56 protein-coding genes and 1 other annotated feature are annotated in these 57671 nt (G+C 35.4%); of the genes, 18 read left to right on the top strand and 38 right to left on the bottom strand.

All coding sequences use genetic code 11. From position 1 onward, the window contains the following. Positions 1-181: hypothetical protein (locus BCR26_RS18665; RefSeq protein ID WP_211272271.1), on the top strand; the 181-nt coding region annotated here is incomplete at its 5' end. Between the two features lie 21 nt (positions 182-202). On the opposite strand, the gene BCR26_RS01245 is transcribed toward BCR26_RS18665, so the two are convergent. Together BCR26_RS01245 and BCR26_RS01250 are read right to left on the bottom strand one after the other, a co-directional pair. Next, positions 203-1387 (bottom strand): spr1629 family repressor/antitoxin, encoded by a 1185-nt coding sequence (locus BCR26_RS01245; RefSeq protein WP_069697145.1) that lies wholly within the window; start codon positions 1385-1387, stop codon positions 203-205. A gap of 32 nt (positions 1388-1419) precedes the next feature. Continuing rightward, positions 1420-2184, bottom strand: coding sequence for a spr1630 family ClpXP-sensitive toxin (locus BCR26_RS01250; RefSeq protein WP_069697146.1), 765 nt, complete (start codon positions 2182-2184; stop codon positions 1420-1422). 570 nt (positions 2185-2754) lie between these two features. Between BCR26_RS01250 and BCR26_RS01255 the strand changes: the two genes are divergently transcribed. After that, on the top strand, positions 2755-3027 hold the full coding sequence (locus tag BCR26_RS01255) for a type 1 periplasmic-binding domain-containing protein (RefSeq protein ID WP_069697147.1): 273 nt from the start codon (positions 2755-2757) through the stop codon (positions 3025-3027). A 65-nt stretch (positions 3028-3092) separates the two neighbouring features. On the opposite strand, the gene adhE is transcribed toward BCR26_RS01255, so the two are convergent. The 5 genes from adhE to BCR26_RS01280 all read right to left on the bottom strand — a co-directional run bounded on the left by adhE (position 3093) and on the right by BCR26_RS01280 (position 9893). Then, positions 3093-5690, bottom strand: coding sequence for a bifunctional acetaldehyde-CoA/alcohol dehydrogenase (gene adhE, locus BCR26_RS01260; RefSeq protein WP_069697148.1), 2598 nt, complete (start codon positions 5688-5690; stop codon positions 3093-3095). 412 nt (positions 5691-6102) lie between these two features. Continuing rightward, complete coding sequence (locus BCR26_RS01265; RefSeq protein ID WP_069697149.1) at positions 6103-6384, bottom strand: post-transcriptional regulator; 282 nt, start codon at positions 6382-6384, stop codon at positions 6103-6105. A 67-nt stretch (positions 6385-6451) separates the two neighbouring features. Continuing rightward, positions 6452-6838, bottom strand: a complete 387-nt coding sequence (gene yajC / locus BCR26_RS01270; RefSeq protein ID WP_069697150.1) for a preprotein translocase subunit YajC — start codon at positions 6836-6838, stop codon at positions 6452-6454. A gap of 86 nt (positions 6839-6924) precedes the next feature. Next, a complete protein-coding gene (tgt, locus tag BCR26_RS01275) occupies positions 6925-8070 on the bottom strand; it encodes a tRNA guanosine(34) transglycosylase Tgt (protein WP_069697151.1) in 1146 nt (381 codons plus the stop codon). Positions 8071-8801: 731 nt separating this feature from the next. After that, positions 8802-9893, bottom strand: coding sequence for an iron-containing alcohol dehydrogenase family protein (locus BCR26_RS01280; protein WP_069697152.1), 1092 nt, complete (start codon positions 9891-9893; stop codon positions 8802-8804). Positions 9894-10077: 184 nt separating this feature from the next. On the opposite strand from BCR26_RS01280, the gene BCR26_RS01285 reads away from it, so the two are divergent. The 3 genes from BCR26_RS01285 (at position 10078) to BCR26_RS01295 (ending at position 13470) form a co-directional block, all read left to right on the top strand. Next, positions 10078-11541: an ABC transporter substrate-binding protein/permease gene (locus BCR26_RS01285; protein ID WP_069697153.1), complete on the top strand. Its 1464-nt coding sequence runs from the start codon at positions 10078-10080 to the stop codon at positions 11539-11541. Then, positions 11534-12256, top strand: a complete 723-nt coding sequence (locus BCR26_RS01290; protein ID WP_069697154.1) for an amino acid ABC transporter ATP-binding protein — start codon at positions 11534-11536, stop codon at positions 12254-12256. Before BCR26_RS01285 ends, BCR26_RS01290 begins: the two co-directional genes overlap by 8 nt. 62 nt (positions 12257-12318) lie before the next feature. Next, positions 12319-13470: a pyridoxal phosphate-dependent aminotransferase gene (locus tag BCR26_RS01295; RefSeq protein WP_069697155.1), complete on the top strand. Its 1152-nt coding sequence runs from the start codon at positions 12319-12321 to the stop codon at positions 13468-13470. Positions 13471-13532: 62 nt separating this feature from the next. Here the strand turns inward: BCR26_RS01295 and BCR26_RS01300 are convergent, their stop codons facing one another. From BCR26_RS01300 to queA, 5 genes are all read right to left on the bottom strand, one after another. Then, on the bottom strand, positions 13533-13733 hold the full coding sequence (locus BCR26_RS01300; RefSeq protein ID WP_069697156.1) for a hypothetical protein: 201 nt from the start codon (positions 13731-13733) through the stop codon (positions 13533-13535). Between the two features lie 220 nt (positions 13734-13953). After that, positions 13954-15249, bottom strand: a complete 1296-nt coding sequence (locus BCR26_RS01305) for a hemolysin family protein (RefSeq protein WP_069697157.1) — start codon at positions 15247-15249, stop codon at positions 13954-13956. Positions 15250-15520: 271 nt separating this feature from the next. Further along, a complete protein-coding gene (locus BCR26_RS01310) occupies positions 15521-17467 on the bottom strand; it encodes a KUP/HAK/KT family potassium transporter (protein WP_069697239.1) in 1947 nt (648 codons plus the stop codon). 518 nt (positions 17468-17985) lie between these two features. After that, the gene (locus BCR26_RS01315) at positions 17986-20619 is read right to left on the bottom strand and encodes a calcium-translocating P-type ATPase, PMCA-type (RefSeq protein ID WP_069697158.1); all 2634 of its coding nucleotides are present in this window, start codon (positions 20617-20619) and stop codon (positions 17986-17988) included. A gap of 762 nt (positions 20620-21381) precedes the next feature. After that, entirely contained in the window at positions 21382-22413 is a 1032-nt protein-coding gene (gene queA / locus BCR26_RS01320) for a tRNA preQ1(34) S-adenosylmethionine ribosyltransferase-isomerase QueA (protein ID WP_069697159.1), read from the bottom strand. Positions 22414-22827: 414 nt separating this feature from the next. On the opposite strand from queA, the gene BCR26_RS01325 reads away from it, so the two are divergent. From BCR26_RS01325 to BCR26_RS01340, 4 genes are read left to right on the top strand one after another with little or no spacing between them, the layout of a single operon-like run. Next, complete coding sequence (locus BCR26_RS01325) at positions 22828-24012, top strand: betaine/proline/choline family ABC transporter ATP-binding protein (protein ID WP_069697160.1); 1185 nt, start codon at positions 22828-22830, stop codon at positions 24010-24012. Between the two features lie 4 nt (positions 24013-24016). Then, positions 24017-24655 (top strand): ABC transporter permease, encoded by a 639-nt coding sequence (locus tag BCR26_RS01330; RefSeq protein WP_069697161.1) that lies wholly within the window; start codon positions 24017-24019, stop codon positions 24653-24655. After that, positions 24652-25590 carry an osmoprotectant ABC transporter substrate-binding protein gene (locus tag BCR26_RS01335; RefSeq protein WP_069697162.1) on the top strand — a complete coding sequence of 313 codons (939 nt, stop codon included), beginning with the start codon at positions 24652-24654 and terminating at the stop codon, positions 25588-25590. Before BCR26_RS01330 ends, BCR26_RS01335 begins: the two co-directional genes overlap by 4 nt. A gap of 8 nt (positions 25591-25598) precedes the next feature. Beyond that, complete coding sequence (locus BCR26_RS01340) at positions 25599-26258, top strand: ABC transporter permease (protein WP_139124852.1); 660 nt, start codon at positions 25599-25601, stop codon at positions 26256-26258. 96 nt (positions 26259-26354) lie between these two features. Here the strand turns inward: BCR26_RS01340 and BCR26_RS01345 are convergent, their stop codons facing one another. Then, entirely contained in the window at positions 26355-27734 is a 1380-nt protein-coding gene (locus tag BCR26_RS01345; RefSeq protein WP_069697164.1) for a hemolysin family protein, read from the bottom strand. Positions 27735-27831: 97 nt separating this feature from the next. After that, complete coding sequence (locus BCR26_RS01350) at positions 27832-28965, bottom strand: AI-2E family transporter (protein WP_069697165.1); 1134 nt, start codon at positions 28963-28965, stop codon at positions 27832-27834. Between the two features lie 172 nt (positions 28966-29137). On the opposite strand from BCR26_RS01350, the gene BCR26_RS01355 reads away from it, so the two are divergent. Beyond that, positions 29138-29572 (top strand): GNAT family N-acetyltransferase, encoded by a 435-nt coding sequence (locus BCR26_RS01355; protein ID WP_069697166.1) that lies wholly within the window; start codon positions 29138-29140, stop codon positions 29570-29572. Between the two features lie 86 nt (positions 29573-29658). On the opposite strand, the gene ntdP is transcribed toward BCR26_RS01355, so the two are convergent. The 4 genes from ntdP to recX all read right to left on the bottom strand — a co-directional run bounded on the left by ntdP (position 29659) and on the right by recX (position 32735). Beyond that, a complete protein-coding gene (gene ntdP / locus BCR26_RS01360; RefSeq protein WP_069697240.1) occupies positions 29659-30192 on the bottom strand; it encodes a nucleoside tri-diphosphate phosphatase in 534 nt (177 codons plus the stop codon). Positions 30193-30437: 245 nt separating this feature from the next. Further along, positions 30438-30761 (bottom strand): SH3 domain-containing protein, encoded by a 324-nt coding sequence (locus BCR26_RS01365; protein WP_069697167.1) that lies wholly within the window; start codon positions 30759-30761, stop codon positions 30438-30440. A 17-nt stretch (positions 30762-30778) separates the two neighbouring features. Further along, positions 30779-31945 (bottom strand): A/G-specific adenine glycosylase, encoded by a 1167-nt coding sequence (mutY, locus tag BCR26_RS01370; RefSeq protein WP_069697168.1) that lies wholly within the window; start codon positions 31943-31945, stop codon positions 30779-30781. Next, positions 31935-32735, bottom strand: a complete 801-nt coding sequence (recX, locus tag BCR26_RS01375) for a recombination regulator RecX (RefSeq protein WP_069697169.1) — start codon at positions 32733-32735, stop codon at positions 31935-31937. Before recX ends, mutY begins: the two co-directional genes overlap by 11 nt. A 110-nt stretch (positions 32736-32845) precedes the next feature. Between recX and BCR26_RS01380 the strand changes: the two genes are divergently transcribed. The 3 genes from BCR26_RS01380 (at position 32846) to BCR26_RS18225 (ending at position 35188) form a co-directional block, all read left to right on the top strand. Next, positions 32846-33313, top strand: a complete 468-nt coding sequence (locus BCR26_RS01380) for a GNAT family N-acetyltransferase (protein ID WP_069697170.1) — start codon at positions 32846-32848, stop codon at positions 33311-33313. Positions 33314-33357: 44 nt separating this feature from the next. Beyond that, positions 33358-34728: a 23S rRNA (uracil(1939)-C(5))-methyltransferase RlmD gene (gene rlmD, locus BCR26_RS01385; RefSeq protein ID WP_069697171.1), complete on the top strand. Its 1371-nt coding sequence runs from the start codon at positions 33358-33360 to the stop codon at positions 34726-34728. 109 nt (positions 34729-34837) lie between these two features. Beyond that, positions 34838-35188 carry an NUDIX domain-containing protein gene (locus tag BCR26_RS18225; protein WP_281186363.1) on the top strand — a complete coding sequence of 117 codons (351 nt, stop codon included), beginning with the start codon at positions 34838-34840 and terminating at the stop codon, positions 35186-35188. A gap of 865 nt (positions 35189-36053) precedes the next feature. Here BCR26_RS18225 and BCR26_RS01395 read toward each other — a convergent pair. From BCR26_RS01395 to BCR26_RS01410, 4 genes are read right to left on the bottom strand one after another with little or no spacing between them, the layout of a single operon-like run. Next, positions 36054-37511, bottom strand: coding sequence for a glycoside hydrolase family 1 protein (locus BCR26_RS01395; protein WP_069697173.1), 1458 nt, complete (start codon positions 37509-37511; stop codon positions 36054-36056). Positions 37512-37515: 4 nt separating this feature from the next. Then, complete coding sequence (locus BCR26_RS01400; RefSeq protein ID WP_069697174.1) at positions 37516-37866, bottom strand: PTS lactose/cellobiose transporter subunit IIA; 351 nt, start codon at positions 37864-37866, stop codon at positions 37516-37518. Between the two features lie 6 nt (positions 37867-37872). Next, a complete protein-coding gene (locus BCR26_RS01405) occupies positions 37873-39123 on the bottom strand; it encodes a PTS sugar transporter subunit IIC (protein ID WP_069697175.1) in 1251 nt (416 codons plus the stop codon). 22 nt (positions 39124-39145) lie between these two features. Beyond that, positions 39146-39463 (bottom strand): PTS sugar transporter subunit IIB, encoded by a 318-nt coding sequence (locus BCR26_RS01410; RefSeq protein ID WP_069697176.1) that lies wholly within the window; start codon positions 39461-39463, stop codon positions 39146-39148. A 92-nt stretch (positions 39464-39555) separates the two neighbouring features. Between BCR26_RS01410 and BCR26_RS01415 the strand changes: the two genes are divergently transcribed. Next, the gene (locus BCR26_RS01415) at positions 39556-41535 is read left to right on the top strand and encodes a BglG family transcription antiterminator (RefSeq protein WP_245676896.1); all 1980 of its coding nucleotides are present in this window, start codon (positions 39556-39558) and stop codon (positions 41533-41535) included. Between the two features lie 109 nt (positions 41536-41644). Here the strand turns inward: BCR26_RS01415 and BCR26_RS01420 are convergent, their stop codons facing one another. Continuing rightward, entirely contained in the window at positions 41645-42316 is a 672-nt protein-coding gene (locus BCR26_RS01420; protein WP_069697178.1) for a hypothetical protein, read from the bottom strand. Positions 42317-42561: 245 nt separating this feature from the next. On the opposite strand from BCR26_RS01420, the gene BCR26_RS01425 reads away from it, so the two are divergent. Then, the gene (locus tag BCR26_RS01425) at positions 42562-43032 is read left to right on the top strand and encodes a helix-turn-helix transcriptional regulator (RefSeq protein ID WP_069697179.1); all 471 of its coding nucleotides are present in this window, start codon (positions 42562-42564) and stop codon (positions 43030-43032) included. A 104-nt stretch (positions 43033-43136) separates the two neighbouring features. Here BCR26_RS01425 and BCR26_RS01430 read toward each other — a convergent pair whose 3' ends face one another. The 6 genes from BCR26_RS01430 to rplK form a co-directional block, all read right to left on the bottom strand. Continuing rightward, positions 43137-43379, bottom strand: coding sequence for a GlsB/YeaQ/YmgE family stress response membrane protein (locus BCR26_RS01430; RefSeq protein ID WP_069697180.1), 243 nt, complete (start codon positions 43377-43379; stop codon positions 43137-43139). 37 nt (positions 43380-43416) lie between these two features. Beyond that, positions 43417-43689, bottom strand: coding sequence for a hypothetical protein (locus BCR26_RS01435; RefSeq protein WP_069697181.1), 273 nt, complete (start codon positions 43687-43689; stop codon positions 43417-43419). A 210-nt stretch (positions 43690-43899) separates the two neighbouring features. Then, positions 43900-44265: a 50S ribosomal protein L7/L12 gene (gene rplL, locus BCR26_RS01440; protein ID WP_069697182.1), complete on the bottom strand. Its 366-nt coding sequence runs from the start codon at positions 44263-44265 to the stop codon at positions 43900-43902. 53 nt (positions 44266-44318) lie between these two features. Next, positions 44319-44819: a 50S ribosomal protein L10 gene (gene rplJ / locus BCR26_RS01445; RefSeq protein ID WP_069697183.1), complete on the bottom strand. Its 501-nt coding sequence runs from the start codon at positions 44817-44819 to the stop codon at positions 44319-44321. 100 nt (positions 44820-44919) lie between these two features. Beyond that, positions 44920-45045: a sequence feature (ribosomal protein L10 leader region), on the bottom strand. Positions 45046-45092: 47 nt separating this feature from the next. Beyond that, the gene (rplA, locus tag BCR26_RS01450) at positions 45093-45782 is read right to left on the bottom strand and encodes a 50S ribosomal protein L1 (protein WP_069697184.1); all 690 of its coding nucleotides are present in this window, start codon (positions 45780-45782) and stop codon (positions 45093-45095) included. A gap of 110 nt (positions 45783-45892) precedes the next feature. Further along, positions 45893-46315 (bottom strand): 50S ribosomal protein L11, encoded by a 423-nt coding sequence (gene rplK, locus BCR26_RS01455; protein ID WP_069697185.1) that lies wholly within the window; start codon positions 46313-46315, stop codon positions 45893-45895. Between the two features lie 321 nt (positions 46316-46636). On the opposite strand from rplK, the gene sdaAB reads away from it, so the two are divergent. The 3 genes from sdaAB to BCR26_RS01470 all read left to right on the top strand — a co-directional run bounded on the left by sdaAB (position 46637) and on the right by BCR26_RS01470 (position 48857). Beyond that, on the top strand, positions 46637-47305 hold the full coding sequence (gene sdaAB / locus BCR26_RS01460; protein ID WP_069697186.1) for an L-serine ammonia-lyase, iron-sulfur-dependent subunit beta: 669 nt from the start codon (positions 46637-46639) through the stop codon (positions 47303-47305). 33 nt (positions 47306-47338) lie between these two features. Then, positions 47339-48214, top strand: a complete 876-nt coding sequence (gene sdaAA / locus BCR26_RS01465) for an L-serine ammonia-lyase, iron-sulfur-dependent, subunit alpha (RefSeq protein ID WP_069697187.1) — start codon at positions 47339-47341, stop codon at positions 48212-48214. A 145-nt stretch (positions 48215-48359) separates the two neighbouring features. Next, on the top strand, positions 48360-48857 hold the full coding sequence (locus BCR26_RS01470) for a pyridoxamine 5'-phosphate oxidase family protein (RefSeq protein WP_069697188.1): 498 nt from the start codon (positions 48360-48362) through the stop codon (positions 48855-48857). 87 nt (positions 48858-48944) lie between these two features. Here BCR26_RS01470 and BCR26_RS01475 read toward each other — a convergent pair whose 3' ends face one another. The 9 genes from BCR26_RS01475 to nusG all read right to left on the bottom strand — a co-directional run bounded on the left by BCR26_RS01475 (position 48945) and on the right by nusG (position 57644). Next, positions 48945-49391, bottom strand: coding sequence for a carboxymuconolactone decarboxylase family protein (locus BCR26_RS01475; RefSeq protein WP_069697189.1), 447 nt, complete (start codon positions 49389-49391; stop codon positions 48945-48947). 524 nt (positions 49392-49915) lie between these two features. Further along, the gene (locus BCR26_RS01480; protein ID WP_069697190.1) at positions 49916-50779 is read right to left on the bottom strand and encodes a sigma-70 family RNA polymerase sigma factor; all 864 of its coding nucleotides are present in this window, start codon (positions 50777-50779) and stop codon (positions 49916-49918) included. Between the two features lie 254 nt (positions 50780-51033). Continuing rightward, a complete protein-coding gene (rbsK, locus tag BCR26_RS01485; RefSeq protein ID WP_069697191.1) occupies positions 51034-51933 on the bottom strand; it encodes a ribokinase in 900 nt (299 codons plus the stop codon). Positions 51934-51949: 16 nt separating this feature from the next. After that, positions 51950-52417 (bottom strand): GNAT family N-acetyltransferase, encoded by a 468-nt coding sequence (locus tag BCR26_RS01490; protein ID WP_069697192.1) that lies wholly within the window; start codon positions 52415-52417, stop codon positions 51950-51952. 215 nt (positions 52418-52632) lie between these two features. Continuing rightward, the gene (dcuC, locus tag BCR26_RS01495) at positions 52633-54006 is read right to left on the bottom strand and encodes a C4-dicarboxylate transporter DcuC (RefSeq protein WP_069697193.1); all 1374 of its coding nucleotides are present in this window, start codon (positions 54004-54006) and stop codon (positions 52633-52635) included. Between the two features lie 28 nt (positions 54007-54034). Further along, positions 54035-54952 (bottom strand): ribonucleoside hydrolase RihC, encoded by a 918-nt coding sequence (gene rihC, locus BCR26_RS01500; protein WP_069697194.1) that lies wholly within the window; start codon positions 54950-54952, stop codon positions 54035-54037. Positions 54953-55093: 141 nt separating this feature from the next. Continuing rightward, a complete protein-coding gene (locus BCR26_RS01505; protein WP_069697195.1) occupies positions 55094-56110 on the bottom strand; it encodes a LacI family DNA-binding transcriptional regulator in 1017 nt (338 codons plus the stop codon). A gap of 39 nt (positions 56111-56149) precedes the next feature. Next, positions 56150-57016, bottom strand: a complete 867-nt coding sequence (locus tag BCR26_RS01510; RefSeq protein WP_069697196.1) for an alpha/beta fold hydrolase — start codon at positions 57014-57016, stop codon at positions 56150-56152. A gap of 85 nt (positions 57017-57101) precedes the next feature. Next, on the bottom strand, positions 57102-57644 hold the full coding sequence (gene nusG, locus BCR26_RS01515) for a transcription termination/antitermination protein NusG (RefSeq protein ID WP_069697197.1): 543 nt from the start codon (positions 57642-57644) through the stop codon (positions 57102-57104). Between the last annotated feature and the right edge of the window lie 27 nt (positions 57645-57671).

Consider the following 57671-nt stretch of genomic DNA (forward strand, 5'->3'; position numbering starts at 1 on the left):
ACCATGGACACCCTTGTTTTCGACTAGGTACTTTCCGTTACTTGGACGTACTCGGGACTTTAACCCGTTAGAGTTTGACCATGCCGGGCAAACAAAAGAACAAGTCTGTAGAGAAATAATCTCTCCTAAATACTTGTTCTTCCTTGACACTATTCTATTGATTTTTCTTCACCAACACTAGTTGACAATGAGCCAAGATTAATTAGTTTTCTTTAGCGAACAAAGAAACAATATTTGAGTTATTAAAATATTCTCTATTAGACTCTTCAGAGTACTTGCTTAGAAATTTATTTTCAATCCCAAATAGAGATTCTAAAAATGAACGGTCAATATAATAGTCATTTAGAATATCATTTAATGAAAATAAGTGATTTTTAAAAATTAAGTCTAACAAAGAACGAACTTTTCCAGGTCTAATAATCGCAATATCTTCATCTAAAGGTTCATTCTTTTTGTAGTCTTTTCGATTTAGGGTCGCGTAAAAGTAACGATTTTCCTCAAACGTCAGTAGTCCCATTTTATAAGCACGATACTCTAAGGCGCCAATTGAAACCATATATTTCATTTTCAAATCCAGATATGATTCAGGATTTGATTTCTTTGAAATAGTTGAAAAGTCTTTTAAGAATTGCTCTTTTGGAAGAAGGAAAAAAGAGGCAAAGTCATTTGCTTCTTTTTCAATTATTTTATGTTCATCTTTTGTTAGGCTATCCATATCAATCTTGTAATGAAGTAGCAAGTGTCCTAATTCATGGGCTAAATCAAAATTTCTTCGAACTGCTGATTTTTTTTTGTTACCAAGAATAATAAACGATTTTTCTTGACTAGCCCAAGTACTATAAGCATCAATACTTGTTCCCATATTTTTTTCTAAAATATATATTCCTGATAGTTCAAGCTTGTAAAGAAGCTCTGAATTTGATTGTACATCCAATCTTTTTCTAGCATTTTCTGCAATCTTTTCTAACTGTAAGAGCCTGTCATTTGTTTCCATTGACATATTATAAAGTTGAATTGATTCGTCTCTCAATAACGGAAGAGGACTAGTTGGCAAATTGAGTTTACTTTCAAACTTATCTAAAAAATAACTAGTAAAATCAATAAAAGTTGTTTCCATTTTTGCTTTTTTACGAGACTCTCGATCCTCAGCTCGGTAGGCAATGCTCTCAACTTTAGAAATATTTGTTGCAAATGGTTCTGTATAGAAAAATTGAGCTTTTACATTAAAAACTTTTTTTAATTCATTAGCAACTTCAAATTTTGGTACAGTATATTGATTTTCATACTGCCAGATTGCTTGTTCGCTTAAATTTAATTTGTCAGCAAGTTCCTTTCTGGAGAGACCATTTAATTCTCTGACACTTTGTAATTTCTCTCCGAAAAACATTGTAATCACATCCTTGCTTATTTGTTGGAAAACTAGTTTCCAGATTCTTCTTTTTCTTCTTCAGGGATAGAATAACCAAATGCATTTGAATCACCTGAAAAAATAGTCTGATCAGACACTTTTTCATTCATAATTGGTTCTACATCTTCAGTAGTAATTTCATACTCACTTTCTTGAATAAGATAACTTAAATCTTCAATTAGCTCTAGGTTCATCGTTTGACGATTAGGCATGGTTAATTGAATGGATTCAACGAATTTAGTTTCATCATCAATCTCGTAGGTCACAATATAAAAGCGTGAGTATTTTTGAGTGACGTTCAGTTGCTTGCCTTCTATAACAGCCCTTACTTCTTCTGGGTCATTTAATTCAAGTTGAATTTGTTCTGGTTGAACAACAAAGTTTTGTTTGCTATTCTTTAAAACGTCTGTATTTATGTCAGCTAAATTCACCAAATAATTATCTTCATTGGCCTTCTTTTTTTGATCATCAAATGATTTTTTCACTCGTCTAGAGTTTTTTACGATGACCATATAATTTTCAGCATTTTCACTAACTGTAAACTGTAAATATTCCCAGGTATAGCCAGCTTTTTCAATTTTAAACTGTACATTGTGGTTTTGTCCAATTTTAGAAACTTGATCATCGATGTGATTTCCTTTTGTCCAAGCGTAAGCACCACTAACACTCATTGACTCTTTTTTACTTTTTCGCTCTTCAAGATACTGTAAGTACCCTTTCAAAGTACCATCAACTATTGCTTTACTGATTGTTTCATCTAATTTAAATTCATCCATACATAAACCTCCAATCTATTTGTCTCTGTTAGTATACAACATTTTTAAAGTAAAAACATTAATTTTCGTTTTTTCTTAAAGTTGAAATCTTAAATTAGAATTTTTGATGAATTAACCTTTTATTTCAAGGTGGTGAAACAATGATAAAGAGACAAAGTACAATTTCTCATTTCAATATAAAATCTTACATATTCTAGTAGTTACTCTATCTCATAATATTATGTCACCAATACACTTCTCAAAATTATCCTACTTTCTTAGTTAAAATAATATAAGACGAAATAAAAACTAACTAAATTTGATGAAATTCACAGGATACAACATTATTAACTAGGAAAATCTAAATATTTATTTCTAACATTTTTAGCATTTCCAGAAGATGTTTTTCCCCCCCTTTTTCTAGAAAAAAAAGTAATTTTTAACAATCCTTTTTTAAATGATGATTTTTCTCTTAAAAAAATATATGCGCTTAAACCTATCTCCATAAAGCTTTCTAGCTAAAAATCTCTGGTAGAAACGAAAAAGAAAGTGCGACTACCGCTATTCTGTTTCAATCTTATAAAGAAGTATTTGGTTCTTTACGTTCTGCTGTTATTTTTAGAAATTGCAGCAGGTATTTTAGACTGCCCAAAAAATAATACGATAAAAATCATCGGTGAAGAAAATTTATTAGCTAGTCGTTTATTGAATTTCTCTACCATTGACCATCATTTGGATCAATGTGGGGAAGAAGCTTTCAACCTCCTTCTGAATCAAGAAAAAAAATCTGTCACTATTCCCTATACTTTCATTGAAAGAGACTTTTCTTCAAAAAAAATAGATCGATCTGAGTGGATAAGCTAGGTAGCTCATTCAACTAACAGATACGATCTATTTTTAATTTGCTATTTTACAAATCTTTTTAATGCTTAAGCGTTATACGCATCAATAATGATTTGTTTTAATTCACTAATTAGTGGTTCTTTAGGGTTAGCTGTTGTACATTGATCCTCATAAGCTAGTTCGGCCATGTTATCAACTGTAGAATCTAGAATTTCTTGTGTCACACCTTGTGCTTTCAAGTTCATTTCGATTCCTACAGCGACACCTAAGTCTGTTACTGCTTTAATCAATGAGTCAACAAGTTCCGCCGTAGTTTTTCCTTTAAGACCCAAGAATTTCGCAATATCAGCGTAATCTGAATCCGCACGGAAGTAGTCATATTTAGGGAACATTGCATGTTTTGATGGATCTTTGGCATTATAACGGATGATATGAGGCAATAGAATTGCGTTCGTACGTCCGTGAGGAATGTTGTATTCTCCACCAATTTTATGCGCAACAGAGTGACAAATTCCTAAGAATGCATTGGCAAAAGCCATTCCTGCCATTGTTGAAGCATTATGCATTTTCTCACGACTTTCAGCATCTGGATGTTTCACTGAATTTTCTAAGTTTTCAAAGACTAATTTAATGGCTTGTAAACTTAACCCACGAGTATAGTCAGACGCCATAACTGATACGTAAGACTCAATCGCATGTGTTAATACGTCCATTCCAGTATCAGCTGTTACAGAAGCAGGTACTGACATAACAAATTGTGGGTCAATAATTGCTACATCTGGAGTCAACGCATAATCAGCTAATGGATATTTCACATGTGTTTCACTATCAGTAATAACAGCAAATGGTGTTACTTCTGATCCAGTACCTGAAGTTGTTGGAATACATACAAATTGTGTTTTCTCAGGTTTGTCAATTTTGTACGTACGTTTACGGATGTCCAAGAATTTTTGTTTCGCACCAAAGAATTCTGTATCTGGGTGCTCATAGAACATCCACATGCCTTTAGCAGCATCCATTGCAGATCCACCACCAAGAGCAATGATAGTATCTGGTTTGAAGTTCGCCATCACTTTAGTACCAGCGTAAACTGTGTTTGTTGATGGGTTTGGTTCTACTTCTGAGAAGACTTCAATTTGTACATCGTTTTTACGTTTTTGAAGCTCTTTTCTTACGGTATCTGCATAGCCAAATTGAACCATTCCTGGGTCACAAACAATCATTACACGTTCAACATTTTCCATTTTTTGTAAATATTGTAATGAATTTTTTTCAAAGAAAATTTTTGGTGGTAATTTAAACCATTGCATATTCTTTCTCCGTTTCGCCACAGTTTTTACGTTAATTAAGTTAACAGCAGACACGTTTTTAGATACAGAGTTTTTACCATATGATCCACAACCTAATGTCAATGATGGCAACATATTGTTATAGATGTCTCCGATTCCACCTTCTGCTGATGGTGAATTTACTAAAATACGACAAGCTTTCATGCGTAAACCAAATTGTATTTGTAAATCTTCATCTTCAGTATGGATAACAGCTGTATGGCCTAATCCACCTAAATTAAGCATTGCTTCACATAATTCAAAAGCATGAGCTGCATCTTTTGATTTCATCATCGCTAAAACTGGAGATAGTTTTTCGCGAGATAATGGGTACTCAGCTCCTGCACCTTCAAGCTCAGCAACTAAAATTTTAGTTCCTACTGGCACTTTGATTCCTGCTAATTTCGCGATATCTTCGGCAGAATTCCCAACAATTGCTGGATTTACTGCATATTTTCCTTCGTTCATAACAGCATCTTCTAATTTTTTCAATTCATTTTCTTTTACGAAATAAACTTGATGCGCTTCAAATTCAGCTTTAACCGCTGCGTAAATTTCTTTATCTACAATTACAGCTTGTTCAGAAGCACAAATCATTCCATTATCAAAAGACTTAGAAATAATTAGGTCGTTTACTGCACGTTTGATTTTAGCTGTTTTTTCAATATAAGAAGGAACGTTACCTGGTCCAACACCCAATGCTGGCTTCCCAGTTGAGTATGCAGATTTAACCATTGCTGCTCCACCAGTTGCTAAAACAATCGCAATTCCAGGATGGTTCATCAAAGCTGATGTTGCATCAATTGATGGTGTTTCAATCCATTGAATACAGTTTTCTGGTGCCCCAGCTGCAATCGCTGCATCACGAACAATACGTGCTGCTTCAGCCGAACATTTTTGTGCGCTTGGATGGAACGCAAAAACGATTGGGTTACGTGTTTTTAATGAAATCAATGCTTTAAAAATTGTTGTTGATGTTGGATTCGTTGTTGGTGTAACCCCACAAACTACTCCAACTGGCTCAGCGATTTCAATCAAACCAGTTTGATCGTCATCACTTATTACGCCTACAGTTTTGTCATGTTTAATGTTGTTCCAGATGTACTCAGAAGCATACATATTTTTGATTGCTTTATCTTCATAAACACCACGACCTGTTTCTTCAACAGCCATTTTTGCTAAAGGCATATGTTTGTCTAAAGCAGCCATTGCCATTTGATGCACAATATGGTCAACTTTTTCTTGATCAAAATTTTCCATTTTTTTCAATGCAACGTTAGCTTTAGTTGCCAAGTCGTCAATCATTGTTTCAACATCAACCGTTTTTACATCTTCTTTCTTGATTGTTTTAGCCATTATAATCCTCCTAAATAATTTATCCTTCTTATTTGTTACCTTTTTCACACACTCATCATACAATATTTTTTTTTCGTTGTAAATAGTTTTTTGTGATTTTTTTCACAATTATTGCATATTTTTCAGAATTAGCAATAGTTAGCGCTTTCAATGAATTAGAAATAAATAGGAATTAGATAAGCTATAGCCAGTTACTATTGTATCCTACTACACTCCGTTTGTCATCAAATTATTTTAAACTAAAAAAATAATTAATATTTTATAGAACACATTTCATAACATTTATTCCTTATAATCCGCCTTTTTTATCTCTAGATACATTTGAATAAGACACTTATTTCAGAAAAATTAGACACTATTGACATGATCTTCAGATGTTAAGACAAAAATAAAAAAGAGGATTATTTTATATTTAAAATAAGTCCTCTATATCATGCCAATCTTTTATAGTACGGCTACTCGTTTGTGCTACCAACTGCTGATAATCAAAAAATTCATTTGCTTCAATATGTAAAATATCTTCTCGACAAGCTTTAATAGAATCCATTTTTTGCTTTTTCCAACGATAGCAAATCAGATAGTCAATTAATTCAGTTTCATTTACTGACGTATATCCTAGTTGATGAAAAGATTGGCATTTATTTTTTAACTCTTTTTTTAGCAGTAATTTTTGATGCCAAGATAATTTCACCATAGCTTTCACTCCTTATTTCCTGAATAAATAGGTTAGATAGAAAGAAAAAATTCCAGATAGCTGGAATTTATTCTTTCGTTTGATTCTCTTCTGAAGCTTCATCAGTTGACACTGTAGTTTCTTCCACTACAGAATCTTCTTGTACTTCTTCATGGGTTTCTACGGTTGTAACACTTGCATCATTAAAAACTGTTGTTGCTGGTTTTACGGTTTTAATTGCTGCACGGTCAAATTCAAGAACGATTCCTTCACAATCGATAAAAATTGTTCGATCATCGTTGTTGATTTCATTAATTACTCCATGTAGTCCACCGATTGTTACAATGTTGTCGCCAACTTTCATGCTGTCTAAAAGACTTTGACGTTCATTTTGTTGCTTTTTTTGAGAACGATTCATAAAGAACATCATTCCTCCAAGAGCTATAAACGTTAAAAGTAGAGAAAAAAGACTCATCGATATTTCACCTCACTATTTTAAAATCTTCACAAGAATAACTGTAACAAAATTTTCTAACTAAAACTAGCTTTTTGGTCTTTTTCTTAGAAACTTTTCGCATTCTCTTTGTTAAAACCATATTCTTCAAAAAAAGCTTGTCTAAACTCTAAAAGATTATCATCCATAATCGCTTGACGAACTTGTTTCATCAAATTCAACAAGAAATACAAATTATGATAAGAAGTTAAGCGAATCCCAAAAGTTTCATCGCATTTGATTAAATGACGAATATAAGCACGACTGTAATTTTTACACGTATAGCAATCGCATTTTTCATCAAGTGGTCGGAAATCACGAGCATACTGAGCATTTTTTACAACTAAACGGCCTTGTGAAGTCATACACGTTCCATTACGAGCAATTCTTGTTGGTAAGACACAGTCAAACATATCCACACCACGAATCACACCGTCAATTAAGGAATCGGCTGCACCAACACCCATCAAGTATCTAGGCTTGTTTTCTGGAATCAATGGCGTTGTAAAATCAAGAACTCGGTTCATTTCTTCTTTGGACTCTCCTACAGATAAGCCACCAATTGAGTACCCTGGAAAATCCATACTAACTAAATCTTTCGCACTTTGTCTACGCAAATCTTCAAAACCAGCGCCTTGAACAATCCCGAAGAGTCCTTGTCTATCTGGATTAGCATGCGCTTTTAAGCCACGTTCCGCCCAACGAGAGGTCCGTTCAATTGATCTTTTAACGTAATCATAACTTTCATTAAACGGCGGACATTCATCAAAACTCATCATTATATCTGAACCTAATTTATTTTGAATATTAATTGCCTTTTCTGGAGAAAGAAACATTTTTGAACCATTTAAGTGGTTTCTAAAATGAACCCCTTCTTCTTCAATTTTACGCATGTCGCTTAGCGAGAACACTTGGAAGCCACCTGAATCGGTTAGAATGGGTTGATCCCAATTCATAAATTTATGTAACCCGCCTGCTTCTTCAATCAAATCTTCTCCCGGTCTTAGCCAAAGATGATACGTATTACTCAGAATAATACCTGAACCCATTTCTTTTAATTCTTCTGGTGACATCGTTTTTACGGTTGCCAATGTTCCGACGGGCATAAACATCGGTGTTGGAAACGTCCCGTGTGGTGTAATAATCTCACCTAAACGAGCCCCGGTATGCTTTTCTTTCTTTATTAAACGATAACGAATGGCTGGTTGCGTCATTCATTTCCCTACTTTCTATTAGAAAATTTGTGCTTTACTCATCATACTTTTTTTTCAGTGTTTTTGCAAGGTTTACCAGACTGTCTTCCTTCATTAAAGGGATCTTTTACGAAAAAAGAAACACAGAAAATTTATTCAAAAAATTCTGTGTTTGACTAGGATATATCTGAAAATCTCAACAACAAATAGGTTCATTAATTGTATGTAATTTGTTGTCATAAACCCTCTTGTCCACCTCATAAGTTGTGTTTTCTTACTAGTTTCTTAACAAAGCTATAATTCAGTTAAGATTCAAAACCAAAGAGAAGATACCTAGCATGGAAGCGACTACGCTATAGGATACTTGGTATCGCTACGGTATCATCCAGCTCTAAGTGCTAAAGAACCAAGTTCTTGAAAGTCTCGTCAATAAGCGCCGGGGCCATTCTCAACTAGAGTTAAAAGACTAGCTATAATAATAGTTAAAGGAACAACGCTCACTGTATTTGCCTTCCTTCACCAAGTAGGTGCTATGAACCATCAATTCACTACGTTCGTTGTGGGTCATAGCAATTCTTAATGTGCTCTAGCATTTAGAAAAAACAGTACCTTATAGCGTAGTCGCTTGTGAACGGGCTGCCTCATCCTTGAGGTTAAACCAACTTGTTGTTCAAATATGTTAGGCTTCCACATACTTCTCTGGAAAATTCGGTATCCACGATAATTTACGATTACATTAAAAAATCATTTTATTACTTTTCTTTGATATAATCTTCCAATTCTATCATTGCATTTTTTACAACTTTAAACGTAATCGTTTCTTTCATATAATGAATCGTTTCGTGTTCAACAGTTGCTCTCTTTGCCACTCTTTCAATCTCCGCTTCAGTAATATGAGCCATTCCCATGTCACTTAGACAAGTTGGCAATTTAAGTTGATGGTAAAAAGGGATTAATTGATCGATTTCATTCCATTTTCCTTCTATCACTAGCTGAACGAATACACCATAGGCCACTTTATTTCCATGTAGCTGATGATGACTTTCAGGTAAGATGGTCAAGGCATCGTGAATCGAGTGTGCCCCTGAGGTACGTCCATAATCATCTCCAAAACCACCGACCATTCCTCCCAATAAAATATTGGTTTCCACAACATTTAGAAACGCTTGGTTCATCTTTTGGCTATCCATCGCATCCAAAGCTGCTTGGCTTTCTTCTAATAAAACATCACGACATTTTCTTGCTGCAAAAGCCGCTACTTGAATTTCTATTGACGGAACTGTTAATTGAGAAATCATGGAATCAGCCTCGTACCATTTTGCCAAAGTATCTCCTATTCCAGCAATCATTAGCTCTTTTGGTGAATATAAAATCACTTTCGGTTCAATTAATACAAGCGCATTACTGACAGGAAAAACATCATAACGATCCATAGAGCCATCTTGCTTATAAATTACACTTAATGGCGTGTACGCTGCACAAGTCGCAGCTAAAGTTGGTAAAATAATAATCGGCGTTTTACATTGATAAGCGACAGCTTTTCCTAAATCTGCTACTTTCCCACCACCAACAGCAATTATTGTATCAAAAGAACTTTCATTGAATAGCTTCGTCAGCTCAGCCGTTCTTTCATCTGTACACTCTCCACCATAATTGACAAACATTTTATCTATTGATGCCATTTCAGGAAAATAAGGCTGTGCCGCGGTCCAAGAATCTTTCCCATGTAGAATAAATACTCGTTTCATTCCTCTTCTATTTAAATGTTCTTCTAAGTTATCCCATGCACCTTCACAACATTCATATTCCTGTGGTGCCCCCCGAACGATTAACGATTGGTTCATCTGCTTTCCTCGCAATTTCCATTATTTTATCAAAAAATTTATTAGAGCTTTTGTTAAAAATAAACTTTTCCTTTCCTTTAATATATGATATGATAACTCACATCCGAAAACAATAAATTTTTATGCATTTATTCTGTTTTTTAGAATATTTATCGAAAAAAATCATTTAAAGAGGAGCAAAAAAATGAAAATAAGTAAAAAAATAGTCGCTTTCCTTGTCTCAACATTTATCGTTTTACTATCCTTTCTTCCTATAAGCACTGCATTTGCAGAAGAAAGTGATCCGTTTTATGACCGTATCATGAAACAAGGAGAGCTGATTGTCGGTTTATCGGCAGATTATGCACCCTATGAATTCCATGCAGACGTCGACGGTAAGGATACCATTGTGGGATTTGATATTTCCATCGCACAAAAAATTGCAGATGATTTAGGCGTAAAATTGAAAATTGAAGAATTGGGTTTTGATGCTTTACTAGGCGCTTTAAAAACTGGAAAAATTGATTTAATTATTTCAGGAATGGCTCCTACACCAGAACGTTTAAAAGAAGTCAATTTCTCAGATCCATATATGACTGTTCAACAAAAAGTCGTCATTAGAAAAAGTGATGAAGGAAAATTCACTTCTGTCAATGATTTTGAAGGTATTAAAGTAGGCGTTCAAAAACAAACAACACAAGAAGAATTAGCAAAGACCGAATTAATTGGCTCAATTCCAACCTCTTTACAAAAAGTACCGGATATTATTATGAATTTAACAAACAAAAAAGTCGACGCTGCAGTTTTAGAAGGACCTGTAGCAGAAGCTTATGTTGAAAGAGATCCTTCTTTGAAATTTGCAGATGTCAAATTTGAAAATGGTGAAAAAACAGCGGCTGTTGCGATGCCAAAAGGTGCACCTATCTTAGAAGCTAAAGTTAATGCTACGATTGGGATGATTAATGACAATAACTTGCTAGACGGATACAAAAAAGAAGCTGGTAAACTAATGTTTACTGATGATGAAGGCTTCTTTTCTAAATACGGCAAGTTTTACATCAGCGGTGCTGGTTATACAATTTTCCTAGCATTTATGGGCGTACTTTTCGGTGCTTTATTAGGGGGCATTTTAGCCTTAATGAAACTATCTAAATCAAAAATATTTCGTGGAATTGCTATTGCCTATATTGAATATGTTCGTGGTACTCCGTTATTAGTTCAAATTTTTATCGTTTATTTTGGTACTGGAGTTCTCGGTTTAGATCTATCCAAACTCGCCGCTGGATGTATCGCTCTATCCTTAAATAGTGGTGCTTATGTAGCAGAAATTATCCGTGCTGGTATTAACGCTGTCAATAAAGGACAACTTGAAGCCGCTCGTTCACTGGGCATGAATCAGCCACAAGCAATGCGCTTCATCATTTTACCTCAAGCAATTAAAAATATTTTACCTGCTTTGGGTAATGAGTTCGTTACAGTTATCAAAGAATCTTCCGTTGTTTCAGTGATTGGGGTTTCTGAACTAATTTTCCAAGCTGGCAATGTACAAGGAGCAAGCTTTAAGCCCTTCTTACCTTATTTAGTCGTTTCACTCATTTATTTTGTTCTAACATTTACTATTTCTCGCCTATTAGGTGTTGCTGAAAGGAGAATGAGTACTAGTGATTAATATTAAAAACTTACACAAATCATTCGGTAAAAATGAAGTACTAAAAGGAATTGACTTGGAAGTGAAAACCGGTGAGGTGGTTGTAATCATCGGACCTTCTGGAAGCGGAAAAAGTACCTTTTTGAGATGCTTAAATCTATTAGAACAACCGACAGATGGTTCTATTGAATTCGAAGGAAAAAATTTACTTGATAAATCAGTAAACATCGATGAACTTAGACAAAAAATGGGCATGGTTTTCCAAAATTTCAATCTATTTCCACATAAAACAGTATTAGAGAATTTGACTATCAGTCCGATTAAAGTAAAAAAAGAGTCACCGGAAGCTGCAAAGAAAAAAGCCTTAGCGCTACTTGAACAAGTTGGTTTAAGTGAAAAGCAAGGCAACTATCCTTCTCAGCTTTCTGGTGGACAACAACAACGTGTTGCGATTGCACGTGCGTTAGCAATGAACCCAGATGTGATGCTTTTTGACGAACCCACTTCTGCGTTAGACCCAGAAATGGTTGGAGAAGTATTAGCTGTTATGAAAGCTTTGGCTGAAGAAGGAATGACAATGGTGGTCGTTACCCACGAAATGGGTTTTGCTAGAGAAGTTTCTGACCGTGTCATTTTTATGGATGCTGGAGTTATTCAAGAAGAGGGTACGCCAGAAGAAATTTTTAGTCAGCCGAAAAACCCAAGAACACAAGACTTTTTAAGAAAAGTTTTATAAAAGAGCAATCAGCTCAAAAAAACTGATATTTCTACAAAGGATCTATCAAGAGGAGGATCAAAATGGATCGTTCAAACCTTGCCATTCAACATCAACAACCTACAGAAAACATTTTAATGGACATCGCTACTTTGGCGAAAAAAACACCAAACCTTATTGACCTGTCAATCGGTGATCCTGATTTAATTACCAATGAAAAAATTATTGAAGCAGCATTTACAGATGTTAAAAATGGACATACCAAATATACTGCTTCTGATGGCAGCCAAGAATTTATTGACACTGTCGTCGATTTTTATAAAAGAAATTACGGATTGAAATTCCAGACAAACCAAGTACGCGCAACAGTTGGTGCCCTTCATGGAATGTATCTGACTTTACAGGTGTTATTAAATCCTGGAGATGAAGTGATTATTCACGAACCATACTTTTCACCTTATAAAGACCAAGTAGTTATGGCTGGCGGAAACCCTGTATTTATTCCTACTTATGAAAAAGATGGTTTTCAAATTAATGTCGATATTTTAAAATCAGCCATTACAGACAAAACAAAAGCAATTATTATCAATTCTCCAAATAACCCAACAGGAGCGGTTTTTTCTCCTGAAATCTTTAAAGAGATTGCTGATTTAGCTATTGAACATAATTTTTATATTTTATCAGACGAAGTTTATGAGGCGTTTTGTTTCTATGATGATTTTGTGCCTATGGCTACCTTTGCTCCTGAGAATACAATTACTTTCAGTAGTTTCTCAAAAGCTTTTGCTATGACTGGCTGGCGAATTGGCTACATGATAGCACCGTCTTATATCAACGAAGCGGTAAAACTAATTAACGAAAGTATTACTTTCTCAGCTCCATCACCTTCTCAACAGGCTGGGATTTATGCATTAACTCATGCAGAAGAATTCGTTCCACCTATTATTGATATTTTTAGAGAGCGCCTAGAATATATCGAAAAACGAGTTGCGAAAATCCCTTTCCTTTCATTGTATCCAATAAAAGGAAGTATGTATGCTTTCATTAACATTGAACAAACAGGATTAACTTCGGTTCCTTTTGTAGAAAAATTATTAAAAGAAACAAAAGTACTCGTTATTCCCGGAAAAGCTTTCGGAGAAACATCTGGCGATCACCATGTTCGCTTAGCTGCCACTCAAAATTTGACTACACTAAAAGAAGCTTTTGACCAAATAGAAAAACTAACCTTTTAAAAAGAAGCCCAGTGAAATTGGTTGATTTCACTGGGCTTCTGGTATATTCCATTTATATTTTTCTAAATTTCGCTCTTATCTTGTCCTTGTACAGGTCTTTTAACAGGAACGATGCATTTTAATATATAACGGCTATTCCATAAAATAGCTGCTACTAAAGCAACGACAGGCAAAAAATATTGATTATTTAAAATTAATAACACTATCAAACATATAAAGAAAACTGTATTCACGAATAATCCTAATAAAACTTTTTTATCCATTTTCCACATCTCCTTCTTACTATTTAAATAAATATCTCTCATTATTCTACAATTAGTATAGAAAAAATTCTTATTACTTTAACAATACAAAAAAAATCATTCCACGTCAATGGTCTTTTTTTACCATTTCTTAACTAATCTAAATTGACAACAAAAAAATGATTGTCTCTACCAACATAAAAGCTTCAGTCAGTAGAAACAATCACTCTTTCTTATTTATTTATTTATTAACAGTTACTCTAAAATACTCAATATGTGCATGTTGATAACTCATTACTTCAAAATTAAATGAGTCAATAATGATTTTATCTCCTACTACTATTTGATTCTCTTTTTTCTCAAGAATAAAGCCGGCAAGAGTGTTCATTTTGGAATGACCCAATCCAGACAGTTTTACTTTAAAATATCTTTCAAAATCATCGAGCGTTAATTTTCCCGAAATAATGTAACTACCGTCTGCTTGTTTAGCAATTAAGGCATCTTCTAAATCAGTTTCATCACGAATTTCACCAACTAATTCTTCTAAAATATCTTCAATAGTGACCATACCACTCGTTCCACCATACTCATCTTTTAAAATTGCGATGTGCTTTCCTTCTTTTCTCATAACTGTCAGCAACTCTTTGATTGGAATCGATGCGAGTGCAACAATCGGTTCTTCGACTAGTTGGCTCACTTTCTTTTGACCGTCCTGAAAAGATTCTTTAATTAGATGTGGCAGTGTAACATAACCAATGACATGATCCTTTGAATCTTCGATTACTGGATAGCGAGTATGTCCACGTTTCAATGAATGAACAATCGCTTGTTCAACTGTCTCATCTGCTTCAAAAACCTCCATCGAAGTTCGATCTACTTGAATATCTTTCGCAAGCGTATCGTCAAACTCAAATACATTTTCCAAATAGTGATATTCTTCTTTACTGAGTTCACCTTTTTTGTAAGAGTCAACTGCTACATACAATAGTTCTTCTTGCGTTAAAGTTTCTTCTCCTTCTGAGACTAATCTTATTCCTAAAAGTTTTCCTAATTTGGCAGCCGAATGATTCAATAGCCAAATAAAAGGGTACATCACTTTATAAAAATAATGGAGTGGCTTCACAATTTTTAAGACTACTTTTTCAGTCTGGGCAATGCTGTAACTTTTCGGTAGAAGCTCACCTAATACCACATTAATGTATGTTACTATGAAAAAACCTAACACAATTGAAACTGTCCGACTAATTGCACTACTAATTGGTAAGTTACCAATTAATGGCTCTAAGACTGCTGCAACTGATCCTTCTCCCACCCAACCAATAATTAAACCAGTCAAAGTAATACCTAATTGACTTGCTGATAAGTAAGTATCCAAGTGGTGTGTCACATGAATGGCTAAATCAGCATTTTTAGCTCCATCCTTTTTTAGCTGTTCCAATCTCGACATCCGAATCTTTACTAAAGCAAATTCACTAGCTACAAAAAATGCGGTAATTGCAATCATCAAAAACAATATGAAAAAATTAATAGCTAACATTCCTTACACCTCACAATTTCTCTCACTTTACATTATACTTGTCTATTAACGATAGCGCGAATAGGAACCCTTATTTTGTAGAATCGTCAAAAAGGAGGTTGAGACAGCAGTCGTTTTGCGGCGAGAAATTGGTCCAAAAAGCGCATAATACGCTTTATGTCTTGAGTGATTTTTAGAAAATTTCCGAAGAGCCAGACTTTTGACCACCGTTTATTTAGATTTCGAGGATGGAACAAAACTGATTTTTAGTTTTGTTCCATCCTCTTCATTTTTAAATCGTCGCTTTTCGCTCGGTTAGATAGGTCTTACGAGTATCGCCAATAATTAATGGCACTGACTCATATTTCACTTCACTATATTCTAAACCAAACCAATTTTCTGGTGAAGTCGTCCGTTTTTTTATAGTTAATTTTAATTGCATAATTTGACGATCCCATTTTTTCAATTCTGTTACTTTAGATAGCTCTTCGCGAATGATAATAAACTGAAAATCTCCCACTTCTCTACCTGGAGTTAAAGAGTATTTCTGAGGTTGTTTCGGCAAACGTCCTTCTTCCATTAAGTCATTTACAATCTTACGCAAATACACATTAACGTCTTGCGCAACATGGAAACCAAGATAAAGTTGAACTTGTACAATAAAATCGGTTCCCATCATATCAACGGAGTATTCTTGTGTAAATGGCTCGTCCGTCACTTCCACATTCACAAACCAGTATACATTTGCTCGTTTAGGTTGCTTATCTAAAATCGAATAGATAAATTGGCGTCCAACTTCTGGTCCAATCAAATCAGGTGTCATGAAGACAACATTCGTTTGATACGTAGGAACTGTTAGATCATTTTTTAACATTCTTAATTGCTCTGTATAATGAGCCAGTGGTACAGTATCTGACGTTTTTTCTTTAATAATGTTGCCCCATTCCCAGATTGTCATTACAGCAAGAATTACTAACGCAATCCCAACAGCCACATAACCACCATGGAAAAATTTCACTATACTTGAAACAAAGAATATCAGTTCAATACAAACAAAAAATAGTGTGATTGAATAAGCTGCCCAACGTGGAGCACCTTTTTGTAATAAGAAAAACATTAATAAAATAGAGGTCATTAACATTGTTACTGTAATTGAAAGTCCGTATGCCGCTTCCATGTGAGTTGAGGTTCTAAAGGTAACGACAATCATTGAACAAGCTAACCACAACAACAGATTAACTGCCGGGATATACATTTGACCAATATTGGAACCTGGATAAATAATTTTTAAGCGTGGTAACAATTTTAATTTGATTGCTTCTGAGACTAAAGTAAATGAGCCTGAAATTAAAGCTTGTGAAGCAATCACAGCAGCTACCGTAGCAAAAACAACTCCCATTAGCATGATGCTATTTGGCATCATCTGGAAAAAAGGATTTAGATTTTCAATTTCCAAAATCGTCGGATCATTTTTAACTGATAATATCCATGCTGCTTGTCCTAAATAATTAATAATTAAACAAATTTTTATATAAGGCCAGCTAACCCGAATATTTTGTTTTCCAACGTGACCTAAATCCGAATAAAGGGCTTCTGCCCCCGTTGTAGCAAGAAAGACATTTCCCAAAACAAAAATCCCCAGTTTATTTTCGCCACTAAATAAAAGATGAACAGCATAATAGGGATTTAATGCGCGTAAAACTGTCCAGTCATTTGTAAAATTAATCAAGCCCATAACACCTAAAAAAGTAAACCAAGCAAACATGATAGGTCCAAAAGCTTTTCCTACTGCATCCGTACCAAAACGCTGCACAGAGAACAATATTAGAATAATGACTAATGTGATGACAACAATAATGTTCTGATCGTTTCCGAACCGATTAAAAAACATCGGGATGCCCCGTAAGCCTTCAATCGCTGTCGTGACAGTGACCGCAGGCGTCAACACACCATCTGCCAAAAGAGCTGCTCCACCAATCATTGCAGGAATAATCAAGTACTTCCCTTTTTTTCGAACAAGGGTGTACAGAGAAAAAATTCCTCCCTCACCATGATTATCTGCATTTAATGCAATCATGACATATTTTACAGTGGTTAAAATCGTCAATGTCCAAAAGATAAGGGACACAGCACCAATAATAAAATTTTCTGAAACATTTGTAAGACCACCATTATCTCCTACGATGGCTTTCATAACATAAAGTGGGCTTGTTCCAATATCCCCATAAACCACTCCCATCGCTACTAATAAGCCAGCAAAGGTTAGCTTTTGATGATTCAGAACTTTCGATTTCTCTGCCAAAAAAATTCTCCTCCTAATGATAACGAGACTACATTTTGTCTCTAAAATAGAGCAAGAGACCTAAGTGAAACGACACTCGGCCCTTACACTTAGGTCTCGCAATTTCATTTATAGACCAGCGCCAAAAAGGCACACGATGTTGATCTAAAAACATAGAAAACTATGCTGCTACTCCCCTAAGATTTTCACTTAAATTACTAAGCAAAAACAATGGTTACTTTTCAATTTTCGTCCATAAAAAATTCAGTTGATACTAACAACTGAATTGATAACAACTATAATACTCATTACAGTATTTGGCAAGTGTTTTTCTGGTTTTATTTTGATATTTTAAACAGCTTTTTGTTTATCGTCTTTTCGTCCCCGACAAAATCAGATTTTCACATTAAAAAAACGTGTGAACAGACTAACCAAAGTTAGTAAATTCACACATTTCAATTTGTTAATCATTCAAATTATTCTTCCTCTTCAGGTGCATAATGGAACTTAATCATCTCATTCACAAAAATAGGCACTATAGACAATCCAATCGCTAACATCCAGTGATTGATCCCAATTGGAACCAAGCCAAATAATTCCTGAGTGAAAGGCAACAACGCGATCGTTGTTGTAATTAAAATTGCTAAGACAGCCATTTCAAAGAGAGACTTATTTGAGGAAAGCTTGACTTTAAAGATTGACTGGGTACTTCTAACGTTAAATACATGCAAAATTGAGGAATAAGCTAGAATTAGAAAGGCCAGTGTTTGCCCCACTTCATAACTTGCATCAATCCAATGGGAAATCCCATCGACGTTAGCGCCTAAGTAAAAACCGAACAAAGTAATCACTGTAAAAACAGAAGCATTCATTCCAACTTTTTGCCACAAACCTCTTGCAAAAATCCCTTCGTTTCTAGGAATTGGATTTTCATCCATAATTCCTTTTTCGGCCGGTTCTTTACCTAATGCAAATCCCGGAAGTCCATCTGCGACTACATTAACGAATAAGAGCTGAACCGCCGTAAAAGGGGCTCCCCACCCTAACAACATCGCAATCAGAACAATGAATATCTCAGATATATTGCAACTCAGTAAAAAATTAATCGCTTTACGAATATTCCGATAAACTGCTCGCCCTTGCGCTACAGCATCAACAATCGTTGCAAAATTATCATCTGTCAAAATCATATCAGCGGCCCCTTGCGCAACATCGGTGCCAGTAATTCCCATCGCACAACCAACGTCACTGGCTTTCAAAGCCGGCGCATCATTGACCCCATCACCGGTCATAGCCACAACGGCACCCGTTCGCTGCCACGATTTCACAATTCTAATTTTATCTTCTGGCGTTACCCGCGCATAAACCGATAAACTCTTTACTCGGCTATCCAGCTCTTCGTCTGTCATTTTTTGCAGTTCAGATCCGGTCAATGCTTCACTTTTATCATGCAAAATTCCCAGTTCTCTTGCAATTGCTCCCGCAGTTATTACATGATCTCCCGTAATCATTACCGTTTTAATACCAGCTTTTTTTGCTCTGGCAATAGCTCCTTTACTTTCAGGTCTTGGTGGATCAATCATGCCAATTAGTCCTAAAAGCCTCAGATTCCTCTCTAAGCCTTCGGAAGTTATTTCTTTAGGTTCTTCATCATAAATCGCGTAACCTACTGCAATGACCCTTAAAGCCCGTTTTCCGAAACGATCATTAACTACCGCTGCCTGCTCTAAATCTCCAAACCGAAAGTGAGTGAGTAAAACATCAAAAGCGCCCTTAGTAATTGAAATATATTTTTTACCCATTTTATGGACAGTGGTCATCATTTTTCGCTCTGAATCAAAAGGTATTTCACCTATTCTTGGGTATTTTTCTTCTAGTTCTGCTTTCGTATGATAATTTTCTTCAACCGCACGGACAATCGCTACTTCGGTTGGATTCCCTTTTACAACTAGATCGTCTCCTTCTTTATCAACAATTACATCGGTACACAGAGAAGCCATCTTTAAGACTTCCATCGCTTCGTCTGTCATAGCATCTTCGGTATCCGTCACTTCATCCCCACGAGTCCAAACACGTCGAACCCGCATCTTATTCTGGGTTAATGTTCCTGTCTTATCAGAACAGATTACATTTGCAGTACCCAATGTTTCAACCGCTGGAAGTCTTCGAATAATCGCGTGTTTTTTTGCCATTTTCTGAACACCAAAAGCTAATGTTAACGTCACAATCACTGTTAAGGTTTCTGGAACCGCCGCTACCGCCAATGAGACCGCCGTCATGAACATATCAAGCAACGGTTCTCCTTGCTGTTGTCCAATTAGAAAAACTAGTGCTGCCGCACCCAATGCAATCAAACTAATTCGTTTACCTAGCTGATTTAAACGCTTTTGTAACGGTGTTTTTTGCTGTTCATCATTGTTCAATAATCCAGCAATCTTCCCCATCTCTGTCCGCATTCCTATTGCAGTGACAATTGCCCTACCTCGACCATTTGCCACCGTACACCCTTTGAAAACCATATTTGCCTGATCCCCTAAAGGTAAATTTTCTTTACTTATGTATTCAGGATTTTTTTCTACAGGCTCGCTTTCACCCGTTAGCGCTGATTCCTCCACTCTTAATTGAGAAGCTTGAATGAGTCGCGCATCTGCTGTAATCATTGAACCTGACTCTAAAACCAGCACATCCCCCACAACAACTTCTTCTGCATCAATAACTTCTACTTTTCCTGCTCTCAAAACAGCGCTGCTTTGCTTGTTCATATCTTGTAAAGCTGCTAGAGACTTTTCGGCATTTCCTTCTTGAACAATTGCCAACACGGCGTTAATAATAACAATAGCAATGATTAATATGCCTTCAAAGTAATCTCCATGGTCAGTTGCAATCGCTGTGTAAAAAGAAATTGCTGCTGCAACTAATAAAATAATCGTCGTAAAATCTGATAAGCTATGAAAGAACTTTTTTAAAGCTGAGTCACCTTTTGCTTCATCAAATTTGTTCACCCCATCTACCTTTTGCCTTCTAATTACCTCTTTTGAAGCTAGTCCTTGCTGGCTATCTACGGCAGTCTCCATTTGCACTTCTTCAATTGTCTTTTTATATGCTTCCATCCTATACCTCATTTCAATTTTTTTCTTCCTATTAAAATAGTATCTATATTCACTATAACATGTTTTTTTTGATTATTTAGAAGAATCAAATTTTTTTTATTATTTTCTTATAAAAAAGAGCATATCTCTTGAAAGCGTTTTCCAAACGTGCTATTATGTATTTAGAAGGAAGGGGGAAACCAAATCAGCTGTATTGAAGAATTTCTCGAAATATGAAAAATGGTAAACACAAAGTTGTTAGAGTTACAAGATTCACCTTTCATCAATAATTATATGTGTAGAGTATCATATCAATAAAAGCATCTTTAAAAATTGTGAATGCGTGTTAGAAAATTGGAGGAAGTAGTTCCAATAGGAAAAAAAGAGCTCGTATAAAGATAGCTTGACTAAACATGAATCGCTTCAAACAAGATTAACGAAACGTAGAAACTGTAAGGAAAACAAGATTTTGTTTATGAACAAGAAATTCAAAAAAATTACTTTATATGTATAATGAAAAGTAAAAATAGTAACACCCCAATCAATACACTGATTCCTTCCGAGAAACAGAAGCCAAGCTAGTCGAGAAGCTTGGCTTTTTTTATATTTAAAAAGACGAACCTAAAACAAAAAAGAAGATGGACAAAACTGAAAATCAGTTTTGTTTCATCCTCTATATCAGAATAAGCGGTGGTCAAAAGTCTGGGCTTTTGATCCAATGGCTCACTTCTGTCTCAACCTCCAATAACTAGTGCGATTTTGTTCATTTACTATCAGTAGTTCCTACCTCACAAACATAGCATCTCCAAAGCTAAAGAATCGATACTTTTCATCAATCGCATGTTGGTACGCTGCCAATGTTAGTTCTCTCCCAGCAAAAGCACTAACTAACATCACTAATGTTGACTTAGGCAAATGAAAGTTAGTTGAAAAAGCTTGGACTATTTTAAATTCATATCCCGGTGTAATAAAAATATCTGTCCAGCCACTATCTGCTTTGATTTCCCCATTAAATTTCGTACCAATTGTTTCTAATGTACGAATAGAGGTTGTGCCAACAGCAATAATTCGTCCACCATTTGCCCGAACCTCATTCAATTGCTCTGCTGCTGCTTCTGTTAATTGATAAAATTCGCTATGCATTGCATGTTCTTCTAAATTTTCAACACTTACAGGACGAAAAGTTCCTAAGCCGACATGTAACGTCAAATACACCAGCTTAACTCCCTTCGCTTGAATCTTCTCCAATAGCTCACTCGTAAAATGAAGGCCTGCTGTTGGAGCCGCTGCTGAACCATTTTCTTTGGCATAAACCGTTTGATAGCGTTCTGGATCTTCAAGGCGTTCTTTAATATACGGAGGTAATGGCATTTCACCTAACGATTCAATAATTTCAAGAAAAATCCCTTCATAATTAAACGTGATGATTCTTCCTCCATGTTCTAATTCCTCAATAACCGTTGCTTTCAAGCGACCATCACCAAAACTAATTTCAGTCCCAGCTTTTGCTCTTTTAGCAGGTTTAATCAAGGTTTCCCATGTATCTCCATCTGTATTTGTCAATAATAATACTTCTAGATGTCCACCAGTATCTGGTTTTTCCCCATACAAACGAGCGGGTAAAACACGAGTATTATTCATCACAAGAGCATCGCCAGCATTCAATTCATCAATAATTTCACTAAACTGTTTATCTTCCATTTCTTTTGTTTCGTGGTTCAATACCAATAGCTTAGAGCTTGAACGATCTTTCAATGGGGTTTGAGCAATTAACTCTTCTGGTAAATCAAAATCAAAATCTTCTGTGGTTAGCATATCTGTCACTCTCTCTACTGAATTTGTCTTGGCTATTCTATCATGTTTTTGACCGGTTGGCTACGAAGTTCCTAGTAAAATTGACAACTCTATTTATGTGTTATTCCAAAATAATGTTTTTACTATAGCAAAAAAACAGCTTTTATCCTCATTTATTTTTAATGAAATTGCAATAAAAAATACTTGTTATATATAAGAAGCCGAACATCTCCTAGTAAACGCTATAGAAACAATAACTTAGACACTTTTGTAATATTAATAATATCTATTAAAATTGTTATTAAAACGTTTTTTTCACCTCTTACTTATGAAGAAAGAACACTAAAATCGCTCCCCTTATTTGTTCTACGCTTCTTTTTATAGCATACTAGTAAAGAAGAGAAATAAAATAAATGATTATTCGGGGTGAAAATAGTGATTGATTTTCAACATGTATCAAAAATTTTCAAAGGTGGTAAAGTTGCTGTTGACGACATTAACCTTTCTTTTGAAAAAGGAGAATTTATCTGCTTCATAGGAACAAGTGGTAGCGGAAAAACAACCTCTATGCGAATGATTAATCGCATGACCGATCCTACAAAAGGCAAAATTTTAATCAATGGTAAAGATATTCAAAAAATAAACCCGGTAGAATTACGTCGTAAAATTGGCTATGTTATTCAAAACATCGGGTTAATGCCACATATGACAATTCGTGAAAATATTGTTCTGGTTCCAAAACTACTTAAAACACCTGTGGAAGAAAGAAATAAGATTGCAGAAAAAATGATTGATTTGGTAGAGCTTCCTCGCGAAATGCTTGATCGTTATCCTAACGAATTATCCGGTGGTCAACAGCAGCGGATTGGTGTTGTTCGTGCATTGGCAGCTAATCAAGATATCATTTTAATGGATGAACCATTTGGGGCACTCGATCCAATTACAAGAGATTCTTTACAAGACTTAGTAAAAGATTTACAAGAACGTTTAGGAAAAACAATTATTTTTGTTACTCATGATATGGACGAAGCCTTAAAATTAGCGAATCGTATCGCAATAATGAGTGAAGGAAAAGTGATTCAATTTGATACACCTGATAACATTTTACGTAATCCAGTCAATGAATTTGTAGAAGAACTGATCGGTGAAGACCGCTTAATCCAAGCAAAACCAAACATTACAACCGTTGGAGAAGTGATGTTAAATAACGCGATCACTATTACTCCTGAAAAATCATTGTCTGAAGCGATCAAATTAATGAGAGAAAAACGTGTAGATACGCTACTTGTGGTAGACGGTTCTGGCGTACTTAAAGGATTTGTAGATGTAGAAACCATTGATCGACGAAAAAAAACAGCCACTATTATCAGCGACATCATCAACCCAAAAGTTTTTTATGTAAAAAAATCTTCTTTATTAAGAGACAGCCTACAACGAATTTTAAAACGTGGTTTGAAATATGTCCCTGTGGTGGATGACAAACAAAAAGTCGTTGGCATTTTGACACGTGCGTCTTTAGTTGACATTGTTTATGACGTAATCTGGGGCGAAGAAGATACTGATGAACCAACGGATGATTCTGAAACAACCAACACCCAGCAACCTCAAATGGAGGTGTAAGGAAATGAATCAATTTCTATTAGAAAAAGGGAATGAATTAGTATCAAGAATTGGGGAGCATATTTTTATTTCAGCTACTTCTTTAGCTTTAGGCGTACTTTTCGCTGTTCCTATCGGCATCTTATTAACACGTACAAAAAGAATTGCTGCAATTGTCATTGGTTTAACTAGTGCTTTGCAAACAGTTCCTTCATTAGCTTTATTAGCACTAATGATTCCTCTTTTTGGTGTTGGACAATTTCCAGCAATCATTGCCCTATTCATCTATTCCTTATTACCAATTCTACGTAACACATATATAGGAATTAAAGAGGTAAGTGAAGACTATAAAGATGCTGCTAAAGGAATGGGAATGACTAGCTTTCAATCTGTTCTTATGGTGGAACTTCCCGTCGCGATGCCTACGATTATGGCAGGTATCCGATTAGCTGCGGTCTATGTTGTCGCTTGGGCAACATTAGCTTCTTATATAGGCGCTGGCGGGTTAGGTGACTTTATCTTTAGTGGACTTAATTTATATCGAGCAGACTTAATCTTTGCTGGCACAATTCCTGTTGCCATTATCGCTTTACTTGCTGATTTTTCATTGGGAATGCTTGAGAAAAAACTGACTCCAATTGCATTGCGAGGTGAATCTGAATGAAATCAATCAAAAAATGGATGTTTAGCCTTCTTCTGTTCGTTTCAACTTTCTCATTAGCTAGTTGTTCTCTTCCTGGTTTAGCTAGTGGAAATAATTCAAATACGATAACGATTGCCGGAGGGTCAACTTCTGAAATTCAGATTTTAGCTGGAATTGTGAAAGGAATGATTGAGCATTATACCGATAAGAATGTAGCGATTATTAACAACTTGGCAACCACAACTGTCATCCATCAATCTATGATAAATGGAGATACCAGTATTTCTGCCTCTCGCTATACCGGAACTGACTTAACAGGGACATTACAATTGCCTGCAGAGAAAGATCCTAAAAAAGCGTTCAATATTGTCGCAAAAGAGTTCCAAAAGCGTTACAACCAAAAATGGTTCCCTTCATATGGATTTGCTAACACCTATGCCTTTATGGTTTCAAAAGAAACCGCTGCAAAATATAATTTAAAGAAAATTAGTGATTTAAAAAATGTGGCTACGGAATTAACCGCAGGGGCAGATACATCTTGGATTGATCGTAAAGGAGACGGCTACAAAGGATTTGTAGAGACCTATGGATTTGATTTCAAACGAATTTATCCTATGCAGGTTGGGCTTGTTTATGATGCGGTAGCTGCTGGTAAAATGGATGTCGTCCTCGGCTATTCGACTGATGGACGAATCGGCAGTTATGATTTAGTTATTTTAGAAGATGACTTGCAATTTTTCCCACCTTACGACTCTAGTATTGTCGCAACGGATGAAATATTACAAGAAAATCCTGATTTAGTTGACATTCTTTCTAAACTCGCTGGAAAAATAGATACAGAAACGATGCAGAAATTAAATTTCCAAGCAGATAACGACTTAATGGAACCAGAAACAGTTGCAGAAAACTTTTTAAGAGAACACCATTTCTTTGAATCTGAAGGAGGTGGCAACTAATGCAAAACATGCAAAATATGAACCTAGTTGAACAATTTTTCTACTACTTTAATCAAAATGGTAGTTATGTATTAAGTCAATTTGTACGTCATTTTTTGATTTCTATTTATGGTGTCCTATTTGCTGCTATCATAGGAATTCCTGTTGGGATTTTAATTGCTCGTAAAAGAAAAATGGCTGGTTGGATAATTAGTATCGCCAACTTAATCCAGACGATTCCTTCCCTTGCCATGTTATCAATTTTGATGTTAGGCTTAGGTTTGGGTGTAAATACAGTTATTGTAACTGTGTTTCTTTACTCTTTACTTCCTATTATCAAAAACACCTACACTGGGATGATTCAAGTAGATAGAAATATCTTAGATGTAGGAAAAGGTATGGGGATGACTCCTTGGCAACGACTTTATATGGTAGAACTTCCTCTATCTGTTTCCGTTATAATGGCTGGTGTTCGAAATGCGCTAGTTGTAGCGATTGGAATTACAGCGATTGGTGCTTTTGTGGGAGCTGGTGGCTTAGGAGATATCATTATTCGAGGGACAAATGCTACAAATGGTACCGCCATTATACTTGTAGGTGCTTTACCTACAGCATTGATGGCAATTATTACTGATTGGGTTTTAGGAATCATTGAACGAAGACTAGATCCAGCAAGTAAACACGCTTAGTCACTATCATCATTGGAAAAAATAGTAGAAACCGCATGAAAGTACCATCAAGGATGGCTTTCATGCGGTTCTTACTATTTTTAGTCATACATTATATTATCTTCTTGGTTCGTCATCTTCCATTTCTTTACGAAAGAAACGTCTATTTTCTTCTGGTTCTTCATCTACTTCTTCTTTGTCATGAAAGACTACTTTTAAAGCTAATACTCGTGTTCCTTCCATTTCTTCTGAAGTCAATGTTAAATTCCCAATATCGAAAGAAATTTTTTCTCCTTCATCTGGAATAGTTCCTAAAGCAGTTATTAGGTAGCCTGCCATCGTATCTACATCACTCATATGCAAGTCTGTTCCAAATACTTCGTTGAACTCATCAATCAACATTCGACCTTGAATTAAATATTCATTCTCACCAATTTTAGAATATAAGGTTTCCACTTCATCTGACTCATCATCAATCTCACCAACGATTTCTTCCAATAAATCTTCTAAAGTTGCTAAACCTACAACACCACCATACTCATCTAAGAGTATCGCCATTTGATTTTGCGTCTTCTTCAGTTCATATAACAAGTCATCGATAAAAATCGTTTCAGGGACAAATAACGGCTCTTGAATCAATTCTTTTAAATCAATGTGGTCAAAACCAAATTTATGTGCAGATTTCAATAAATTTTTGGTATGCAGGACACCAATAATCTTATCTTTATCTTCGTTGTAAACTGGAATTCTAGAATAATTTTCAGATAAAATAAAATCAATATTTTCTTGTACATCATCATCAATATCAATCATAAATGCATCTGTTCTTGGTACCATCACCTCACGGGCCACTTTTGTATCCAACGAAAATACACCTTGAAGCATTTCTAACTCGTCATTGTCTAAAACGCCTTCTGTTTCTAACATATAGCGCATTTCATCTCGAGTCATTTTAGAATCTGCATCATCAAAAGTCATTGGTGTGATTTTTGACAGCAAGTCGGTGGATGCCGATAAAAACCAAACAAATGGACGTGCAATGAAACCTAATGCACGGACAGGTCCCGAAGTGATTTGAGCCACTTCTTCCGATCTATTCATAGCAATTCTTTTTGGATAAAGTTCACCAAAAACAATCGAAACATACGTTAACATCGTTAAAATAATCACACTGGCAATATTTTTAGCTGCTGTACCGCCGCCTAAAATAGGTGCTAATTTCGAAGCCAATGTATCTGCTAAAGATGCCCCAGCCAAAATATTTACTAATGTAATACCAACTTGAATCGTTGATAAAAAGCTTGTCGGATCGCGTAAAACTTTTAACAGTTTCTTCGCCTTTGCGTCCCCTTCTTCTGCTTTTTGTTCAATTCGATTCTTGTTAACAGAAACCACTGCAATTTCTGAAGCTGCAAGAAAAGCATTGATTAATGTTAAAATGACTAATAGTAAAATTTGCGCTATTAGCGACTGACTCTCGGGGTCAGCATTATTCATAATGCACTCTCTCCTTAATTAAGTATAAAAAACGTGACTACTTAAGTAGTCACGTTAAAATCGTATCACAATTAACATTCTATTTCAACATATCCTGCTAATTTTCCTCATTGCCGGCTTCACTAACTGCTATATTTTCAGGCTGTAAATCCTTATTTGAGCGAATCATTTCAAAAACATGAATCACAATTGTTTTACAAACAGCATAGAATGGAACACCGAGGAAAATCCCTAGTAGTCCAGCAATATTTCCTGCAACAAGTAAAATCAAAATGATTGTTAAGGGATGTATTTTCAACGTTTTCCCAATAACATTAGGATAAATAATATTGCCATCGATTTGCTGAACAATCAATACGACCACACCACAAAGTAATGCCTTAAATGGTTCATCAAATACTGTCACAAAAACAGCCGGTGCTAAACCAATATATGGGCCTAAATACGGAATCAAGTTGGTTATACCAGCGATTACTCCAAATAAGAACGCATATTTCATACCAATAATTGAGTAGCCAATTGCTGTGAACGTCGCAACAAACAAGCATTCAATTGCTTGCCCACTAATATAGTTAGAGAGCGTTTGATCTAGTTTTCCTAATAGACTGGTAATATCTTTTTGACGCTTTTCTGGTAAGAACCGACTAATTCCGGGTACCAAACGCTCTCCATCTTTCAACATGTAAAAAAGGATGAATGGGGCAGTGAAAATGACAATCGTTGTTGAAGCTACTGTAGAAACCACCGAGCCTAAACTACCAGAAAGTCCACTTAAAAACTGTTGGATGACTTTTCCATAAGAAATATCTAACTTTTGGACATATTCGTTTAAGTCAACTTGCTTGAATATCGGTAAATCTGCCATTTGATAAAACCACGCTTCAACACTTTTGAAAGTGCTGGGAAGACTTGAAGCCAAACTGGCCAACTGACTTGCTAATTTAGGCAGCACACTAACTAATGACAGTACAATCGCAATCACTAACAACAAAAAAACAATCATAATTGCATAAATTCGTTTCATTTTTGTTTTCATCAACATCTTAACAATTGGATTTAATATATAAAATAGAAATCCTGCAACCAAAATAGGCGCAAATAATGTTGAGAAAAATGTACTAATTGGCTTAAAAATAAAATTTATTTTAGATGACACAAAAATCAAAGTGGCAATCACCAATAATTCTACTGACCAAAATAATAGTTTTGATTGCTTTAATTTTTCAAACATAGTTTTTCTCCTCTACTTCTTTAAAATGAATTTCAAAAAATACCTGTGAATAGATTTTAGCATACCCTTCCTTAAATAAGATAGCAATACTACATTTGACGGATTTTTTTATTTTAAGGTATACTTTATTTAGTTAAGTCAATGACTAATAGAATTGAGAGGCGTTTAACCCATGAAAATCCTTTATACAAAAGAAACAACAAGCCCTGTTTATTCAGATGCCTTGAAGATACGCAAACAAGTTTTTATAGAAGAACAAGGTGTGCCAGAAAATATAGAAATTGACCAATACGAAGACAAATGTTTTCATTTAGTCCTCTATTCAGACAAAAACGAAGCAGTCGCTACTTGTCGTTTGCTACCTCTAGATAATAAAATACTTAAGCTTCAGCGAATGGCTGTGGAAAAAGCTTCTCGTGGGAAAGATTACGGTCGGGTACTAATTATTGAAGCAGAAAATCTTGCTATTGAACTGGGCTACAACAAGATTACATTGGGAGCACAAGTGAGTGCTTTAGGTTTTTATGAAAAATTGGGGTATACAAAACAGGGAGAACTTTTTGTTGAAGCTAATATAGAACATTCCCAAATGGATAAATCTCTCTAATTAAATACTATGTCTAATAATTAAATAAACGGACTACTCCTTAAATTAGAGAGTAGTCCGTTTATTCTATCATTCTTTTACATCGGCTATTTCTTCAATAGCTCTTGGTAGCGTTTATACCAGATATCCACGTAAGCCTCAGAAAATGGTCCTTTTTCATTATTAATCCAATCCACTAAAATTTTTACATTTTCTTTTAGGATGATATCGATATTGTTTGGATAATCCATTACATTTTTATGGAACTCATATTCGTCCACATCCAATAACCGTTTTTCTCCATCTGGAAAAACTTTGATATCTAAATCATAATCGATATACTTTAGTGCTTCATCATCTAACAAGTATGGTGAAGCTAGATTGCAGTAATAAGAAACCCCCTTTTCTCTGATCATTGCTATTATATTGAACCAGTATTTCTTGTGAAAATATACAATTGCTGGCTCCCGAGTGACCCAACGACGTCCATCAGACTCTGTTACCAAAGTATGATCGTTGACGCCGATTAATGAATACTCACTTGTTTTTAATACCATGGTATCTCGCCACGTCCGATGTAAATGGCCGTCGTGTTTATAACTTTGAATCGTTATAAACTCACCTTCCTTAGGTATTCCCATAGTACCCCAACTTTCCCTTGTCAAAAAGAAACCTTCAATTATCTTGCGAAATTTCTTTTTTTGGGTGTTCATTACACCGATATCACTACAATTATAGCATAATTTTCAAATTTGCATACTAGGGAAGTATTTTTATATAAAACTTAGTAAACACAACTTCTTTAAAAGCAAGACTTATTTCAAACCCTATAAATTCTATGGAATAGAACAACCATTCTATTTAAAATACGAGGATTAGCCAAACTTTAGGCTTGGCAAGACGTTAATTTTGCGAAAGGTAGCCAACCTACTGCTCCCAATTCATTTTTAACTAATGCCCATTCATAGACAGCTAACAACAACTGAACTTTTTCTCCTTTTTTTGTGATTAATTCGGTAGGATTATAGTCACAGTTTAGAAGTTCACCATCAATATAGTCTTCTGAAATATAAGTACTATGTCCATCTATCGTTACCGAAACCCAATGAGCATAATGACTACACGGAGTTGGTTCTTGTACTAAAGTTCCCTTTTTAAAAGTTGGAAAAATCCCTTCCCCATCATGGTTTTCTACTACCTTCAATTGCATGATCCCTTCCTCCTTAATCATTTCTTGTTTTTTTCAAACATCTCCAGCATCTTTTGTTGCGGTTTCGGAAATACGTAGGATTCAAAATCAATTTCTTTTACCCATTTCTGATTACTTTTTAGCTCTTGTAAACCTGTTTGACGTCCATAAAAGACTAAAATATGCCATTTTAGATGACTAAAAATATGGGTAACTTCTCCTAGCGAGCGCTTCTGCCAAACGACTTGCTGATAATCGGAGAAAATTTTAGCCTCTTCTTCTGCAATCATTGCCCCTTCTTCAAACTGAAAAGAGAGTTGCTGATTTTTTTCTTGCCAATTTTTTTGCAGATACTCAAATTTTTCTTTGGTCACTTCTTCAATTGGAAAGAGCCACATATTCGCCAATAACCCTTTACTTTCTCTTTGCTCCAGTAAAAATTCTCCTTGGCTATTTTCCATAATGCCACCGACATAATAGACGTCTTTGGGTTTTGATTTTTTCGTTTTAACTGGGAAATCTGTCATCGTTCCATTTTTATAGCTTAAGCAATAAGCCTTTATCGGGCACTCTAAGCAATTTGGCGAAGTAGGGGTACAAATCGACGAGCCTAAGTCCATCAGCGCTTGATTAAAGTCCCCTGGCCGTTTCTGATGAATAATATAGTACATTGCTTCTTCAAAAACTTTACGACTACTTGATTTCGCAATATCCTCACTAATTTCAAACAAACGACTAACAACCCTCATAACATTGCCATCAATTGCTGGCTCAGGTAGTTGAAAAGCAATACTACCTATCGCCCCTGCAGTGTATGGACCAATTCCTTTAAGCTGACGAATCTCCTCTATTGTTTTCGGCATTTCTCCCCCGAACTCAGTCACAATTTGCTGTGCAGCGATTTTCAAATTTCTAGCGCGCGAATAATAGCCTAGCCCTTCCCATGCTTTCAGTAGCTTATCATCGGGTGCATCTGCCAACGCCTGAATAGTAGGAAACCATTCCATAAAACGATAATAGTAATCGATTACCGTGTCTACTCGCGTTTGTTGTAACATTATTTCTGAAATCCAAATACGATATGGATCTAAGTTTACTCGCCACGGCAGGTTTCTCTTTTCTTGTTCATACCATTCAATAAATTCTTGTTGAAAAGAAAATACAGTCTCTTGGTTCCATGTTTCCCAGAATTTTTTATTCGTCATCTTCTAATTCCTTTTCGCTAATGTATTGGTTAATTAAATCGTAGTCAAACCCTTTTTGAAAAAGCCCTTGTTTTACTTTCATTAAACGCTTTTTTCTGTCTAATTTATGATTTCGCTCCCAAAGTTTATCTCCTTGTTTTTGAACGATTTCTTTTTCTTCATCTTCATCTTTTTCAAAAGATAATTCTTCTAAAGCCAAATCAATTACTTCATAATTAAAGCCTTTTTGCATAAGATGTAGTTTCACTTTTTGTAAACTGTCTTTAAAGCTTTTATCCCGATAACGTTTCATTGCTTTTTCAGCGGCAGCAACAGCTACTTCTACCTGCTCTGAAAGAGTAAAAAAAGTGAGTCCATGTTGAATATCTTCCTCATTAATGCCTTTTTTCTTTAACTGTTGCTGAATCATTTTTGGTCCTTTATCAGAAATTCTCATTTGTGTTCGAACATAGCTTTCACTATAAGATTTATCATCTAAAAGGTTCAACGTTTTTAACTGCTCTACAATTTTTTTACGATCATCTAGTAAGATTTCCTTTTCTCTTAAATAATCAAGAATTTCTTTTTCAGAACGTAGTTGATAGCTTAAATAGTTCAGTGACATTTGCAGACCAACATCATAAGATCCTGCTTTTTTTATTGCTTCGATGGTTGATTCTGCCAATTCTTGCCCTTTTAACAAGCGGTGTTTCACTAATATGTCTTCTGAAACTCTTAGCTTATCTCCTGAGGATAGCCAGATAAGATAGAATTGCCCTTTATCTTTGGTAATTTTTACTATTGTCTCCATCTTTTCCCGCCTTTCTAGTGAGAACATACATTCTACTATACCATAGAAATACCAGAAGCCAAACCTTTAAAACTATGCTAAAATAAGGAAAACTAGTAGGGGGAACAAAGATGCGAATCGAACCTTTTAAACCTGCTTTTCAATTACTGATTGACCAGTATCAGCTTTCAGACGAACAGTTAATATATACTGGAATGCCCGATTTCCCCATTAAAATTGCTGAAAAGTTTTCTTTTATTCATCCACTTTTAGGTATCGAGAACGGTAACCTCACTACTTTTTTTGTGATTGATGAAAAAAAAGACGTTCACTTGTATACTGAAAATACACATGCCGTCTTATTACGAACTTTTTCGACAGATCAACGTATGCAAGGTAAAGGTTACGCAAAAAAAGTGCTTTTATTACTGCCAGATTATATAAAATCACAATTCCCTTCTGTTACTGAAATTGTTCTAGCCGTCAACGAAGAAAATATTGCCGCTCAAAAACTCTATGAAAAAACTGGTTTTTCTGATACTTCTATGAGAGTTTCTAGCGATACTGGACTACTAAAAGTCATGCACTTAATGCTTTAAAAATTAATTGTTTCAGAAAATATCACGATGTAAAGGATGACAACATGACCCAACTAATGTTAAAAGAAGGCCAAACGATTCCCTTAAAAATCAAACGTTTAGGGATTAATGGTGAAGGAATCGGTTATTACAAAAAAACCATTGTTTTTGTTCCTGGTGCTTTACCTACAGAAGAAATTATTGTAAAAGTTACCGCTGTGGAAGAACGATTCATTGAAGGAGAAATTCAAGAAATCAAAAGAGAAGCTCTGGAGCGTATAGCACCTCCTTGCCCAGTATATGAGACTTGCGGTGGTTGCCAGCTACAGCATCTATCCTACAAGGCTCAACTTTCTTTCAAAAAAGATTTACTAAAACAAGCCTTAAACAAATTTAGACCGAAAGATTTTCAAGACTATCAGCTTCTACCAACTATCGGAATGAAGGAGCCTTGGCATTATCGAAATAAAGCCCAATTTCAATTGCGAGAAATAGAGGGAGAAGTACAGGCTGGACTTTACCAAGCAGAATCTCATCAACTAGTGCCGATTACCGATTGTCTTGTTCAACAGCCAGCTATAACGAAAGTTATGAATGTGATTGTTGCATTACTAAATAAATATCACCTACCAATCTATGATGAGCAAAAAAATAGCGGTATTTTCAGAACAATAATGGTTCGTGTTGGGATTCAGACGGGTGAACTGCAAGTCGTTTTTATCACTCAATCAACAAAATTTCCAAAAAAACGTGACTTACTTCAGGAAATTCAAGAGCAATTGCCTGAAGTCGTTTCGATTATGCAAAATGTTCAGAATAAAAAGACGTCCATTGTTATGGGTGACGATACGATGCATCTCTGGGGGAAAGAGAGTATCGAAGAGCAAATAAGTGAAGTTACTTTTGACTTGTCGCCAAGGGCCTTTTTCCAATTGAATCCCGAACAAACGGAAGTTCTTTATGCTCAAGCGATTAAAGCGTTAGATCCTCAACCATATGATAGTGTAGTAGATGCTTATTGTGGTGTTGGTACTATCGGACTAAGTATTGCGAAAAAAGTCCAAGAAATCCGCGGCATGGATACGATTCCAGCCGCAATTGAAGATGCCGAAAAAAATGCTGAGAGACTTGGCGTAACCAACACTTATTACGAGGTTGGTGCTGCGGAAAGGTTATTGCCTCAGTGGTTTAAAGAAGGATTTAAACCCGATGCCATTATTGTTGATCCGCCACGAACAGGATTAGATCAGAAGCTATTAAAAGCGATTCTGACGCAACCACCGAAAAAAATGGTTTACGTGTCTTGTAATGTTTCTACTTTAGCAAAGGATTTAGTCGATTTGGCCAAAGTTTACACAGTAGAGTATCTACAGTCTGTTGATATGTTTCCTCAAACTGCACGCTGCGAAGTTGTCGTAAAATTGACAAAAAAATAAGAAGAAAGAGAGTGAAACAAAACTAAAAATCAGTTTTGTTTCACTCTCTAAATCTCAAAGTATCTCTGTTTTTCAATGCTACTTAAAGGAGATTAGACATTATGGAAAAATCAGAGCGTTTGAAAATATATTTGAAACACTCAAAAGAGAAGTGAAGGAAGAGTGTGGTCTGCCCATAACTAAAATAAACACTGGGAAAATTGAAACCGTGAGTGCTCCTTATTACGAAGTTCAAAGTTATACCCCTTACTATAGTGTCCAAAATATTGCGGGAAGATACCCAATAATGATGGACGTTTTCTTGTGTGAAGCGGAAGGTAACTTGCTAAAAGAAACTGATGAAAGTAAAAACATTGCTTGGAGAAGCGTAGAAGATATCTCAAAATTATTGAATCAGCCTAACAAATTTTATGCAATGCATTTTGGTGCAATAAAAAAAATAATTACTGAATTGCTGTAATTATTTTTTTACTTTAGAATCTAAATCTGCAAAGACAACATAGAGAAATCGTATGAAATTCAGTGTTTAAAATGCTTATTTCATACGATTTTTTTAATATCTTGTCAAAATATTAGTTTTCAGCAACTCAAAAATAGCGTTCAAATTACCGATTATTTTGAGAATAAATCTGATGAAACCATACGAAAAAGTCTGCACAAACTAGACTAGACCGCGTAATTTTCTAAACAACTAAGTAATTTTGACTCAAAAGATTTTTTATCATACGTCATGTATTTATAATTAAGGATTTGTTCACAAGTGTTGCACAAATAAAAGAGACTAGACAAAGTTTCTTCCAGAGAAACAGCGGAACTACTAGCAGTTCGTGTCAGTGCCCGTGACCAGAATCCAATGTGAATTACTTGGGCTTGCCATTTATTTAGCCCAAGTTTGAAGCTTGGAAACTCTGAGACCTGACTTTTGGGCTCAGAGTGGTTCCACGGTTTTTCACTGGCAATAACTGTTGGGAGTAGAGCCCAGCCACCCTTTTTTTTATTGAAGGAGCAGGGGAGCCTAATCTAGTTTATAAAACACTGATAGTATTTATATATATGACTTAGTATAGTATTTTGACCCTATTATAATTGAGTTATCTTTATGCACAGTTGCTTCCAGAGAAACAGCGGAACTACTAGCAGTTCGTGTCAGTGCCCGTGACCAGAATCCAATGTGAATGACTTGGGCTTGCCATTTATTTAGCCCAAGTTTGAAGCTTGGAAACTCTGAGACCTGACTTTTGGGCTCAGAGTGGTTCCACGGTTTTTCACTGACAATAACTGCTAGCAGTGGAGCTTAGTTGCCTCTCTCTTCTCTTTAGTCTTGGCTATTTTTTGTTTTCATTTTCTTCATGGGTTTGTCCTACCTTCTCCCCATTACTTGCAATCACTTCCTTCATCCAATAATAACTATCTTTCAAGAATCGTTTTTGACTGCCTTTTCCATAATCATCTTGATCGACATAGATAAAACCGTATCTTTTACTCATTTCAGAAGAAGAACAGCTAATAATATCGATAGGTCCCCACGCACAATATCCTCTTAAATCAACACCATCCTTGATGGCTTCTTTCATTTGTTGGATATGTGCTTTATAGTAATCAATTCGATAATCATCGTGAATACTACCGTCTGCTTCCAGTTTGTCATAGCATCCAATCCCATTTTCAGTAATATAAATCGGACATTGATAACGGTCATAGAAAGAATTCAACAATATCCTTAACCCAAGCGGGTCAATTGTCCACCCCCACTGATTGGCTGGCAAAGCTTTATTTCGATAAGGTTCAGAATGTTGTGCATCACATATTTGCGTATAGTAATAAGAAAAACTCATGTAATCTGCAGTATGCTTTAATGCTTCTTCATCCCCTTCAACAAAATCAATTTTTATCCCTTGCTCTTCAAAAAATCTAAAGGCATATTTTGGATAGTAGCCTCGTAACAAAACATCCGCAAAAAAATACTCCATTTGATTAATCTTCATTGTCGCTAAAACATCTTCTGGTTTACAAGTCGCTGCATATTCAGGACCACCACAAAGCATCATCCCGACTTCATAGTTTTCATTTACTTCATGAGCATATTTAGTCACTTTAGCTGAGGCCACCATCATATTATGGACACCTTGATATTTAGCTTCTTGCAAATTTGCTACCTTATCTTCAGCGATTCCCAGATGATTGAAAGATTCATGCCCGATTAAGTTGATTTGATTGATAACAATCCAGTATTTTACCTTTTCTTGGTAACGGTCTAGTAGTACTTTACAATAGCGAACAAAAAAATCTATTACTTCTCTTGAATACCAACCAGTATAATTTAGCGTCAAATTCAACGGAATTTCATAGTGAGAAAGAGTAATCATTGGCTCCATTCCATTGGCAATAATTTCATCAATTAAATTGTCATAAAAAAGTAATCCCGCTTCATTAGGTTCTTCATCATCTCCATTGGGAAAAATCCTTGACCAATCAATAGAAGTCCTAAACAATTTCAAACCCATCTCACCTAATAATTTTAAATCAGCTGAGTAAGTTTCTTTAAAATTAATCCCCCAGCGTTTTGGAAAAATACCTGTTTCGTTTTGTAATGCTGCTTTAATGTATTCTGTAGAAATTTCAGCATTCGATCTTTTTTCTAAAGGTAAATCTGCTCGAAATTCGTTAATATCAGCGACACTCGTTCCTTTGCCTTCGCACTCATAAGCCCCTTCGCATTGATTAGCGGCCACTGCTCCTCCCCATAAAAAATCTTTTGGGAATCCTTTGGGTACTTGATACATCTCTTCACTCCTGTTCTTTTTCCAGTAATACTAAGCGTTCATTGATCCGTTCTGAAATTTTAATCAGATGATTTGCCAAGTTTATCTCACTATAAATCGTCATTAAGGTGTCTTGCGCATGAGTAAATAATAACGAATGTGGTTGCAGCTTTGCTTCCTCTCCCATCTCACTTTGTATCACTTCTGTTTGAATTTTATGTGCTTCTGTGATATTTTTTCTCGCATTTTTCATTTCTTTTTTAGCTAATTCAAAATCATTTTTTTCTACTGCAATCAGAGCATTTTTACAATTCACTCTAGCATCTCCTGCAAATAAAATAATATTCATCGCCTGCTTTGTCAACGCATCATCCATCTATCATTACTCCTTCAACATTTGATTTTCTGCTTTTGTTTCCTGATCATCATAGACTTTGAAAAACGGATACCAGATGGCAGCTGAAATCAAGAAAATTCCTAGCATCAAAATAATTCCTGTAATTGCTCCTGTAGTAAACCACGTTGCAAACGGAAACGGACAATACCACAATTCAAACTGTACTTTTGGAATCGGCGCAAATGGAATAACTTTTGTAAATACATAAATCACTACGGGTAAAATAATTCCTTGTAACCACATTGGTATCATCAATATGGGATTCCAGGCTACTGCACCAAATATGACAGGTTCATTAATATTAAAGATTGATGGAACAATACACGCTTTCCCCAAAGCACTAATTTTTTTGGAGCGCGCACGCATCATCATAAACACTAACGGCATTGTACACCCAATTCCGCCAATCCAAAGATACGCTGAATATAACGTGCTACTTGTAACGAGATTCAACGTTTCAACAGTAGCGTTACCCTTTTGAACCAATGCAATATTTTCCGCTATCGCTTTTAGCAACACTGGTTGCACAACTGGTGTAAGAACCCACGTAGAAATCCCCATTGAATACAAGAAACAAATCAAGAACATCATCCCTACAAAGCCAAACGGCGATTCCATAAAATGAGACAACGGCATAAAAATAGTCAGCACAATATTATACAAATCTACTTTCATAATTAACACGACTATCCAACCAAAAAGAACGATTACACCAATTGGTAACATAGAATCAAACCATGCTCGAACAAAGTCTGGAATAACTGACTCTTCCTTGAAGAAGCTAAACTTCCCTAGCATAACTAAAACCCAACCGGCAATTAAACCAGCAACAATCGCAACAAACATCCCCCCGGCACCTAATGCATCATGGCCAAATCCAATAACACCATCTTTTTCAATTTGAGGAGAAATAATCATTAAAAATAACAATAAACCACTTGTACCAGCTATAATTCTTTGTTTCCGTAATCTCTTTTTTTCCATTAAATTAAATGGAATTAGAAAAGCCACAAAAAGAGATATTTTCCCCATCGTCCAGCCAAAAGGTACCCAAAAGCTAGGTAATCCCGGGAAATAATCATTTAAAATAGCCAACATTGAAAAAATTGATCCTAGGAAAATAAACGGTAATGTTTGCATAATTGAATCCTTGATACTGACTATCCAAGGATTATTATTTATTTTGTTCATCTTAGGTGAAAAACTATTTTCCAACCAATAAATCAACTTGTTCATCTATAACGCCCCTTTTTATATTTTATTCTTTATTTAATTCTAGCAACAAGTGCTCAACGGCTGCCTTTCCATCTAATGTGGCATAGTATTCTTTTTTCATTAAGATCACTTTTAAGGTAGAATCTTGAATAATTTCGTCCACTTCATCAAGAAGGTATTCTAGATGCGGCCCCACCATCAACGCATCTATTTCATCAACGTAATTCTCAATTTCTGACTCACTTCTTGCGACAATCCGCATCTCTAAATTTAGTTCTTTCGCTGCTTTACGCATATTTGCCGCCATGAAACCGCTACTTGCACCTGATCCACACACTAGTAAAATTCTTAATTCACTCATTTTATTTGCCTCCTACTCTTCATTTGTGACACTCTTATCATCAATCTTTTCATCCTTCTTATCAAATAGATTTCTTTCCTATTCAAATGGCTTTGGCGGAAAAAACTGTACTTGATTTAAATGTTTTTGAAACGAATAATAAGAACTATAAAAGGATAAGGGGAGAACGTAAAGTGCCTTTAAATCAAAAAGAAGAAACACTGCTAAAGCTGCTAATAAACCAACAAGACTGGTTATCTGCTGCTTATCTAGCCAAAGCATTAGCTGTCTCAACTAGAACCGTTCGTAACTATGTCGCTAAAATTAACCAACATGCAGAATCAGACATTATTATCGCCTCTAGAAAAGGGTATAAGATGGATACTGTAGTTGATTTACAAGGAGCTCTCTACTCTCTCCAACCGGAACTAAACACACCAAAAGAAAGAAGTCATTACTTAATGAATTTACTCATTCAAAACCGACGCATTGACTATTTTGATGTGGCAGAAACACTGTTTGTGAGTATCCCAACCATAGAAAAAGACACTTTACACTTACGAAAAAAATTAAGTAAATATCAATTAAAAATTATAAAAAATGGGCATTTTCTAAGTATCGAAGGGGAAGAAACAAATTTCAGGAAGCTTGCTAGTGACCTGTTACAAGATGAAGTTGGACAAAATTTCCAATCGATTCACTCCATCCAAACTATTTTTCCTGATATCCCTATTGAAACAATCCAAAACATCGTAGTTGACAAGCTAAGTAAGCAGCAATTATACGTTAATGGTTACGCTATGAACAGTTTATTATTGCATCTTGCAATTGCTGTTAATCGCTTAGTTCACCATCAGCGTTCTGACATTGACCAGACACCGGAAATTTTCTCCGAAACTCAAATTGAATATCAAATCGCAAGCCAAATTGGAAAACAAATTCATAAAGCTCTAGCTGTCGAAATGGACTTGTATGAAATCAATAGTTTAGCACTTCTTTTAATGACTAAAATTTCACCTTCAAACGATACTTCTTTAAAAAATTATATAGAAACATCAATCTATACATTTGTTGCAGAAGTCTTAGAGACTGTCGCCGAAAAATACTTTATTACTCAAATGTCAGAGGAATTGGTCTTGAATCTATCATTACATGTTTCCAACTTAATTTATCGTGCTAAAAATGGGAAGCAAGTCCGAAACCCTCTATCGGAAGAAATCAAACATTCTTACGCATTTATCTATGAAGTAGCTGTTTTCATAGCACAAAAAATTCAACAAAAAATTAAGCTTCCTATTTCAGACGATGAAATTACCTTCATTGCAATGCACATTGGTTCTTATTTTGAAGAAAAATTTGAAACAGAAAACAAGTTGAGTTGCGTTATTTACACACCAGAGTACTACGACATGCACGAACGTCTCGTTTACAAAATTGACGAAAAATTTAATTCACAATTAAACATTGTAGACACTTTTTATCGACTAGATTCGAATGCATTAGTCAAAATGAGGCAGGCTGACCTCGTCTTATCAACTATTGAGATCAAAGAATTAGATAAAGCCATTCAACTTTCCCCATTCTTGTCAGGAAAAGATTTAGAAAAAATCCAAGCAGAAATTCAAACGGTTCAGCAAAGGAAAGTGCTCAATACGCTTAAAAAAAGCATTCAAACTTATTTAACTCCTGAACATTTTAAACGAAATATTTACTTAGACTCACCAGATGACTATATTGACTACTTGGGCACACAACTTGTTCAAACAGATTATATCGAACCTTCCTTTATTGATTTAATTAAAGCGCGAGAAAAAATGTCAGCAACCTCTTTCAACAACGCTGTAGCACTTCCTCATGCCATGGAGATGACTGCAAAAAAAACAGGCATTTCGATTATTTTAAATGACTACCCTGTAAAATGGGGAACTTACTATGTTCAAGTGATTATTATAATCGTCATGAATAAAACTGATATGAAAAAATTTCGGCAATTATTCGACTTTATGATCGATACTTTTTCAGAACAAGAAAAATTACATCAGCTCTTGAGTACTCAAAATTATACGGCCTTTATTGACACCTTATTTGAATAACCTAAACTTATTTTTCCAAACAAAATAACCGAAGCTTTCCTACTTTAGGAGGCTTCGGTTATTTGATACCTATCAAAAATCATTTTTCCATTTTTTACTAGCTTTTAATTCACAACCAAAAAAACATTTCAGACACTTTATATATGGAAGAAGGTTCAAATAGTTGCTTCAAAAGAAATCCAGCTATAATCAGAACAATGACAACCAGAACGATTCTTATCAAGGATCTTCTTCTCTTTTTAGCAATAAAGTCCGTAGATTTCAAAATTTGTTCCTTGTAAATTTCAGCATGTTTTAAAGAACCGATATCATAATATGCTGTTACAAATTCATTTTTCTGATCAAAAATATTCGCATTTTCGCCAATAAGAAGGGTATAGCCGCTTTTTCTTGAAGGTAAATTTCTTGAATCCTTTTTTCTAATATCAATCGTTTGTTCTTCCTGTTTTAGCTCAATAAAATATTTTTTCTGACTTTCAAATATTGGATTTATCTGCTCCTCATAGTCCTCTTTTTCAAAAAGAGTTGACCATTTGTTTTGTTCTTCTAGAATTTTATTCGAAAAGTCGTTCATTTTTTTTATTTGAATGTAAATATACCAAATTGAGCCTATTGTTAAAATAGCGGTTAAAAGAACAAAAGACTGTTCCGAGGTTGCCAAAATCACTAATAAAATCAACAACAATCCGCTCCACATAATTCTACGCATAAATATTTTTCGATAAAAGGCTTTGATACTTCGCTCATAGTATGTAAAATCTTCTTTTACGAAATCATTCATCTTTTTTCTCCTTTTTCTTTAACCAAACGAGTCTATAAATAATAATTATAATTCATCTTTTTATTAGTGACAAATATTATTTAAAACCTTTCAAGATTCATTTAGACTTTTCCTCTCATTTAAAAGAAGCAACGAACCTATTTCTCTAAAATTTCCTTCTAATTCTAAACTGTTGCGTGCGCAACAGTCAATTTTACTGTATGTTTGTAGTAAGTAATACTAAATGAAACAGAGGTGTAATTACAATGTCTATCGGAAAAAATATTCGCTTAAAAAGAATCGAGCTAAAGTTGACACAGCAACAGTTAGCAGATCAAGTTTATGTAACTAGACAAACTATTTCTAAATGGGAATTAGGGAAAAGTCAGCCTGATTTACTTTCTCAAAAACGCTTAGAACAAATATTATCTATATCTTTTACAGATATAGAATCTTCAATTTTAAAAGAAAGGGGCATTAAGCAAATGAAAAAAGCGGTTCATTTAATTGGGATTATTGGATTCGGATTTTTATTTCTACCACTACGATTTTTATGGATAAAAGCTTACCAAAATTGGAATCGACCTTCTGTAAGGTTCTTTGGTGTTCCGGTAATCTCAATGATTTATCTCCTCTATCTTCACTCTTTGAATACAAATGGATTTATTGTCATTTCAGCTTTGACACTTCTACTCTATTTGATTACTAGCTTCTATTTTTATGATAATACGAAATAGTCAAAAAAAGACTAGGAAAGTCCTTTTTTGGCTCCTAGTCTTTTGGACAAAGAAAGTATCCAGTCACAAAACATCAGAAATAGCATTACTGGAAAGAATTCAAATCATCCTCTCCCAAAAAAGAATGAAACCACCGCAACTAGGATTACAGCTCCCAGGATAGAGGGTAAAATTGCCATCCCAGCCAGACTTGGTCCCCAACTTCCAAAAAGTGCTTGGCCAATAGATGAGCCTACTAATCCCGCAATGATATTGAAAATACACCCCATTGACTTTCCTTTACTTGTAATTGCTCCTGCAATAGATCCAATAACCGCTCCTACAATTAATGTCCATAACCATCCCATGATAATTCCTCCAAATTTTTTTATTGATTTTTCTCTTTTACACTATGTACTTCATTTCTTCCATAACAGGAATAACAACGTGGTTTTCTCTCCCACAATCTTTGCAAATGTAATACGTATTTAATTCATCTTTTAAAAGATTATCCATTGATTTAAGCTCTACTTCATTCTCTTTTAAATTCAAATTTCCTAGAGGTCTATTGATTCTTTTTAGGTTTTCAATATCTATTCTGAAATTCAACAAATATCGACCAGTCAATTGCGTCGAGCAATTCTTACAAGTTACCTCCACGATTATCTCTCTTTCCAAAGCTTTTCCTCCTTCTCGGTTTATTATTCTTCATCCTACTTTAAGTTTACTATCATTAGAGAAAAAATTCGATTAATACGCTTTCATTCATTTTTTAATTAAATGATACTGTCTAAAATCACTGTTGGGGGAAGAAAATTTTTAGAATAAACTAAAAAACAGTATCCTTCACAAAGTAAAGGATACTGTTTATATACACAAAATAAAGAATTATTTTAATGTGATTGAAGCGCCAACTTCTTCTAAAGCAGCTTTTAATGCTTCTGCTTCTTCTTTAGAAATGCCTTCTTTAACTGGTGCAGGAGCGCCATCAACTACAGCTTTAGCTTCTTTCAAGCCTAAGCCAGTTGCTTCACGAACTGCTTTGATAACTTTAACTTTTTGGTCTCCAGCTGCAGTTAATTCTACAGTGAATTCAGTTTGTTCTTCAGCCGCTGCTGCTGCAGGACCTGCTGCTGCAACAGGAGCTGCTGCAGATACGTCAAATTTTTCTTCAATAGCTTTTACTAAGTCGTTTAATTCTAAGATAGTTGCGCCTTCTAATTCAGCAACAATGTTTTCAATGTTCAATGCCATTATTATTTCCTCCATAAAGTAAATTTTTTTAGTAGTTTAATATCAAGCGGCTATTAAGCTGCTTCTTCTTCTTTTTCTGCCACTGCTTTGACAGCGTAAGCCACGTTGCGGATAGGTGCTTGTAGCACAGATAGCAACATAGATAGTAAGCCATCGCGGCTTGGAAGTTTCGCTAAAGCTGTAATTTCTTCAACAGAAGAAACTTTACCTTCAATAACGCCACCTTTGATTTCTAATGCTTTTGCACTGCTAGCAAATTCGTCGACGATTTTAGCTGGTGCTACTACGTCTTCGTTACTGAATGCTACAGCAGTCGGACCTGTAAATACTTCATCAAGACCTTCTAAACCTGCTTGTTTTGCTGCACGAGAAAGGATAGAGTTTTTGATAACTTTCATTTCGATGTTCGCATCGCGTAATTGTTTACGTAAAACAGTTACTTCTTCAACAGTTAAACCACGGTAGTCAACAATAACTACAGAAGCTGCTGCTTTGAATTTTTCTGTTACGTCATCAACTAAACCTGCTTTTTTTGCAATTGCTGCTTCACTCATTTATTTCACCTCCTGATTTTTGATGGATGAGTTGTTGTTATTGTTAGGAATCGTACTTATGAAATAAGCACTTCCTCAACATCATCTAATTAAAAATGTGTTACAAAACAAACAAACTCCATGCCACCGTTGACATAGAGGGACTATTGACTGTTATCAATATTGTCCTCGGTAGGAAATTAAGACTTACGTCACCTACTGTCTTCGGTACAGTTAATTATTAACCTCAACTACCTTAACATATGTCAGGTAGTTGAGTCAAGAATTTTCTAATTAAAAAGAAGCTTGGTCTACATGAATTCCAGGTCCAAACGTTGTTGTTACTGAAATGTTCTTGATGTATTGACCTTTTGCTGCTGAAGGTTTAGCTTTCAACAGTGTATCGTTAATTGTATTGAAGTTTTCAATTAATTTATCTGTATCAAATGATACTTTACCGATAGGAACATGGATGTTACCAGCTTTATCAACACGGTAAGTTACTTTACCAGCTTTTACTTCGTTGATTGCTTTTGTTACGTCCATTGTTACAGTACCAGTTTTAGGGTTAGGCATTAATCCTTTAGGACCTAACACACGACCTAATTTACCAACTTCAGCCATCATGTCTGGCGTTGCTACAACTACGTCAAAGTCAAACCAGCCACCTTGGATTTTTTGAACCATGTCAGCATCGCCAACGTAATCAGCTCCAGCAGCTTCTGCTTCTTTTGCTTTTTCGCCTTTTGCGAATACTAAAACAGTTTGTGTTTTACCAGTTCCGTTAGGAAGCACAACTGCTCCACGGATTTGTTGGTCTGCTTTTTTAGGGTCTACATTTAAACGGTAAGCTACTTCAACAGTTGCGTCGAATTTAGCGATGTTTGTTTCTTTCGCCAACTCTACTGCTTCTGCTACTGAGTAAACTTTCATTGAATCAACTTTTTTTAATGCATCTTGCATTTTTTTGCTCTTTTTAGCCATTTTGTTTCCTCCTTGATTGTGGTTATAACGGTAGAACCTCCCACGTAATTCATATCTTTCAACATGAAATAAACTGAGAAGCTACTTCTTAGGGTCTGCTAGAATAAAAATTATTCTACAGTGATTCCCATGCTTCGTGCAGTTCCTTCAACCATGCGCATTGCTGCTTCAACGTCAGCGGCGTTTAGGTCTGCCATTTTAAGTTCAGCAATTTCTTTAACTTGATCGCTAGTTACTTTTGCTACTTTATTTTTGTTTGGTTCACCAGAACCTTTTTCGATTTTTGCAGCTTTTTTCAACAATACTGCAGCTGGTGGTGTTTTAGTAATAAATGTAAATGAACGGTCTTCATAAACAGAGATTACTACTGGAATAATCAAACCAGCTTGATCTGCTGTACGAGCGTTGAATTCTTTTGTGAATCCCATAATGTTAATACCCGCTTGACCTAATGCTGGACCTACTGGCGGAGCTGGTGTTGCTTTACCTGCAGGAATTTGCAATTTAACTAATTTTTCTACTTTTTTTGCCACGAGACATACCTCCTTAAGTCCGTGATGTGGTTAATTGGAGATGAAGATTTCTCCTCCCACGATCATCTTCTAACAGATAGCGTTAGAATGCGAAACATGTACAAAAATGCACACTAAAATAGTATACTCTCTTTTAAGCTAAAGTTCAACTATTTTTCTATTTCTCTTCGCTTCTTTTATTAATTAGTAGACAATTTCCACGGAATGAAAGAATCGTAAGTTTTCAGTGAAAAAAATAAGCGTTTTCTAGTTTCTAAAGCCTCTTTATGCTAAAATTCCCAGTAAGAAGCTTTTCAAACTAGAAAGAAATTGGGTGAGTGTATGGAACATTTACGTTATAAGAGCGTTTTTGATATTATCGGGCCTGTGATGGTTGGTCCAAGTAGCTCCCATACTGCAGGAGCTGCTCGTATTGGGAAGATTGTCCGTAGCATTTTTGGTGAGCAACCTGAAACGGTGGACATCTATTTATATGAATCTTTTGCCAAGACGTATCGCGGGCATGGAACAGATATTGCTTTAGTTGCTGGATTATTAGGTATGGAGCCCGATGACGAGCGCCTGGCAAATTCTTTGGAGATTGCCCATAATCAAGGGATGGAAGTTCTTTTTATTCCGAAGCAAGAACAAGCAGATCATCCAAATTTGGTTAAGATGATTGTCTCTAAAGGAGATCGCAAGCTTTCGGTCACTGGGATTTCGATTGGTGGAGGCAATATTCAAATTTCTGAATTAAATGGTTTTAAAATTTCACTAAGCATGGGCACCCCGACACTGATTATTGTTCAGCAAGACGTTCCTGGCATGATTGCACAGGTGACCAATCTTTTATCTGAAATCAATATTAATATTGGTACCATGACAGTTACTCGCGAGTCAAAAGGGGAAAAAGCGATTATGATTATTGAAGTCGATCAACCAGATATTGGTGATACCGTAATGAAGCTCATCGAAGTGCCTCATATTTATAGTGTAAACTACTTCGATTAAACGTTTGAATCTAACTTTAAAGGAGGCTAGATAATGTTTTTAACGATAACAGATCTAATCAATCAAGCACAAGAGTATCCTTCTATTTCAGAACTGATGATTGCGGTAGAGATGGAAAATTCTGGTCACAGTCGAGAAAAAATTATTGAAGCGATGGAAAAAAATCTAGCAGTTATGAAACAGTCTATTGCCGAGGGAATTGCCGGCGTTACTTCTGTGACTGGTATTACTGGTGGCGATGCTACCCGTTTAACGGACTATATCCAATCAGGACAATTTTTAAGTGGTGAAACGATTTTAACTGCTGTTCGAAATGCGGTTGCAGTGAATGAAGTGAATGCAAAAATGGGGCTGATTTGTGCCACACCGACTGCGGGAAGCGCCGGTGTTGTTCCAGGTGTTTTAATGGCAGCAATCGAACGCTTGCATTTAACTCACCAGCAACAATTAGATTTTTTATTTACTGCTGGTGCTTTTGGATTAGTGATTGCCAACAATTCTTCTATTAGTGGCGCTGAAGGTGGTTGCCAAGCGGAAGTGGGATCAGCTAGCGGAATGGCTAGCGCAGCCTTAGTATGTGCCGCTGGTGGTACCCCTGAACAGGCGGCTCAAGCTGTCGCGATTACTTTAAAAAATATGATGGGTTTGATTTGTGATCCTGTGGCAGGATTGGTAGAAGTTCCTTGCGTAAAAAGAAATGCCTTAGGCTCCTCTCAAGCCTTTATCTCAGCTGATATGGCTCTAGCTGGTATCAAAAGTGTCATTCCTCCCGATGAAGTCATTGCAGCGATGTATAAAGTCGGACGACAAATGCCTCAAATTTTCAAAGAAACAGCGGAAGGCGGCTTAGCCGTCACACCGACTGCACAAAGGCTGGCAAAAGAAATCTCAGAAAAACAAAATAAGTAGTAAGATTACGTACATGAGGGATTCTCAATTTTTTTGAGTCCCTCTCTTTTTATACCACCAATTTAAAAACTACTTTCCTCTATTTGTTATGTTAAACTTGCTATAACAATAAATGAAGAAGGAAAAGCTTTGAGGAGGAACAGGTATGAGAAGAAAAGAACGAGAAGTAACGGATTGGGAAACGATTCAAGAATTACTAAAACACTGTCATATAGTCAGAATAGCCATGTTTGATGAGACATATCCTTATGTGGTTCCAGTCAACTTTGGTTACGAATGGATCGGACAGCAGCTAATCCTCTATATTCACGGGGCTGCTCATGGAAAAAAAGTTCGTTGTATTGAAAAAAATGCCCATGTTTCTGTTGAAATGGATCGAAAGCATCGCTTAATTGAGGCTGGAACTAATGCCCCTGAATACTCTTATGCTTATCAAAGCTTCATCGGTTATGGCCAAGCAGAATTTATTAATGATGTACATGAAAAGATGCATGCGTTAGACTTGCTGATGTCTCACGAAACGGGAAAAGGACTTACAGGATACGATCCATTACCTAAACAAACATTGAAAAATACAGGCGTGATAAAAATTATTTTAGACGATTTTTCCTGTAAAGAAAATCTTCATCCCGATGAGAAATAAATTTTAACAAAAAGATTGGGGCACCACTCATGGCAAAAAAGCTACCTATAAGAGTGGTACCTCAATCTCATTTTCCACAAACTTCTATTAATCTACTTTGGGTTCCAATAAACAAGTAATGCCAACTCTATTGTAGGTGTTAATCGTCGTAACTAAGAGCAGCAATTCGCCTATCTCCTTTTCACTGTAACATTCTTGCAATTCTTTATAGACTTTGTTACTTACTCCTCCGCGATGAATAAACGTCACTTCTTTAGCAAAAGCTAAAACAACTCGTTCTTCCTTTTTATAAAATGGCGCTTCTTCCCAAGCGGATAACCCTAAAACTCTTTGTAATGTTTCCCCCTTGCTTAAAGCTTCTTTGGAATGGAGGTCGATACAAAATACACAGCCATTTAACTGAGAAACATAGATTTTTATCAATTCTTGAATCGTATCATTAATACTACTTTCTTTCCCTAACTGGTCTAACTCTCCAATTTTTTGATAACCTGCTTTATTCTCCTTGTTTAAAAAAAATCTTACTTGATTCAATTTGGTTTCCCCCTAATATTTTTTTCTTACATAGATAAGACAAATCAGGAAACCTAAACGTGACCAGTATCTTGACAATCTTTAAAGTTATTTTTGATGTGTTATTATTTCTTAAAGATTTTGTCTAACGAACTCCGTAAAATGTTACTATCCTTGTGTCTCAAAAGATATACAGTGCTGAGAATGGAATTTGTGTCCTTTGCCATATCCTTACAGAACTTAATGCTTTAGCACTTAAATCATATTGAAGAACAAAAGTCAGGCCTCAGAGCTTCTAACTTAGGCTAAATAAATAGTCAACCCAAGCAATTCACATTGGCTTCTAGTAGTTCCGCTGTTTCTTTGAAAGCAAATACTCCTTCAAAAACTAGTTACACTAGAGGAAGAAACTTCGTTTTTTATCTTTTGTTTATGCAGTACTAGTTAACAAATCCTTTATTATAGATAGATCATTTATGATAAAACATCTTTTGATTCAAAATCATTTAGTTATTTATAAATTGACGTGGTATTAGTATAGTTTGTTAAAGTAACTTTTTTAGCTTACTAGGATTATTAATAATAAAAATTTGCTGAATCTGTTGTTGGTCTTCTGTGAGCCCCAAAAAGATAATACTCTTAATTTTGTTCTTTTCTTTGATTAATAGACACGGCTGATTATACAAAGAAATAAACTCCCGTTCATCTCCAAAAAAGTCATGAACATAAACTCCTTTTAAAAAAGCGTATATTCTAGTTGATTTAACTAATGTCCGTAAAGGCGCACGACGTTTTTGACCACCATCAATTGACATCTTCGCTTCCTTGGTTAGATGATCAATCAAAAGAGTCAGATTTCCTTTTTCAATGCTTTCTTTGAATAGATTGATAAAATATTTTTGTTTCTCAGAAACCAAATAATCTGTTGTAATATTCGTTTCCTTTATTTTCTTTTTACTTCGACTCAAAAGTTTGCGACTGTTCGGTATTTCGATTTCCAATATTTCAGCAATTTCTTTATGAGAGTATCCAAAAATTTCTTTCAAAAGAAAGACAATTCTTTCTTGTGGACTGAGCAGTTCTAAAACAACAAGCAATGCATAGGTAATTTTTTCTTTGCCGAGAATAGGGTCCTCTTCATAATCTTTTGAAGGCTCTGGTAACCACGGACCATAATAGTCAACTCTTTGTTTGCGTGCAGATTTCACGTAATTAATCGAACGGTTAACGACCAATTTTGATAGAAATGCTTTAGGGTTCTCTATCTGTTGAAAGTCTTCCTTTAACCATTGCAAGTGAACTTCTTGAAGAATATCTTCAGCTTCTTCTTTGGAATGACAAATGCGATAAGCGATTGAAAAAAGTAACAGTTGATATTCAGAAAAAATATGACTCATTTCATCATTCATTGCTTCTCCCCCCTATAAAAATCTAGAAAAAATTCTTGTTTTTTGCTAGGTGCTTACTTTATTTTAACTAATCTTACTCATCGATTGTACATCATAATGCATAAGAGAACTTGCTAAAAATATTATTACTAACCAAAAAACAAAAAATCAATCGGTAAAAAAGAGAGAAAAAATTAACTGGTTTTCTTGATTGAAAGAAAACCAGTTAATTTTTTTAAATTCATCAGAATAACGATCTTTCTATATAGAACCGTTTAAAAAGCTTCTATTTCCGCTAATGTTGGCATTCCAGTTTGAGCACCTAGTTTTGTTACAGACAACGAGGCTCCCTTTCCAGAACGTTCCACTGCTTCGGCTATAGAAATGCCTTCTGCTAAGCAAGCTGCAAAAATTCCATTAAATGTATCTCCAGCTCCTGTTGTATCAACAACTTTAATCTTAGCTGCTGGGATAGTCACAACTTGATTCTCAGTTGTATAAGAAATCCCTTGGGCTCCTCTAGTTACAATCAGCTGCGTCTCGTTTTGTGTTGACCATTTCAGCATTTCTTTTTCAAATTGACTATTATCAGCCAATTCAAAACCTAATAAGCCTTCAAATTCCGTTTCATTAGGGGTAATTATGTCTACATAAGGTAACATTTCCAATACTTTCTCATCATAAGGAGCTGGATTTAAAATCGTTACTGCTCCAATTTTTTTAGCTTCTTTCAGACCTTTTTTCACGGTTGCTATGGGAATTTCCAACTGTGTCAAAAAGATATCTTTAGATTCAAGCTTCTCCATTAGAGCTTCTTCAATATCCTCTAGTAGCATATTAGCACCCGGTAAAACAACAATTGCATTATCTTCTTTTAGTTTAAAAATAGAGGCTACTCCTGTAAATATGTTTTTCTCAGATGTTATTGCCTTTACATCTACTTTTTCTTTTTTCAAATGATTGTAGACTTTTGAGCCAAAGGTATCCTCGCCAATTTTCCCAATCAAAGAGACATTCGCTCCGACACGGGCTGCGGCTACTGCCTGATTGGCTCCTTTTCCACCTACATAGTAATCAATTGTTTCTCCTAACAGAGTTTCTCCTACTTTCGGTAGGCAGTCTGTTTCCATAACCATATCCATATTTATGCTTCCTAAAACAATAACTTTGTTCATCACGGACTCTCCTTACTTATATTTCCTTCAAATACTTATAAAAAGACCCCAGATGTTCTCTTTCGCTTTCAGCGTATTCTGAAATTTTCTCGAACCCAATCTTTTTAAAAAAGTGTTGCATTTTTTCATTAGAGTGATTTGTACTTGAATAGATATGATTTCCATTTTTTTCTCTGATTCTATTGATTAAGTCATTTATTAAAACTGAAGCATAGCCTTTAGATAAATAATCCGGATTTGTCGCAATTCGTCGTAAAGTATAAGATTCTTGACTCTCAAAACTTAGCGTAGCAACAGCGACAATTTTTTTATTGACAACTAGTTTATATAATTGTTGATTTGCGATATCCGCTTCTACGATTTCTTTGTTTGGATAATGAATGGTCCACTGATGCACGTTGGTTTGATTCATTTGTCTTTTGGCTGCTTCAAATAAATGGTAAATTTCTCTGAGATCTTTTTGCAGGGCTAATGTTATTTCCATTATATACTCATCTCCGAAAAAAAGTCGTGAAAACCTCTTAAGTCTTCTTTCATGTTTAGGACGTCGCTGAAAACTATATTGAAAGCCGAATTTTCCAGAAATGCTGTGAAAATCTAGGAAGAAAAGCAGCTTAGATGGTACACTAGCGACGCTTTATGGTAACCAGTTCTATCCGATTTCCGATAATATTTGCCGCTAGAGTTTTCAGACATATCCTAATACGGCAATAACAAGATAGAGAGCAATACGACACAAATAATTCCGATAATCGTTGGAACACTTGTCCGTTTTAAAATACGTACTGGACTAGCTCCAACCGTTGATGCAACAATCATAACTACCGCAGCAACTGGAGAAATCGTTCTCGCTAAATTTGCAATCATTTGCATTGGTAAAGCAATCAAAATACCATCAATTCCAGCTTTTGCTGCAATATCAGGAATTAATTCAATCACAGCATAAAACATTGCTAGACCACCACCGCTTAATATGCCAAATAAAGTGGTCGCACCACTGAAGATAAGAGTGGTTACTAAGCCTGCTGAAGCAGATGATTCTACTGAAGACATAATGTTATCAATGATTCCCAATGATTGAATCGCTGTAGTAAATAATGACCCTCCTACAACTAACATCACTACTTGGCTAAATCCTTGTCCCATTCCTTTAAACATTTCTGCCGCTGAATCTTGAATTTTTTTATAAGATTTATGGCGAATTGTTTCAAAAAGTACTGCAATAAAAAATGCAATAAATGTCAGAACAAAAATATCCATTTGAATACCTTTAACAAACATTCCGGCAATCCCCACAATTAGAATTAAAATTAGTGGTAATAACGGCAACAAGGCATAAATTTTAGGGACATTCAATTCCTCTTGCTTCACTAAGTTATCATTTTCAATTTCAACAAAGGCAGAAGCCCCTTCTTTTTTATCGCAATACTTTTGCCAGAAATAATGAGCAATAGCCATGATTAATAATGTCGGAATTGATATTTTCGCGTGCCAAACAACATAATTCAACAAATCGTAGCCTAATGTTTCAGAGGCAATAACGTTGTCCGCTCCTAATGGCGTCGGCATAATCGTTGCTGTCATGGCAATTACCCCTGCGGCAGTCAATGAAGAAATTCCCATACTAGCTAACATTGGGTATAAAATAGCCATCAAAATAATTGCTAAGCTTGAAGCACTTGGAACAACTAGCGATAATACGTTACCTACTAGAAATACGATTGGAACGAACAGTGCTTTTGATTTAATTTTTTTCAATGGTTTCACTAAAATGTTTACAGCTACTTGGTTAGCACCAATCGCATTCATATAACCAGAGTAACCAAATAAAATCATAATGACAATTCCAGCAGAACTCACTTGGGCAATGATCGTGTCTTTAAATTTCAAGAAAATATCAAAGAAAGCAAGCCCTGTTCCTTCTCCTGTTGGATATAAAGGATGACCTAATAAAACTGCAAATAATAATAAGACCAACGCACCTGCAATTAAACTTAAAGCTGGATGATAATTTTTAATAATCAAATAAGCAACAATTGCCAAAACAACTAACACTAACAATGATTCAATCATAATATGACCCCTTTTTTAATTTATTTTTTCAGATGCTTTCTAAATTTGAAACCACCCATTTTTGGAAAGCTGGAATGTCAATATCTAAGCAAACCTCTGCATTTGTTGTATTGTGGTATTTCATTTTTAAATCCGCAACTGTCGCCCCTGCTGCCGGTCCTTCTAAGGCGATCTCAACAAACGTTTTTTGAACTGTAAATAATTCGGGATTTGTTAGATAGGCGATAGCACAGACATCATGCATTTTTAAACCCGTCTGCAAGCTGCCACCACGATAATGTTGGAACAAGGAATAAAACATGTTGCCTACTTTTCCAAATTCTTTAATCTGTTCTACTTCATTTTTTGTTAATACAGCTGTACTAGTCACATCTAAACCAACCATCACAATTGGAATGTCTGATTGAAAAACAATTTGAGCAGCATGAGGATCCACATAAGTATTGAATTCGGCACTAGTATGGGTGTTCCCTCTAGAGAGTGAGCCACCCATCATCACAATTTCTTTGATGTTTTGTTTCGTTTCAGGATACATACTTACTAACAAGGCAATGTTAGTCAATGCCGCAATCGGAACTAAGGTAACTGGCTCAGGACTATTTAGGATACAGTTTTTCATCGCTTCAACGGCATGAATAGCTAGCGTCTTTTCGGTAATTGCTGGGAAATCAAACCCATCCATTCCACTTTCTCCATGAATTTCTGCAGAATCTTCAAGCTGAATCAACAAAGGTTTGTCGCAGCCTTTAGCAACAGGGACTGTTTTACCAAAGAATGACACTAGTTTCAATGTGTTCTCTGTCGTTTTGTTTACGTTTACATTTCCAGCAACAGTTGTTAGCAATAATACGTCCAACTTCGGATGATTCAACGCAATAGACAGGGCAACTGCATCATCAATTCCTGGATCAGTATCAATAATTATCGGTGTTTTTTCTTTTATCATATTTCCTTCCTCCTTTTAGATTAAGCGCATTACCTAATCTTTATAAAAAAATACTTTCTTACTAATAAAAAAAGCATTTTCAGATTAAGCGCTTTATCTTTACGACCTTATGATAGCGTTTTATTTATATTTAGTCAATGCCTATTTTATTTTTTTTACACTTTCGCCTTGGAAAAGAGTTGGTTCTAAAATAATTTGTTCTGTTTTCTTTGTTCTTTTGGTCATGATTTTCTGAAATAATCCCACTGTTTGTTCTGATAACAAAGAAATATTTTGGTCAACGGTCGCTAAAGAAACACCTAAAATATCTGCTATTTCTAAACGATCATAGCCAATTATGGATAGTTCTTCCGGTATCCTTTTCCCACTAATAAGCCCTTGTTTTAAGACCCCAAAAGCAACCATATCATTTGCTGTAATCACTGCTGTCACGTCTTCTAATTCAAAAAGATTTTTCGCCTTTTCCATTCCAAAATTAAAACGATAGCCAGTTTCGATTATGTAGTCCTCGTTCAACTCTTCACCATATTTTTCTAACGCTTGTTGATAGCCTTTCAATCGATCCATCGTACTAGGAACTTTGAAATCACCTGTCATAAAAGCAATCTTGCGATGACCGTTTTGAAGCAAATACTCAGTTGATATTCTACCACCATTATAGCTATTAAAATAAACTTGGTTAACTCCTGAAAAAGCAACATGACGATCCACTAAAATAAACGGAGCATCTATTTCTTTTAAAAAGCTTTCTTGTTTTTCTTTTGATGAAAAAGATTCGTTAGACAAAGCAATAATTAAGCCATCTACCCCACGATTTAGTAGCATTTGAATAAGGCTTTTTTCCACAGTAAAATCATCGTTTGAATTAACAATAATTGTTAAATAACCGATTTCCCTAAACTGTTCTTCTAATTGTTTACAGAGCTTTGAAAAAAAAGGATTTTCAATGTCTGGAATTACAATCCCAACTGTCTGAGAAGCTTTTTTTGCTAAGCTTTGAGCTGCCATATTAGGAACATAATTTAATTCCTTGGCAATTGCTTTAATCTCTTTCTTTTTTTTCTCTGAAATTCTAGAAGGTTTATCATTTAATACCAAAGAAACCGCCGCTTCCGATACATTAGCCATCTTTGCAATATCTTTCATTCGAATTTTCATGATTTTCTCCTTTACCAACGTTCTACTTATCTATTTCCTCTACTCATTCCACAAAAAATTAGCGACCGTTTGATCCACTTCTACATTTTCATGTAGTTTACTGTGTTGTGCCGTTTTTCCATAGAAAATTTTCTCTTGGACATCGTTTCCGTGTAAACGGAGTAATGAAACAACACTCAATGCATCCGTCACAGCAACTGCTTCATCACCGCTACTGCCGTCCTCTACGTCACCTGCAATCAACAATGTTTTCATATCTGATGGAACCTTTTCAATACCATTCACATAATCCGTATAGCGCTCACTTTGAATCTTAGGTCCATCGGCAAGTACAGTCTCGATATTTTCTACACTAGAATCTTCGACAAAATTATTAAATGGAGCAGCGATTGCCACAAATTTTTTTATTTTCGGCAAGGTTGAGTCGTCACCAAATGTAGTCAAAAAGCGGAATGAACTGGCGCCCCCCATAGAATGTCCCACAACATTCACTTCATGAATATTGTAAGTATCTCGAACATATAACAAACAATTTTTTATCCACTCTGCTTGATTCCATTCATGACTTTTATTTTCTTCAAAAAGAACTTGAACACTAGGATTGTTTGCCTGACCAGTCAATTTCCCTTTAGCCTGTATTTCTCCAGATGCATCTACGGTTAATGTCAATTCTTTTTTTGTGTAGTTATCTTTCTCCAAACGCTTAATCATTCCACCAAAAGAACTCTTTCCCCCACTATATCCGTGAATAAAGAGGGTTGGCGTAACAGATTTTTGTTGCGTTTCGCTATTCGTAGCTGGCTCAGCATTTTTTTGCCCGTCATTGACAGTTTCTTGAGCTTTTGAGCAACCTACTAGGAACAACAGAGCTATCACTATGATTAAATACCATTTTTTATTTTTCATTTCGGTTATCCTCATGATTATTATGGTTATTAGATTTAAGGGAATGGAGCCAAACTCCTTGAGCTTAGTCCCATTCCCTTATTTATTATATCGAATCTACTTGTTCATAATCTAGTTCAGTACTTGTTTCACGACCGAACATGTCGATATTCACTTTTAATTTCTGTCTTTCTTCATCAACCTCAGTAACTTCTCCTTCAAGTCCAGAGAAAGCCCCTTCGATAATTCGAACCGTATCACCAATAGATACATCTAAATCTGACTGACGAGTGCTCATTCCGATTGAACGTAAAATATGATTGATTTCTTCTTGCAATAGCGGTGCTGGTTTACTTCCTGCGCCATGAGATCCAACAAACCCAGTTACTCCAGGCGTGTTACGAACAACATACCAAGAATCATCAGTCATTGTCATTTCTACTAAAACATACCCAGGAAATGTTTTGTTGACTACTTCTTTTGCCTTACCATTTTTTACTTCCGTTGCAGTTTCTTCTGGCACAACAACACGAAAAATAAAATCGCCCATACCCATGCTTTGCGCACGAGATTCAATGTTCGCTTTTACTTTGTTTTCATAGCCAGAATACGTGTGTAGCACATACCAATTTTTTTCAAATGATTCCATGTTGATTTCGGCTCCTTCGATTTATCT

This window comes from Enterococcus rivorum, assembly GCF_001742285.1.
GTDB classification, from domain to species: Bacteria; Bacillota; Bacilli; order Lactobacillales; family Enterococcaceae; genus Enterococcus_L; species Enterococcus_L rivorum.

Bases quoted from the DNA above. Each gene is read 5' to 3' on its own strand.
- BCR26_RS01245 (WP_069697145.1), bottom strand. From the start codon at position 1,387: ATGTTTTTCGGAGAGAAATTACAAAGTGTCAGAGAATTAAATGGTCTC.
- BCR26_RS01250 (WP_069697146.1), bottom strand. From the start codon at position 2,184: ATGGATGAATTTAAATTAGATGAAACAATCAGTAAAGCAATAGTTGAT.
- adhE (WP_069697148.1), bottom strand. From the start codon at position 5,690: ATGGCTAAAACAATCAAGAAAGAAGATGTAAAAACGGTTGATGTTGAA.
- BCR26_RS01265 (WP_069697149.1), bottom strand. From the start codon at position 6,384: ATGGTGAAATTATCTTGGCATCAAAAATTACTGCTAAAAAAAGAGTTA.
- yajC (WP_069697150.1), bottom strand. From the start codon at position 6,838: ATGAGTCTTTTTTCTCTACTTTTAACGTTTATAGCTCTTGGAGGAATG.
- tgt (WP_069697151.1), bottom strand. From the start codon at position 8,070: ATGACGCAACCAGCCATTCGTTATCGTTTAATAAAGAAAGAAAAGCAT.
- BCR26_RS01280 (WP_069697152.1), bottom strand. From the start codon at position 9,893: ATGAACCAATCGTTAATCGTTCGGGGGGCACCACAGGAATATGAATGT.
- BCR26_RS01285 (WP_069697153.1), top strand. From the start codon at position 10,078: ATGAAAATAAGTAAAAAAATAGTCGCTTTCCTTGTCTCAACATTTATC.
- BCR26_RS01295 (WP_069697155.1), top strand. From the start codon at position 12,319: ATGGATCGTTCAAACCTTGCCATTCAACATCAACAACCTACAGAAAAC.
- BCR26_RS01300 (WP_069697156.1), bottom strand. From the start codon at position 13,733: ATGGATAAAAAAGTTTTATTAGGATTATTCGTGAATACAGTTTTCTTT.
- BCR26_RS01305 (WP_069697157.1), bottom strand. From the start codon at position 15,249: ATGTTAGCTATTAATTTTTTCATATTGTTTTTGATGATTGCAATTACC.
- BCR26_RS01310 (WP_069697239.1), bottom strand. From the start codon at position 17,467: ATGGGAGTGGTTTATGGGGATATTGGAACAAGCCCACTTTATGTTATG.
- BCR26_RS01315 (WP_069697158.1), bottom strand. From the start codon at position 20,619: ATGGAAGCATATAAAAAGACAATTGAAGAAGTGCAAATGGAGACTGCC.
- queA (WP_069697159.1), bottom strand. From the start codon at position 22,413: ATGCTAACCACAGAAGATTTTGATTTTGATTTACCAGAAGAGTTAATT.
- BCR26_RS01330 (WP_069697161.1), top strand. From the start codon at position 24,017: ATGAATCAATTTCTATTAGAAAAAGGGAATGAATTAGTATCAAGAATT.
- BCR26_RS01335 (WP_069697162.1), top strand. From the start codon at position 24,652: ATGAAATCAATCAAAAAATGGATGTTTAGCCTTCTTCTGTTCGTTTCA.
- BCR26_RS01340 (WP_139124852.1), top strand. From the start codon at position 25,599: ATGCAAAATATGAACCTAGTTGAACAATTTTTCTACTACTTTAATCAA.
- BCR26_RS01345 (WP_069697164.1), bottom strand. From the start codon at position 27,734: ATGAATAATGCTGACCCCGAGAGTCAGTCGCTAATAGCGCAAATTTTA.
- BCR26_RS01350 (WP_069697165.1), bottom strand. From the start codon at position 28,965: ATGTTTGAAAAATTAAAGCAATCAAAACTATTATTTTGGTCAGTAGAA.
- BCR26_RS01355 (WP_069697166.1), top strand. From the start codon at position 29,138: ATGAAAATCCTTTATACAAAAGAAACAACAAGCCCTGTTTATTCAGAT.
- ntdP (WP_069697240.1), bottom strand. From the start codon at position 30,192: ATGGGAATACCTAAGGAAGGTGAGTTTATAACGATTCAAAGTTATAAA.
- BCR26_RS01365 (WP_069697167.1), bottom strand. From the start codon at position 30,761: ATGCAATTGAAGGTAGTAGAAAACCATGATGGGGAAGGGATTTTTCCA.
- mutY (WP_069697168.1), bottom strand. From the start codon at position 31,945: ATGACGAATAAAAAATTCTGGGAAACATGGAACCAAGAGACTGTATTT.
- recX (WP_069697169.1), bottom strand. From the start codon at position 32,735: ATGGAGACAATAGTAAAAATTACCAAAGATAAAGGGCAATTCTATCTT.
- BCR26_RS01380 (WP_069697170.1), top strand. From the start codon at position 32,846: ATGCGAATCGAACCTTTTAAACCTGCTTTTCAATTACTGATTGACCAG.
- rlmD (WP_069697171.1), top strand. From the start codon at position 33,358: ATGACCCAACTAATGTTAAAAGAAGGCCAAACGATTCCCTTAAAAATC.
- BCR26_RS01395 (WP_069697173.1), bottom strand. From the start codon at position 37,511: ATGTATCAAGTACCCAAAGGATTCCCAAAAGATTTTTTATGGGGAGGA.
- BCR26_RS01400 (WP_069697174.1), bottom strand. From the start codon at position 37,866: ATGGATGATGCGTTGACAAAGCAGGCGATGAATATTATTTTATTTGCA.
- BCR26_RS01405 (WP_069697175.1), bottom strand. From the start codon at position 39,123: ATGAACAAGTTGATTTATTGGTTGGAAAATAGTTTTTCACCTAAGATG.
- BCR26_RS01410 (WP_069697176.1), bottom strand. From the start codon at position 39,463: ATGAGTGAATTAAGAATTTTACTAGTGTGTGGATCAGGTGCAAGTAGC.
- BCR26_RS01420 (WP_069697178.1), bottom strand. From the start codon at position 42,316: ATGAATGATTTCGTAAAAGAAGATTTTACATACTATGAGCGAAGTATC.
- BCR26_RS01425 (WP_069697179.1), top strand. From the start codon at position 42,562: ATGTCTATCGGAAAAAATATTCGCTTAAAAAGAATCGAGCTAAAGTTG.
- BCR26_RS01430 (WP_069697180.1), bottom strand. From the start codon at position 43,379: ATGGGATGGTTATGGACATTAATTGTAGGAGCGGTTATTGGATCTATT.
- rplL (WP_069697182.1), bottom strand. From the start codon at position 44,265: ATGGCATTGAACATTGAAAACATTGTTGCTGAATTAGAAGGCGCAACT.
- rplJ (WP_069697183.1), bottom strand. From the start codon at position 44,819: ATGAGTGAAGCAGCAATTGCAAAAAAAGCAGGTTTAGTTGATGACGTA.
- rplA (WP_069697184.1), bottom strand. From the start codon at position 45,782: ATGGCTAAAAAGAGCAAAAAAATGCAAGATGCATTAAAAAAAGTTGAT.
- sdaAB (WP_069697186.1), top strand. From the start codon at position 46,637: ATGGAACATTTACGTTATAAGAGCGTTTTTGATATTATCGGGCCTGTG.
- sdaAA (WP_069697187.1), top strand. From the start codon at position 47,339: ATGTTTTTAACGATAACAGATCTAATCAATCAAGCACAAGAGTATCCT.
- BCR26_RS01470 (WP_069697188.1), top strand. From the start codon at position 48,360: ATGAGAAGAAAAGAACGAGAAGTAACGGATTGGGAAACGATTCAAGAA.
- BCR26_RS01480 (WP_069697190.1), bottom strand. From the start codon at position 50,779: ATGAATGATGAAATGAGTCATATTTTTTCTGAATATCAACTGTTACTT.
- rbsK (WP_069697191.1), bottom strand. From the start codon at position 51,933: ATGAACAAAGTTATTGTTTTAGGAAGCATAAATATGGATATGGTTATG.
- BCR26_RS01490 (WP_069697192.1), bottom strand. From the start codon at position 52,417: ATGGAAATAACATTAGCCCTGCAAAAAGATCTCAGAGAAATTTACCAT.
- dcuC (WP_069697193.1), bottom strand. From the start codon at position 54,006: ATGATTGAATCATTGTTAGTGTTAGTTGTTTTGGCAATTGTTGCTTAT.
- rihC (WP_069697194.1), bottom strand. From the start codon at position 54,952: ATGATAAAAGAAAAAACACCGATAATTATTGATACTGATCCAGGAATT.
- BCR26_RS01505 (WP_069697195.1), bottom strand. From the start codon at position 56,110: ATGAAAATTCGAATGAAAGATATTGCAAAGATGGCTAATGTATCGGAA.
- BCR26_RS01510 (WP_069697196.1), bottom strand. From the start codon at position 57,016: ATGAAAAATAAAAAATGGTATTTAATCATAGTGATAGCTCTGTTGTTC.
- nusG (WP_069697197.1), bottom strand. From the start codon at position 57,644: ATGGAATCATTTGAAAAAAATTGGTATGTGCTACACACGTATTCTGGC.